At 63.4% G+C, this 56,060-nt stretch carries 56 protein-coding genes (1 of these 56 cut by a window edge); 40 read left to right on the forward strand and 16 right to left on the reverse strand.

The window, feature by feature from the left end:
• The 9 genes from RQ479_RS01215 to RQ479_RS01255 all read left to right on the forward strand — a co-directional run.
• Positions 1-453, forward strand: partial view of a GntR family transcriptional regulator gene (locus tag RQ479_RS01215; RefSeq protein ID WP_352912836.1) — the 3' portion only. It extends 273 nt beyond the left edge of the window; the window shows 453 of its 726 coding nt (coding positions 274-726); its start codon lies beyond the left edge, outside the window; its stop codon occupies positions 451-453.
• A gap of 24 nt (positions 454-477) precedes the next feature.
• Positions 478-1,512, forward strand: a complete 1,035-nt coding sequence (locus RQ479_RS01220; protein WP_376703826.1) for an ADP-ribosylglycohydrolase family protein — start codon at positions 478-480, stop codon at positions 1,510-1,512.
• Positions 1,509-2,495, forward strand: coding sequence for a PfkB family carbohydrate kinase (locus tag RQ479_RS01225; protein WP_376703827.1), 987 nt, complete (start codon positions 1,509-1,511; stop codon positions 2,493-2,495). The genes RQ479_RS01220 and RQ479_RS01225 overlap by 4 nt, the downstream gene beginning before the upstream one ends.
• A 39-nt stretch (positions 2,496-2,534) precedes the next feature.
• The gene (locus tag RQ479_RS01230; RefSeq protein ID WP_376703828.1) at positions 2,535-3,596 is read left to right on the forward strand and encodes an ABC transporter substrate-binding protein; all 1,062 of its coding nucleotides are present in this window, start codon (positions 2,535-2,537) and stop codon (positions 3,594-3,596) included.
• 66 nt (positions 3,597-3,662) lie between these two features.
• On the forward strand, positions 3,663-4,532 hold the full coding sequence (locus RQ479_RS01235; protein WP_376703829.1) for an ABC transporter permease: 870 nt from the start codon (positions 3,663-3,665) through the stop codon (positions 4,530-4,532).
• The gene (locus tag RQ479_RS01240; protein ID WP_376703830.1) at positions 4,532-5,320 is read left to right on the forward strand and encodes an ABC transporter permease; all 789 of its coding nucleotides are present in this window, start codon (positions 4,532-4,534) and stop codon (positions 5,318-5,320) included. The genes RQ479_RS01235 and RQ479_RS01240 overlap by 1 nt, the downstream gene beginning before the upstream one ends.
• The gene (locus RQ479_RS01245) at positions 5,320-6,387 is read left to right on the forward strand and encodes an ABC transporter ATP-binding protein (RefSeq protein WP_376703831.1); all 1,068 of its coding nucleotides are present in this window, start codon (positions 5,320-5,322) and stop codon (positions 6,385-6,387) included. The genes RQ479_RS01240 and RQ479_RS01245 overlap by 1 nt, the downstream gene beginning before the upstream one ends.
• An 80-nt stretch (positions 6,388-6,467) precedes the next feature.
• Complete coding sequence (locus RQ479_RS01250; protein WP_376703832.1) at positions 6,468-7,718, forward strand: aconitase X; 1,251 nt, start codon at positions 6,468-6,470, stop codon at positions 7,716-7,718.
• Complete coding sequence (locus tag RQ479_RS01255) at positions 7,715-8,137, forward strand: aconitase X swivel domain-containing protein (RefSeq protein ID WP_376703833.1); 423 nt, start codon at positions 7,715-7,717, stop codon at positions 8,135-8,137. Before RQ479_RS01250 ends, RQ479_RS01255 begins: the two co-directional genes overlap by 4 nt.
• Here the strand turns inward: RQ479_RS01255 and RQ479_RS01260 are convergent.
• A complete protein-coding gene (locus RQ479_RS01260) occupies positions 8,134-8,430 on the reverse strand; it encodes an SIP domain-containing protein (RefSeq protein WP_376703834.1) in 297 nt (98 codons plus the stop codon). The genes RQ479_RS01255 and RQ479_RS01260 overlap by 4 nt on opposite strands.
• Positions 8,431-8,674: 244 nt before the next feature.
• On the opposite strand from RQ479_RS01260, the gene RQ479_RS01265 reads away from it, so the two are divergent.
• From RQ479_RS01265 to RQ479_RS01290, 6 genes are read left to right on the forward strand one after another with little or no spacing between them, the layout of a single operon-like run.
• Positions 8,675-9,262, forward strand: a complete 588-nt coding sequence (locus tag RQ479_RS01265; RefSeq protein WP_376703835.1) for a thioredoxin family protein — start codon at positions 8,675-8,677, stop codon at positions 9,260-9,262.
• Between the two features lie 41 nt (positions 9,263-9,303).
• Complete coding sequence (locus RQ479_RS01270) at positions 9,304-10,938, forward strand: FAD-binding protein (RefSeq protein ID WP_376703836.1); 1,635 nt, start codon at positions 9,304-9,306, stop codon at positions 10,936-10,938.
• On the forward strand, positions 10,935-11,258 hold the full coding sequence (locus tag RQ479_RS01275) for a 4Fe-4S binding protein (RefSeq protein ID WP_376703837.1): 324 nt from the start codon (positions 10,935-10,937) through the stop codon (positions 11,256-11,258). The genes RQ479_RS01270 and RQ479_RS01275 overlap by 4 nt, the downstream gene beginning before the upstream one ends.
• 24 nt (positions 11,259-11,282) lie before the next feature.
• Positions 11,283-12,119: an ABC transporter ATP-binding protein gene (locus RQ479_RS01280; protein ID WP_376703838.1), complete on the forward strand. Its 837-nt coding sequence runs from the start codon at positions 11,283-11,285 to the stop codon at positions 12,117-12,119.
• Between the two features lie 11 nt (positions 12,120-12,130).
• The gene (locus tag RQ479_RS01285) at positions 12,131-13,039 is read left to right on the forward strand and encodes an ABC transporter permease (protein WP_376703839.1); all 909 of its coding nucleotides are present in this window, start codon (positions 12,131-12,133) and stop codon (positions 13,037-13,039) included.
• A 39-nt stretch (positions 13,040-13,078) separates the two neighbouring features.
• Positions 13,079-14,110, forward strand: coding sequence for an aliphatic sulfonate ABC transporter substrate-binding protein (locus RQ479_RS01290; RefSeq protein ID WP_376703840.1), 1,032 nt, complete (start codon positions 13,079-13,081; stop codon positions 14,108-14,110).
• Positions 14,111-14,174: 64 nt separating this feature from the next.
• On the opposite strand, the gene RQ479_RS01295 is transcribed toward RQ479_RS01290, so the two are convergent.
• The gene (locus RQ479_RS01295; RefSeq protein ID WP_352912666.1) at positions 14,175-15,206 is read right to left on the reverse strand and encodes a LacI family DNA-binding transcriptional regulator; all 1,032 of its coding nucleotides are present in this window, start codon (positions 15,204-15,206) and stop codon (positions 14,175-14,177) included.
• 372 nt (positions 15,207-15,578) lie between these two features.
• Between RQ479_RS01295 and RQ479_RS01300 the strand changes: the two genes are divergently transcribed.
• The 21 genes from RQ479_RS01300 to RQ479_RS01400 all read left to right on the forward strand — a co-directional run bounded on the left by RQ479_RS01300 (position 15,579) and on the right by RQ479_RS01400 (position 39,159).
• Complete coding sequence (locus RQ479_RS01300; protein ID WP_376703841.1) at positions 15,579-17,192, forward strand: extracellular solute-binding protein; 1,614 nt, start codon at positions 15,579-15,581, stop codon at positions 17,190-17,192.
• A 78-nt stretch (positions 17,193-17,270) separates the two neighbouring features.
• Positions 17,271-18,131, forward strand: a complete 861-nt coding sequence (locus RQ479_RS01305) for a carbohydrate ABC transporter permease (protein ID WP_376703842.1) — start codon at positions 17,271-17,273, stop codon at positions 18,129-18,131.
• Positions 18,128-19,087, forward strand: a complete 960-nt coding sequence (locus RQ479_RS01310; protein WP_376703843.1) for a carbohydrate ABC transporter permease — start codon at positions 18,128-18,130, stop codon at positions 19,085-19,087. Before RQ479_RS01305 ends, RQ479_RS01310 begins: the two co-directional genes overlap by 4 nt.
• Positions 19,084-20,175 (forward strand): ABC transporter ATP-binding protein, encoded by a 1,092-nt coding sequence (locus RQ479_RS01315; protein WP_376703844.1) that lies wholly within the window; start codon positions 19,084-19,086, stop codon positions 20,173-20,175. Before RQ479_RS01310 ends, RQ479_RS01315 begins: the two co-directional genes overlap by 4 nt.
• A 1-nt stretch (position 20,176) precedes the next feature.
• Positions 20,177-21,238 (forward strand): ABC transporter ATP-binding protein, encoded by a 1,062-nt coding sequence (locus RQ479_RS01320; RefSeq protein WP_376703845.1) that lies wholly within the window; start codon positions 20,177-20,179, stop codon positions 21,236-21,238.
• A gap of 35 nt (positions 21,239-21,273) precedes the next feature.
• Positions 21,274-22,377, forward strand: coding sequence for a Gfo/Idh/MocA family protein (locus RQ479_RS01325; protein ID WP_376703846.1), 1,104 nt, complete (start codon positions 21,274-21,276; stop codon positions 22,375-22,377).
• A gap of 26 nt (positions 22,378-22,403) precedes the next feature.
• Entirely contained in the window at positions 22,404-23,318 is a 915-nt protein-coding gene (locus RQ479_RS01330; protein ID WP_376703847.1) for a sugar phosphate isomerase/epimerase family protein, read from the forward strand.
• A 37-nt stretch (positions 23,319-23,355) separates the two neighbouring features.
• Complete coding sequence (locus tag RQ479_RS01335; protein ID WP_376703848.1) at positions 23,356-24,297, forward strand: substrate-binding domain-containing protein; 942 nt, start codon at positions 23,356-23,358, stop codon at positions 24,295-24,297.
• Between the two features lie 61 nt (positions 24,298-24,358).
• Positions 24,359-25,363: an ABC transporter permease gene (locus RQ479_RS01340; protein ID WP_352516726.1), complete on the forward strand. Its 1,005-nt coding sequence runs from the start codon at positions 24,359-24,361 to the stop codon at positions 25,361-25,363.
• The gene (locus tag RQ479_RS01345) at positions 25,360-26,142 is read left to right on the forward strand and encodes an ATP-binding cassette domain-containing protein (RefSeq protein WP_352516750.1); all 783 of its coding nucleotides are present in this window, start codon (positions 25,360-25,362) and stop codon (positions 26,140-26,142) included. The genes RQ479_RS01340 and RQ479_RS01345 overlap by 4 nt, the downstream gene beginning before the upstream one ends.
• A gap of 34 nt (positions 26,143-26,176) precedes the next feature.
• On the forward strand, positions 26,177-27,358 hold the full coding sequence (locus RQ479_RS01350) for an aldose 1-epimerase family protein (RefSeq protein ID WP_352516727.1): 1,182 nt from the start codon (positions 26,177-26,179) through the stop codon (positions 27,356-27,358).
• A gap of 91 nt (positions 27,359-27,449) precedes the next feature.
• A complete protein-coding gene (locus tag RQ479_RS01355; protein ID WP_376703849.1) occupies positions 27,450-28,538 on the forward strand; it encodes a fatty acid desaturase family protein in 1,089 nt (362 codons plus the stop codon).
• Between the two features lie 42 nt (positions 28,539-28,580).
• Positions 28,581-28,895: a MocE family 2Fe-2S type ferredoxin gene (locus tag RQ479_RS01360; protein ID WP_292167569.1), complete on the forward strand. Its 315-nt coding sequence runs from the start codon at positions 28,581-28,583 to the stop codon at positions 28,893-28,895.
• Positions 28,896-28,932: 37 nt separating this feature from the next.
• On the forward strand, positions 28,933-29,733 hold the full coding sequence (locus tag RQ479_RS01365; RefSeq protein ID WP_352912672.1) for a 3-methyl-2-oxobutanoate hydroxymethyltransferase: 801 nt from the start codon (positions 28,933-28,935) through the stop codon (positions 29,731-29,733).
• Between the two features lie 227 nt (positions 29,734-29,960).
• Positions 29,961-31,403 carry a DHA2 family efflux MFS transporter permease subunit gene (locus tag RQ479_RS01370; RefSeq protein WP_376703850.1) on the forward strand — a complete coding sequence of 481 codons (1,443 nt, stop codon included), beginning with the start codon at positions 29,961-29,963 and terminating at the stop codon, positions 31,401-31,403.
• A 281-nt stretch (positions 31,404-31,684) separates the two neighbouring features.
• Positions 31,685-32,671: an ABC transporter permease gene (locus RQ479_RS01375; protein ID WP_352516730.1), complete on the forward strand. Its 987-nt coding sequence runs from the start codon at positions 31,685-31,687 to the stop codon at positions 32,669-32,671.
• 59 nt (positions 32,672-32,730) lie between these two features.
• Positions 32,731-33,756, forward strand: coding sequence for a sugar ABC transporter substrate-binding protein (locus tag RQ479_RS01380; protein WP_376703851.1), 1,026 nt, complete (start codon positions 32,731-32,733; stop codon positions 33,754-33,756).
• An 84-nt stretch (positions 33,757-33,840) separates the two neighbouring features.
• Complete coding sequence (locus tag RQ479_RS01385) at positions 33,841-35,964, forward strand: ABC transporter permease (protein WP_376703852.1); 2,124 nt, start codon at positions 33,841-33,843, stop codon at positions 35,962-35,964.
• A complete protein-coding gene (locus RQ479_RS01390) occupies positions 35,961-37,019 on the forward strand; it encodes a hypothetical protein (RefSeq protein ID WP_376706073.1) in 1,059 nt (352 codons plus the stop codon). The genes RQ479_RS01385 and RQ479_RS01390 overlap by 4 nt, the downstream gene beginning before the upstream one ends.
• On the forward strand, positions 37,019-38,515 hold the full coding sequence (locus RQ479_RS01395; RefSeq protein ID WP_376703853.1) for a sugar ABC transporter ATP-binding protein: 1,497 nt from the start codon (positions 37,019-37,021) through the stop codon (positions 38,513-38,515). Before RQ479_RS01390 ends, RQ479_RS01395 begins: the two co-directional genes overlap by 1 nt.
• A gap of 236 nt (positions 38,516-38,751) precedes the next feature.
• A complete protein-coding gene (locus RQ479_RS01400) occupies positions 38,752-39,159 on the forward strand; it encodes a carboxymuconolactone decarboxylase family protein (RefSeq protein ID WP_376703854.1) in 408 nt (135 codons plus the stop codon).
• Positions 39,160-39,372: 213 nt separating this feature from the next.
• Here RQ479_RS01400 and RQ479_RS01405 read toward each other — a convergent pair whose 3' ends face one another.
• The 12 genes from RQ479_RS01405 to RQ479_RS01460 all read right to left on the reverse strand — a co-directional run bounded on the left by RQ479_RS01405 (position 39,373) and on the right by RQ479_RS01460 (position 49,485).
• A complete protein-coding gene (locus tag RQ479_RS01405) occupies positions 39,373-40,260 on the reverse strand; it encodes an amidohydrolase family protein (RefSeq protein ID WP_376703855.1) in 888 nt (295 codons plus the stop codon).
• Positions 40,260-40,901, reverse strand: coding sequence for a VWA domain-containing protein (locus tag RQ479_RS01410; RefSeq protein WP_376706074.1), 642 nt, complete (start codon positions 40,899-40,901; stop codon positions 40,260-40,262). The genes RQ479_RS01405 and RQ479_RS01410 overlap by 1 nt, the downstream gene beginning before the upstream one ends.
• The gene (locus RQ479_RS01415) at positions 40,802-41,392 is read right to left on the reverse strand and encodes a hypothetical protein (RefSeq protein WP_376703856.1); all 591 of its coding nucleotides are present in this window, start codon (positions 41,390-41,392) and stop codon (positions 40,802-40,804) included. The genes RQ479_RS01410 and RQ479_RS01415 overlap by 100 nt, the downstream gene beginning before the upstream one ends.
• Positions 41,389-42,270, reverse strand: a complete 882-nt coding sequence (locus RQ479_RS01420) for an AAA family ATPase (protein WP_376703857.1) — start codon at positions 42,268-42,270, stop codon at positions 41,389-41,391. The genes RQ479_RS01415 and RQ479_RS01420 overlap by 4 nt, the downstream gene beginning before the upstream one ends.
• Positions 42,271-42,279: 9 nt before the next feature.
• Positions 42,280-43,284: a xanthine dehydrogenase family protein molybdopterin-binding subunit gene (locus RQ479_RS01425; RefSeq protein ID WP_376703858.1), complete on the reverse strand. Its 1,005-nt coding sequence runs from the start codon at positions 43,282-43,284 to the stop codon at positions 42,280-42,282.
• Between the two features lies 1 nt (position 43,285).
• Positions 43,286-44,653 (reverse strand): xanthine dehydrogenase family protein molybdopterin-binding subunit, encoded by a 1,368-nt coding sequence (locus RQ479_RS01430; protein WP_376703859.1) that lies wholly within the window; start codon positions 44,651-44,653, stop codon positions 43,286-43,288.
• A gap of 14 nt (positions 44,654-44,667) precedes the next feature.
• A complete protein-coding gene (locus tag RQ479_RS01435) occupies positions 44,668-45,150 on the reverse strand; it encodes a (2Fe-2S)-binding protein (protein ID WP_376703860.1) in 483 nt (160 codons plus the stop codon).
• Positions 45,151-45,201: 51 nt separating this feature from the next.
• Complete coding sequence (locus RQ479_RS01440; RefSeq protein WP_376703861.1) at positions 45,202-45,996, reverse strand: FAD binding domain-containing protein; 795 nt, start codon at positions 45,994-45,996, stop codon at positions 45,202-45,204.
• Between the two features lie 14 nt (positions 45,997-46,010).
• Positions 46,011-46,460 (reverse strand): SRPBCC family protein, encoded by a 450-nt coding sequence (locus tag RQ479_RS01445; RefSeq protein WP_376703862.1) that lies wholly within the window; start codon positions 46,458-46,460, stop codon positions 46,011-46,013.
• A gap of 107 nt (positions 46,461-46,567) precedes the next feature.
• Positions 46,568-47,395 (reverse strand): AraC family transcriptional regulator, encoded by an 828-nt coding sequence (locus RQ479_RS01450; RefSeq protein WP_352683617.1) that lies wholly within the window; start codon positions 47,393-47,395, stop codon positions 46,568-46,570.
• Between the two features lie 316 nt (positions 47,396-47,711).
• On the reverse strand, positions 47,712-48,710 hold the full coding sequence (locus RQ479_RS01455) for an ABC transporter permease (protein ID WP_376703863.1): 999 nt from the start codon (positions 48,708-48,710) through the stop codon (positions 47,712-47,714).
• 34 nt (positions 48,711-48,744) lie between these two features.
• A complete protein-coding gene (locus tag RQ479_RS01460; protein ID WP_023675804.1) occupies positions 48,745-49,485 on the reverse strand; it encodes an ATP-binding cassette domain-containing protein in 741 nt (246 codons plus the stop codon).
• A gap of 427 nt (positions 49,486-49,912) precedes the next feature.
• Between RQ479_RS01460 and RQ479_RS01465 the strand changes: the two genes are divergently transcribed.
• Both RQ479_RS01465 and RQ479_RS01470 read left to right on the forward strand, forming a co-directional pair.
• Positions 49,913-50,902, forward strand: a complete 990-nt coding sequence (locus tag RQ479_RS01465) for a sugar-binding protein (RefSeq protein WP_292660610.1) — start codon at positions 49,913-49,915, stop codon at positions 50,900-50,902.
• Between the two features lie 145 nt (positions 50,903-51,047).
• Positions 51,048-51,827, forward strand: a complete 780-nt coding sequence (locus RQ479_RS01470) for a FadR/GntR family transcriptional regulator (RefSeq protein WP_352465267.1) — start codon at positions 51,048-51,050, stop codon at positions 51,825-51,827.
• A 1,135-nt stretch (positions 51,828-52,962) separates the two neighbouring features.
• On the opposite strand, the gene RQ479_RS01475 is transcribed toward RQ479_RS01470, so the two are convergent.
• Entirely contained in the window at positions 52,963-53,901 is a 939-nt protein-coding gene (locus tag RQ479_RS01475) for an NAD(P)-dependent oxidoreductase (RefSeq protein ID WP_376703864.1), read from the reverse strand.
• Positions 53,902-54,053: 152 nt separating this feature from the next.
• Between RQ479_RS01475 and RQ479_RS01480 the strand changes: the two genes are divergently transcribed.
• A complete protein-coding gene (locus RQ479_RS01480) occupies positions 54,054-54,950 on the forward strand; it encodes an NAD-dependent epimerase/dehydratase family protein (RefSeq protein WP_376703865.1) in 897 nt (298 codons plus the stop codon).
• Positions 54,951-55,051: 101 nt separating this feature from the next.
• On the opposite strand, the gene RQ479_RS01485 is transcribed toward RQ479_RS01480, so the two are convergent.
• Positions 55,052-55,456, reverse strand: coding sequence for a VOC family protein (locus RQ479_RS01485; protein ID WP_376703866.1), 405 nt, complete (start codon positions 55,454-55,456; stop codon positions 55,052-55,054).
• Between the two features lie 108 nt (positions 55,457-55,564).
• On the opposite strand from RQ479_RS01485, the gene RQ479_RS01490 reads away from it, so the two are divergent.
• Positions 55,565-56,047 carry a MarR family winged helix-turn-helix transcriptional regulator gene (locus tag RQ479_RS01490; protein WP_376703867.1) on the forward strand — a complete coding sequence of 161 codons (483 nt, stop codon included), beginning with the start codon at positions 55,565-55,567 and terminating at the stop codon, positions 56,045-56,047.
• Positions 56,048-56,060 lie beyond the last annotated feature (13 nt).

The following is a 56,060-nucleotide window of genomic DNA, read 5'->3' on the forward strand; positions in this document are numbered from 1 at the left end:
CGGGCGCTCGCCAACGCTGGCGCAAATGCCGAGACGCGGACGCTGCGGCTCGAGGTGATCGAGGACCCTGATCTTGCCGCGCTGCTTGGTATAGAAAACCCGTTTTTCATCGCTGTCGATCGGGTGCGCACCAATGCCAGCGACGGCCACGCTATCTCCATCGAGCGCAGTCGCCTGCCATTGTCACCCGAACTGGAGGACGTGCCGTTGCGCGGCCTGCGCGAAGGCTCGCTCCACCAGACGCTCCGCGGCGCCGGCCTCATTCCCGACCATGGCGAGGAATGGGTCGGCATCGAAATGCTCAACCCAGAGGACGCCGCAATCCTCGGCTGCCCGCAAGGCACGCCGTTCCTGCGCGGTCGTCGGTTGACCCGCGCCGCCGATGACCGGCCGATCGAATATGTGACCAGCCTGCTCAACCCGGCGCATTTTGCGCTACATATGAGGTTCTGAGTGATGCCGGATGACACCGGGAACATGACCGATCGGGCTATGGGAGCGCTTGTCGGCGGGGCACTGGGAGATGCGTTGGGCATGCCGACGCAGCTTTTGTCGCCGGCGCGGATTGCCGAACTCTACGGTCATGTCGAGGGCTTCATTGCTCCTTTCGCCGACCATCCGGTGTCGAAGGGGCTCCCCGCCGGAACGATCACCGACGACACCGAACAGGCGCTTCTGCTTGGTCGTATCCTGGTCGAATCCGGCAGCCGATTCGACCACGCAAGGTGGGTCAATGCGCTGCTCGACTGGGAGCGCGACGTCAAGGCGCGCGGCAGTTACGACCTGCTGGGACCATCGACCAAACGCGCCATCGACGCCATAAACCGTGGCGTGGCGGCCGGGGAAGCGGGACGCAGTGGCGACACAAATGGTGCGGCCATGCGCATCGCGCCAGTCGGCATCATGATGCCGCCGGAGCCGCTGGAAGCGCTGGTCGCCAAAGTTGCCGAGACCTGCCGGGCGACGCACAACACCTCGATCGCGATCGCTTCAGCCGCAGCGGTTGCTGCCGCCGTCAGTCGCGGCGTCGTCGGCGGCGACTGGCGCGCCGCTTCCGACAGCGCCATCGCGGCAGCGAGACGAGGAGCGACGCTCGGCAATTGGGTGACCGGCGGTGACATCGCCGCGCGTATTGGGTGGGCGCAGGAGCTCGTACGCGGCAAGGCGACGAAGGACGCGATGCGGCTGATCACCGATCTGGTCGGCACCGGTGTCGCCAGTCAGGAATCCGTTCCGGCTGCATTCGCCGTGCTGGAAGTCGCCGGCGGCGATCCCTGGCAAGCGGCAGTCATCAGCGCCAATCTCGGTGGCGACACCGACACAATCGGCGCCATCGCGGCCGGCATGGCCGGTGCCTGCACCGGCTTTTCCCGATTGCCTCAGAACCGCATTGCAGACCTCAAGGGCATCGACATGACGGAGGTTAGCGCGCTCGCCGCCGACCTTGTTGCGGCGCGGATGTCCAACGGCCGTGTGGACAAGACCAGTAGCGGCAAGGATGCGGCGGCATGAAGGGGCGTCTCGTCCATGTCGGCAGCGCGGTGGTCGACTATGTCTACCATATCGATGCCTTGCCGGCACCGGGCACGGAGAAGACCGCGTCGAGCTATGCACAAGTCGCCGGCGGCGGCTTCAATATGATGGTCGCGGCCAGCCGCACCGGCATGAAGGTGGTGTTCGGCGGCCAGCTCGGCAGCGGACCCAATGGCGACTTCCTGCGCACGGCCTTAGCAACTGAGGGAATCGAGACACCCACGCCGCCATCGTCGACTATGGACAGTGGCAATTGCGTCGCCATGATCTCGAGCGATGCCGAGCGCACCTTCGTCTCATGGCCTGGTGCGGAGAGTGTGCTCAGCCTTGACATGATGGCGCCCGTCTCGGTCGCACCGGGGGATTGGGTGTTCACCTCCGGCTATACGCTTAGCTACCCGGGAAGCCGAGACGCGATTGTTGACTGGATCGAGGCACTTCCGGCCGACACACCGCTTGTCCTCGACCCAACACCTGTTATCACCGACATTCCTCGCCATATCCTGTCGCGGATACTCGCCCGCACCACCTGGTTGAGCTGCAACACGACGGAAGCGACCGCGATTGCCGGTCCGGGCGGTGTCGAGACACTCGCGTCACGGCTTCTAAGAGACCACTCCCCGAAGGCCGTCGGCGTCGTCATTCGCGCCGGGGCGAAAGGCTGCCACGTGCGGCTGGCCGATGGCTCGGCGAAAACGATTGCCGGCTTCCAGGTCGATGCCATCGACACCAACGGCGCCGGGGATACCCATATCGGCGCCTTCGTCAGCGCGCTGGCGCGCGGCATGCCGCCTTTTGAGGCAGCGCGCTACGCCAATGCGGCGGCGGCCATTTCCGTCACCCGCCACGGTGGTTCATCAGCGCCGACCGACTGCGACATCCAGACATTCCTAAGCCATGCCGGCGGTCCGCCGATCGGCCTCCATGGCCGGAAGCAAGAGGCCAAACGCCCGACAGCCTGACAAAGCCCGGGAAGCGGGTAAACACAGAGAGGAACGAACATGCGCATGCCCGACTTGACTGCCCTGCTGACGGCGGCCGCCGTCTTCACCTCCGCACTCGCATTTGCCGCCAAGGCCGACGAGGTGCACGTACTCAACTGGAAGGGCTACGGCGCCGACGAGCCGTGGGCCATCGAAGCCTTTGAGAAGGCGACCGGAAACAAGGTCGTCAACGACTTTTTCAATTCCGAACAGGAGATGCTGACGAAGCTCAGGACCAATCCCAGCCTTTACGACGTCGTCATGATCAACGCCGCCTTCAACGACCAGGCGATGGCGGAAAAGCTGATCCAGCCGATCGAAACATCCAAGCTGCCGAACTACGCCGATATCAGCAAGGACAAGGCCGGGTCGCCAATGCTCGTCCATGACGGGAAGGTTTATGGCGTGCCATGGGTTTGGGGGCTGACGGCGCTCGCCATCAATGAAAAATCCTTCGACAAGCCGCCGACGAGCATCGCCGAAATGTGGGATCCCGCTCACAAGGGCCGCGTCACCATCCGTGACGATGCCGTCGAAGCGGTGCAGTTCGGCGCCATTGCCACCGGCCAGAACATCAACGATGTCAAGGACATGGAGGCGGTCAAGGCGAAACTCACCTCGCTGATGCCGCAGATCAAGACGTTCTGGAGCTCGGAGAACGACTGGAACCAGATGGTTGCCTCTAACCAGATCGACATCGGCACCTATTGGAGCGGCTCGGCCGACCGCGCCAAGACCCATTTCAAGCTGCCGGTCGCGCTCGTGATCCCGCAGGAGGGCGCCGTCGCCTGGCTCGACGCCTTCTCCATTCCGGTCGGATCCAAGAATGTCGCCGGCGCCGAGGCCTTCATCAACTACATGATCGACCCGAAGTTCTATGTCGAATGGGTCACCAAGGTCGGAGCCCCCGTATCCGCCAACACCAAGGCTGTGGAAGCACTTCCCTCGGATGCGTTCAACCGCAAGGTGATGGGTGACCCGGCAGTCGCCAAGCGCATCCAGTTCCAGGCGCCGATCATAGACGCCCAGCGCGAAGCCTATCTGTCGCTCTGGCAGCAGCTCAAGGTCGACGTGAAGTAACAGCAAAAGCCGCGATCAGCCGACCATCGTGTCGGCTGATCCTTCCCGTCCTGGGAGGAGATTGTCATGGCAGTACAGGTTGCAGCCGCGTCGCGCAGCGAGCTGAGATCGGCCCTGCCGCTGCTGGCGCCTGCCTATCTCTGGCTGACGGTTGCAATTTTCCTGCCGCTCTCAGCCATGGTGTTCTTCTCCTTCACGACCGACCTGCCGCTGTCGGGAAAGCCGTGGGCATTCTCGCTCGAAAACTATGCCGCCTTCTTTTCACAAAGCCTTTACCTGACATTGCTTGTGGCCTCGCTGCGCCTCGGCCTCGAGGTGACGCTGTGGTGCATCGTCATCGGTTATCCCGCCGCTTATGTGCTGGCCAAGGTGCTGAAAGGGCGAAGCCGCGAGGCGATTTTCCTCCTCGTCATCCTGCCGTTCTGGTCAAACGGGCTGGTGCGCATCTTCTCCTGGGCGATGGTGCTGCGTGAAGGGGGCATTCTCGACACCGCGCTCAACGCCGTGCTGCCGTTCAAGATCAACATTGATCTCATGTATTCCTATCCGGCCGTCATCATCGGGCTGGTGCACTCCTACGTGCCTTACATGGTGCTGACCTGCTATCTGACCCTGCAGGCCATCGATGACTCGCTGATCGAGGCCGGCCGCTCGCTCGGCGCCTCGAGGCTGCAGGTGCTGAAGCGGGTCATCATTCCGCTGTCGATGCCGGGGCTAGTGGCGGGCGCAGCACTCATCTTCGTCCCGGTCGTTGGCTCGTTCATGGAGCCGCGCATCCTTGGCGGCCGTACCGGTACCTTTTACGGCACTGTTATCGAGGACCAGTTCGTCGCCGTGTTCAATTGGCCGCTGGGTGCTGCGCTCTCCTTTATCCTGCTGGCCGTCGTGCTGGTCATCCTGGCGGTTGCCTCGCCGGTGCTGAGGAGGGCTACGTGATGGCGACGACACGGGTCCTCGAATGGCTCGGCCGCCTGTACATCTGGCTATTGCTCGCCTTCCTCTATGTCCCCATCGTCATCATGGCGCTGATGTCTTTCAACGTTTCGCCCTTCTACCAGCTCCCGTTCGAATGGACGACGGAATGGTACGCCTCGTTGTGGCAGAACGACCAGCTTATCTCAGCCACCTGGAACAGCGTCGAAATCGCAGTCATCACCACTATCATCTGCGTCTTGCTTGGTTCGGCGGCGTCACTGGCGCTCTACCGCTATGAGTTTCGCGGCAAGAAATTCCTGCAGGCGTTGCTGTTTCCGCCAATCGCCATTCCGTGGCTGATCACGGGCACGGCGATGCTGATCTTCTTCTTCGGCGTCGGCATTGGGCGCGGCCTGTTCGCCATCCTGCTCGGCCACGTCGCGCTTGCGCTGCCCTATGTCATCGTCGTGGTGTCGGCGCGATTGCAGACCTTCGCGCCCGAGTTGGAAGAAGCGGCGCGCTCGCTCGGCGCCAATCAATGGCAGGTGACGAACCGCGTCACGCTGCCCTGGATCATGCCGGGCGTCATTGCCGGCGGGCTGTTCGCCTTCGCCGTGTCCTTCGACCAGTTCGTCGTCTCCTACTTTCTGTCGACGCCCGGCCAAACGACGCTGCCGGTCGAAATCTACGCCGCTATCCGCAAGGGTTTCACGCCCGAGATCAATGCTGTTTCGACGATCATCATTGTCGTGTCGATGGCGCTGATGCTGCTGACGGCGCGCTTCTTCAAATTCGGCGGAGAGAAATAATGGCGGGCGTGCAGGTATCGAATGTGTCGCGCAGTTTTGGCGCGCACAAGGCGCTGGACGATGTCTCGATCGATTTCGCCGACGGCGGCTTCTACGCCCTGCTCGGTCCCTCCGGCAGCGGCAAGACCACGCTGCTGCGCCAGATCGCAGGCTTCGACTTTCCCGACTCTGGTCGCATCTCTATAGGCGGCGAAAGTGTTGAGCGGGTGCCGGTGGAGAAGCGGCGCATCGGCATGGTGTTCCAGAACTACGCGCTGTTTCCCAATATGAGCGTCTCCGACAATGTCGCCTTCGGCTTGTCAGTGCGCGGCGAGCCCAAGGCGGTGATTGCCAGCGAGGTGCAGCGCGCACTCGACCTCGTGCAGCTCAGCAGGCTCGGCGGCCGCCGGCCGCACCAGCTGTCCGGCGGCCAGCGCCAACGGGTGGCGCTCGCTCGCGCGATCGTCATCCGGCCGCGCGTGCTGTTGCTCGACGAGCCACTCGGCGCGCTGGACAAGGCGCTCCGCGTCGACATGCAAATCGAGCTCAAGCGCATCCAGCGCGAGATCGGCATCACCACCATCTTCGTTACTCACGATCAGGAAGAGGCGCTGACGATGAGCGACCGTATCGGCATCCTGCGCGATGGCAAGCTGGTGCAGGAAGGCCCGCCCGAGGAGATCTACGATCGGCCGAAGAGTGAGTTTGCCGCCACCTTCCTGGGCGACGCCAACATCCTTCGCGGCAACGCCACTGGTACGGGCATCCGGCTGCCTGACGGAACGGGGATTGCCGCAGGCGCGGGGACGACGCTAGTCGCCGGGATGAAGGCGAGCTGCGCCGTGCGGCCCGAACGAATCCGCATCGCCACCAATGCCGGCGTTCCGGACCGAGCCCATGCCAACATGCTCACGGGCCGGGTCTCCAAGCGTATCTTCGCCGGCAACAGCAGCACGTATTTTGTCGATCGCGATGGCCAGACAATCAAGGTCATCGTGCAGAACACCGGCATCGAAAAGCTGGCGGAAGGACAAGAGGTGGTGCTGCGCTGGTCGCCGGAGAGTACGGTGCTGATCGCCGCGAGCTAGCAGATCCAATCCTTCAGTCTTGCCAGGCGGTCCGCAATCGGGGAAAGCATGGTCGGGCAAAGCGCGAAGCGGAATACTCGATGACGCTTGAGTTGAGTGCGGGCGACCAGTCGATGCTGCGGGGCGAGCAGGGTCCGGCGGTGGCCGCTGCGATGAAGATCCTGGTTGCCTTTTCCAAGGCGGTCGGCGCGCGCACGTTGTTGGATATTGCCGGTGCCCATATCGACGGCTGCCTCTATCACGGCCAGGCCAGCCTCGATTTCGTCGAAAGGCTGATCGAGGGCGGCGGCCGCGTTCGGGTGGCGACGACGCTGAACGTCGGTTCGTTCGATCTGATCCATCCCGGATTGGTGAAGATGCCGGTGTCGCAAGAAGCGCCGGCGCGACGCCTGATGAATGCGCATCTGGAACTCGGCTGCCAGGCGACCTTCACCTGCGCACCCTATCAGACTCGGTTCCGGCCAAGGTTCGGCGAGCAGATCGCCTGGGGTGAGTCCAACGCCATCGTCTTTGCCAATTCGGTGATCGGGGCGCGAACCAACCGCTATGGCGATTTCATCGATTTGTGCTGCGCAATGACCGGGCGCGCGCCAGCCTGGGGACTGCATCTGAGTGAAAATCGACGAGGCCAGGTTCTGTTCGAGCTGGTCGGTTCTGACCCAGAACCGAGCGACAGCCTGTTCGTTGCCGTCGGGCTTATCATCGGGCAAGCAAGCAGCGATCGCATCCCCGTGATCTCGGGCCTGCCAAGACCGCGCGATGAGGATCAGCTGAAAGCGCTAGGCGCCGCCGCCGCGACGACCGGGGCCGTTGCGCTGTTCCATGCGGTTGGTATCACGCCGGAAGCGAACACGCTTGAAGAGGCGTTTCATGGCATGGGGCCAGAGGAAACAATCCGCATCACGCGTGCCGACCTCGACGATGCGCTGGCTAGGTTATCGAGCGTAGCTGACGGCGCGCCTTTGGCGGCCGTGTCGTTAGGCACGCCGCATTTCTCCCATGAAGAGTGGATGCGCCTGTTGCCGCTGCTGCGCGAAGTCGGTCCAGGCAAGGGCGTCCCAATCTATGTCAACACGGGGCGCGCGACGCTGACGCGGCTGCAGGACGAAGGCGCACTGGCCGGCATGGAAGCCTTCGGCCTCGTTCCGGTCACCGACACTTGCACCTATGTCACGTCGATCCTCGAGCGTCTCGACGGCGTGGTGATGACCAATTCGGGCAAATGGGCGCATTACGCACCTGGCAATATCGGTGTGTCGGTCGCCTTCGGTGACATGGAGGACTGCGTCCGCTCGGCTGCGGCCGGCCGCGTCGTGCGAGCCGCGCCATGAAGGCGCCGGCCAGAACCGGTACATTCCACCTTTCCGGCTCGGCACAAGGCCCGGCGCTGGTGCTTTCGCAGGCGCTCAGCTTCTGGGGCGGGATCGACGTCGAAACGGGCGACATCATCGACCATTCGCATCCGGACCTGGGCGGCAATATCGCCGGCAAGATCCTGGTAATGCCGAGCGGGCGAGGGTCGTCGTCCTCGTCTTCGGTTCTGGCCGAAGCGATCCGCAGAGGCACGGCGCCGGCCGGCATTATCCTGGCGCGGCCGGACCCGATCCTTGCCGTCGGCGCCATCGTTGCCGAATTCCTCTACGAAATCAGCATGCCGCTGGTCGTCTGCGGCATGTCAGGCATTGTCTCCGGCGACCGGATCGCGATCGGTCTGGGCGAAGATGCGCAAGCGATGGTGAGCAAGCTCTAGCCGGCCATCAGTCCCGCCGCGCCCCGCCGCCAATAGGCTGCGGCCAGTGTTTCGTTGCGGCCAAACGCAAGCGTGCCGCGCCAGTGTTCGCGCACCGTCCTGGCGGCTGCCGCTTCGGCCGCGAACCAGCCGAATGCCGAACCGGTCGGCCACGCGACCGACTGGATGGCGCGCGCCAGCCTGTCGTCGATGCCGGCCTGCACACCATTTCTCGGCAGCCAGTGCAGCTCAATGCCGGTCGCGTTGTCGATGGCCTGCCGTTCGCCATCGTCGGCGATCTCGACGAAGGCCACGCCGATTGCCCTTACCCGGCCGGCGCGCTCTTTTCTCTGAGGCGCTTGCCGGCCAAACAAAGTTGCCGGGCCGGCACAAACATTGGCACGATATTCTATCCCGCCAACTTGACCGCGAACGGCCTCTCCGGCCTATAATTCTACTAAGTTCATAGACTAAAGTGAATTTTGGCGGCCGTGGCATTCGCCCAAGCCTGACAAGGCGAGAATGCCGCAATGCCGGGCGCCCATAGGGAGAGCATCGATGCCGAAAACTGAATCCAATCCTATCGACCTTGGAACCAGAGCTGCCGATTTCCTGCTGCCGGACGCCAATGGCGTGCTGCACCGGCTCGCGGATTTCGATACCAAGCCGGCGCTGTTAGTGGCTTTCATCTCAAATCGCTGCCCGTTTGTCTTGGTGATCCGCGAGCAATTCGCCGACTTCGCCAGGGACTATGCCGACAAGGGCCTGCAGGTGGTGGCGATCAACGCCAACGACCATGAAGCACATCCCGAGGAGACGCTGGCCCGCATCGGCGAGCAGGCCGAAGAATTCGGCTATACCTTCCCCTATCTCAAGGACGCTTCGCAGCAGACGGCGAAAGCCTATGGCGCGGCTTGCACGCCCGATTTCTTCCTGTTCGGCGCCGAGCGTCGGCTGGCCTATCACGGCCAGTTCGACGATGCCCGGCCAGGCAATGGCAGGCCGGTGACGGGTGCTGATCTGCGCGTCGCCGTCGACGCGGTGCTGAAGGGCGACACGCCTGCCGCCGAGCAGGTGCCGTCGATCGGCTGCAATATCAAGTGGAGCGCCGGCAATGAGCCGGTGTGGTTCTCCAAGGCGGCTTGAGCCGAACTTCTGCCGGCCGCCAACTCCTTCCGCGAGTGATCATGCCGAAGACTGCCACAGCCGTCCGCGCCGCGCCCGAAACGCTGCACCTCAATGCCGATGTGCTGGTGCTGGGCGGTGGCCCGTCAGCCGCCTGGGCGGCCGTCGCGGCGGCTGAAAACGGTGCGAGCGTGGTGCTGGCCGACAAGGGTTATCTCGGCACCAGCGGCGCTACCGCACCGTCGAACACCGGCACCTGGTGCGTGCCGCCGGGCGACAACAGGCATGCGGTGGTCGAGCGCCGCTGGCAGCGCACCGGCGAGCTCGCCGACCAGCGCTGGATGCTCCGCTGCGTCGACACGGCGTACCGCAACCTGCTGCAACTTTCCGAATGGGGCTACCCGTTTCCGAGCGAGGATGACGGACGGCTCTACATCGCCAATCTGCGCGGACCGGACTATATGCGCTTCATGCGCCGCAGGGTGCTGCTGGCCGGCATCACCGTGCTCGACCATCATCCGGCGCTCGAACTTCTGTCGGACGGCGATGCGGTCGTCGGTGCTGCCGGCGTCGGCCGCCAGGTCGAGCGCGACTGGCGGGTCGATGCCAAGGCGGTCGTGCTGGCGACCGGCGGCTGCGCCTTCCGCGAACGCATCCTCGGCTCGACCGGGCTGACCGGTGACGGCTATCTGATGGCGGCGGAAGCCGGCGCCAGCCTGTCGGGCATGGAGTTCACCGGCAAATATACGCTGGCGCCGCATGGCTCCTCGCTGAACAAGGGCCTGCCGTTCCGCTGGGCGTCGTTCCACCGCAAGGACGGTTCGCCGATCCTCGGCCCGACCGGCGAGCCGCTGCGCAACGGCATCGGCGACCGTGAGGAGGAAGTGGCGCGTGCTTTGATCGAGGGGCCGGTCTATGCGCGGCTCGACCAGGCCGAGCCCGCGCTGCAAGGCTGGCTGCGCCAGGGCCAGCCGAACTGCTTCGTGCCCTATGATCGCGCCGGCATCGATCCCTTCAGCGACCTGTTCCGCGTTACGCTGCGCGCCGAAGGCACAGTGCGCGGCACCGGCGGCATCGACATCGTGTCCGACGACTGCGCCACCGGCGTGCCTGGTCTTTACGCCGCTGGCGACGCCGCCAGCCGCGAGATCATGACCGGCGCGGTTTCGGGCGGCGGCGCCGTCAATTCGTCCTGGGCTCTGGCCAGCGGCTGGTGGGCCGGCAAAGGCGCTTCGACCCATGCCAGGCGCCGCGCCGGCAAGGCGTTCCGCAGCGAGGTCCAGCCGCTCGGCCAGGCCGGCCTGCGCCCGGCCGCTTCGCCGCGTGCCGATATCGCGGGAAGCGAGATCATCGAGGCCGTGCGCCAGGAGGTGATACCGCTGGACAAGAATTTCTTCCGCACCGGCGCTGGCCTTGAAAAAAGCGGTGAGCGGCTGGAGAGCGTCTGGCGCGATGTCCGCGACCATCTGCAGGGCGAGGGGCTGGATCGGATCCGTACGCGTGAGGCCGCGTCGATTGCCGCCGCAGGGCGCTGGTCGGTCACTGCCGCGCTTCATCGCAGCGAGAGCCGCGGCATGCATCGCCGCACCGATCTGCCGGGCAAGAACCCGGCGTTTGCGCACCGGCTGGTGATCACCGGCGTCGATGATTTCCGCATCGCCGGAGCACCCGATCGGCTGGCGGAGCTGGCGTCATGATCGAGATCGTCTCGGCCACACGCTGCGTCGAATGCGATATCTGCGTCAAGGTCTGCCCGGCCAATGTCTTCGACGCGACGGACGGCGTGCCGGTGATCGCGCGGCAGGAAGACTGCCAGACCTGCTTTCTCTGCGAAATCTACTGCCCGACCGATGCGCTCTATGTGGCCGAGTTCGCCGAAGGGCCGACCGGCATCAGCGAGATCGAGGTCGAAGCGCGCCATCTGTTCGGCAGCTATGCCCGCGCGCTCGGCTGGCAGCGCGGCAAGGCCGGCGGCTCTGAGTTCGACCCGACGCACCGCATCCGCGTGGCGCAGTGACAGAGAGACGACCGGAGTAGAGACATGGACCGCATCGTCATCAGCGACATCAAGAAGACTTTTCAGCTCAAGCCGGGACAATTCGTCACCGTCGACGGCGAGGCGACCGACCGCGTTACCGTGCTAGACGGCGTCGATCTCGCCATCCGCACGGGCGAGTTCATCACTCTGGTTGGGCCGAGCGGCTCGGGCAAGTCGGTGCTGCTCGACATCATCGGTGGGCTGACGCAGGCAACCAGCGGCGGCGTCCAGCTCGACGGCAGGCGGATTACCCGACCCGACCCCAAGACCGGCTACGTGTTCCAGCAATATGCGCTGTTTCCCTGGCGCACGGCGCTGGCCAACATCGAATATGCGCTGGAAGTGCGTGGCGTCACCAAAGCCGAGCGCACCGCCACGGCCCGCCATCTGTTGTCGCTGTTCGGCCTCGCGGGCTTCGAGGACCGGTTTCCCAACCAGCTTTCAGGCGGCATGCAGCAGCGCGTGGCGATCGCCCGGGCGCTGGCCAGCAATCCCGAAGTGCTGCTGATGGACGAGCCGTTCGCCGCCCTCGACCAGCAGACCCGCGAAATCCTGCAAGGCGAACTGCTCAGGATCTGGGGCAAGATCAAGACCACGGTGATCTTCGTCACTCATTCGATAGACGAGGCGATTTTCCTGGCCGACCGGGTAGTGGTGATGACCGCGCGTCGGGGGACGGTGAAGGAGATCATCGAAATCGACCTGCCGCGGCCGCGCGACGGCGACATCCGCGCAAGTGCTGCCTTCAACCATCACCGCGCCCGTGTCTGGGACGTGCTGCGCGACGAAGTCAACAAGGCACAGAAGGACTGGACGCTGTCGCCGGCGTTCAGCCACTGAGGAGTTTTGGCATGGCCTATCTGACCGAAAAGTTTGGCGCCGCCGGCGGCTTTCATCCGTTTGCTGGAGCCGGTGAGGCGGTGGCCGCCGCCAGGGTTCCGGCAATCAAAGCCCGCAGCGCTGCGCCGACGGTCAGGCGCAGGAGAGGAACCGGCTTCGGCACGTTCATCTACGGCCTGCCGCTGCTCGGGCTATTCTTCCTCACCTGGGAGATTGCGCCGCGGCTCGGCTGGCTGAACCGCATCTTCTTTCCACCGCTGAGCGAGGTGCTGGTCGCGTGGTGGGATCTGCTCGCCTCTGGCGTGCTGGTCGACCATATCGGCATCAGCCTGCAGCGCGCGGCCATAGGCTTCGCGCTTGGCGTGGTCGTGGCGATCCCGCTCGGCCTGCTGATGGGGCGCTATTCGCTGTTCGAGAAGGTCTCCGACCTTTTGGTGCAGACGCTGCGCAACACCTCGCAGTTCGCGCTGCTGCCGGTGTTCATCCTTCTGCTCGGTATCGGTGAGGAATCGAAGGTGGCGATCACCTTCTATTCCTCGGTGTTTTTCCTCCTTGTAAACACGATCAGCGGCGTTAAGTCGGTCGATCCGCTGCTGATCAAGGCGGCGCGCTCGATGGGCACGTCCGACTTCGACCTGTTCCGGAAAATCATCCTGCCGGCCAGTATTCCCTCGATCGTCGCCGGCGCGCGGCTCGGCGTGAAATCCTCGTTGTTCGCGGTGATCGGCGCCGAGATGCTGGCCGCCAAATCCGGCCTCGGCTTCCTCATCCAAAACTCGCAACTGATGATGGAAACAGCCGATATGTATGCCGGCATCCTGACCCTCACCGTCATCGGCCTTGCCGTCAACTACCTGCTCGTCTGGTTCGAGCGCTGGGCAACTGCCTGGAAGGGCCAGTCGGAAGCTTCGCCGACTTAAACAGGCAACCAATTCACGCCAATTGGAAAGGAATTCCAGGTGTCCAAGATCTTTTTCAGTGCCTTTCGCCGCTTGCTGCTCAAGAGCGTTCTTGTCGCGGCCGCCTGTCTCGTCGCCATTGTCTTCGTCGCCCCTGGCTTCGCGCAAGACAAGCCCGATGTCATCCGCATCGGCAGCACAGCGCCGGGGCACCTCAAATTCATCCTCGCCCAGCAGGACGGCTGGTGGGAGAAGGAATTCGCCAAGGACGGCATCAAGGTCGAATTGGTGACCTTCAATGGCGGTTCCGAGGCGACCACAGCGCTGGCGACCGGGGCGATCGAGGTCACCTATACCGGCAACAATCCGGCGCTGCGCGTCGCGGCCTCTGGGGCCGACGTCAAGCTGATTGGCCTGTCGAGCTATGTGAAGGCTGGCGGCTCCTCCATCATCGTCAAGGCCGACTCGCCACTAAAGACATTGCAGGATCTCAGGGGCAAGAAGGTCGCCTATCTCACCGGCACCGTACGGCATTCGAATTTCAGCAAGGCGCTGAACAGCGTCGGCCTGACGACGGCCGATGTCGAAGGGCTGAATCTGCCCTTCGAAGCGTCGGGCCCGGCGCTGCTGCGCGGCGACATCGATGCCATCGTCGAGACCGACTCGACGGCGGCCAAGCTGGTCGACACCGGCGAGGCCCGCGTGCTCTACGACACCGGCACCCATCCGGAATGGAACGTGCCGAACGTCATCTCCGTCAACGGCGCCTTCGCGGCGAAATACCCGGATCTGGTCAAGCGGCTGCTGAAGGTCGATATCGAGATTTCGCGCTGGGCCGACGCCCACCCCGATGAGACGATCAAGACCTTCGTCGAGGCAACCAAGTCGTCGGAAAAATCCGTGCGCAAGACGTACAGCCAGGGCCTGTTCTACCAGGACCCGAAGCTCACCGACGATGCGATCACCGCGCTCAAGGGCGAGGAGAAGTTCATGGCCGGCGCCGGGCTGCTGAAGGGGGCGATCGACTATGGCAAATGGGTCGACAAGAGCTTTGTCGACGGCGCCTATACGGAAGTCGCCGCCGTCCAGTAACTCGCTTGACGATGTTGCGGGCTGCGCCAGTCGGCGCGGCCTTTCTCATCCCTAAAGGTTCCGTTCAGATCTCCGGGATGCTTTCTCTGAAGATCACTTGCAGCCGTGGCTGGTGCAGTTCGTAAGGCAACCCCCTGACCGCGTGGGTCAAGGTGTTGAGCGCCTCGCGGGCCTCGACGCGCGGGTTCTGGTCGATGACCGCGTCGAGCGTGCCGTCGAGCAGAAGCTCCTTGGTGCCTTCCGTTACCTCATGGCCGAGAAAGACCGTCGACAGCGCGCGCCCGCGCTCCTTGAGTGCGCGGGCGATGCCGGTGTTGCCGGCGCCGACATTGTAGATGGCGGCCAGGTCCGGGTGCCGGTCCAGCAGGGCGGAAGCCTCCGAATAGGCTTTCTCCCGATCGTCGAGCATTTCGCGCATCTCGACGATCTGCAGATTGGGCGATTCTTCCGCCAGAATGTGGCGGAAGCCCATCTCGCGCTCTTCGTGGCCGCGGTAGGAGAGCGAACCGGCGAACAGCGCGACCTTGCCCGGACGCCCGGCGCCCATGAAGCGGTTGAGAAGGTAGCCGGCGAGCCGGCCGGCGGCGCGGTTGTCGATGCCGATATAGGCGACCCTCGGCACATGCAGGATGTCGGAAGCCATGGTGACGACCTTGACGCCGCTGGCAGAAAGCGAGCGGATCGCCTCGCGCACCGTTGGATGGTCGAGCGCGATCACACCGACGCCTTGCGTCTGCCCGTGCAGTTCCTGCAGCAGACGGGCGAGCCGGTCCGGATTGAAGCCCTCGATGGTGGCGACGCGGACGTCGAGGTCCGGCCGCGCCTGCGCCTGCGCCTCGATCTGGCGGTGCAGCATCTTGATGAAGGAATTGGTGCCGGCGGGCAGGGCGAAATCGAGCCGTATGACCTCACCGCGCAGCGCGTTGAGCGAGCTCGGATTATTCGAATTTTCAGCGATATAGCCAAGCCGCTGTGCCGTTTCGAGCACGACCTCGCGAGTGCGCGCCCTGACCCCGGCGCGGTTGTTGAGCACACGGTCGACCGTGGCGGCGGAAACGCCGGCTTCCCGGGCTATGTCTGTCAGCGTGGACCGCACTGTCGATCACCTCATTCCAAAATGTGCCAGGGGCGCATCGAGATCACGCATTTCATGGGTCCGTTGTCGAAGCGGCGGCTTCATCGCCAGCCGCGATTCTGATGGGAAATGATGTAACCAGCCTTGGCCGATGCGCAAGCTGCCGCGGTACACCAAAATGCCGAAGCGGACGGAGGTGGGTTGGTGCACAGGCCGGGCCCTTCAAATTCAAGCACAGGAATCAGTGTGATGACCGAGGTGAGCGCCAATTCCCCCTCCCTTGAGTTATTATGAGGTATCTTGATTATTTATGATGTTGACAGGCTTCGTATAGTTCCGTCAATATCCATCATAAGGGCCGTGGAGGAACAAGGCCCTCAGGGAGGAGTTCCAATGTCGAATTTGATCCGCGTGTCGCGGCGCCGTTTGCTGGCGTCCGGTGGAAAGGCGGCAGTCCTTGTTGCCGCCGCAGGTATTGCACCGAAATTCATTCGACCAAGCCGTGCCTATGCGGCCGATGCCCTGGCGCCCGGCATGATCGGTGGCCCGACGGGCTTCGACGGCTCGGAGCGCTATCAGTACGGGCCAGATACGCCGGAGGGTCGCGCCATCGAAGCGGCCAAGGCGATGAAGGGCGCCGGCAAGGCGCCGGCCAAGATCGTACTTGGCCTGTCCGACGGCTCGATCGGCCAGCTGACCCAGCCGTTTCCGGCCGGCGCGCCGTCGATCAAGGATCTCTGGGAGAAAGAAACCGGCATTCCGCTTGAGATCGTCGGTGTGCCCAACGGCCAGGAATTCACCAAGACGATGCAGGACATCTCCACCAAGGGTGGAGCCTATGACATCTACGCGGTCGAATGGAACCGTCTTGGCGACCTCGCCGAAACCGGCGGCATCCTCAAGCTTGACGACTTCGTCGCGCAATACAAGCCGGAATGGGACGATCCCGAGCGCGGCTACGTCAATGGCGCCAAGGGCGTCTCGCTGCTCAACCAGTATCGCGGCTCGACCTATGGCGTCTCGCTGGATGGCGACTTCCAGACATGGGTCTACCGCACCGATCTGTTCGGCGACGCAGACGAGAAGAAGGCCTTCTCCGACAAATATGGCTATGAACTGGCGGCGCCGAAGACGTGGAAGCAGCATGACGAGATCGCGGCCTTCTTCCAGCGCCCGGACAAGGGCCTGTTCGGCTCGACCGATTTGCGCAACCAGGGCTGGGGCTACACCAACTGGTATCAGCGTTATGTCTCAATGGCTTCGCCCAATCAGTTCTTGTTCGACGATACCGGCAAGCCGCTGATCAATTCGGAGCAAGGTATCGCGGCGACCAACGAGTACATTGCGTCGCTTTCGCATCATTCGCCCGATGCGATCTCCTGGGGCTGGCCGGAGCAGTACGGCAATTTCGCCAAGGGCGGCGCGGCCATGACCTGCGCCTTCTCCAATCTGCCGAAATTCCTCGACAATGCCGGCAACAAGGATTCAGCTGTCACCGGCAAGATCGGCTCGATGCTGCCGCCCGGCCGCGAGATCGACGGCAAGCTGGTCAGCCGGTCGGTGCTGTGGCTCAATTTGTCGGCGTCGGTTTCCTCGCAAGCCAAGAATCCGGAGGCCTGCTACCTGTTCCTGCAGTGGCTGGGTTCAAGCCGCATCTACGCCTGGATGACCGCCAATCCGGGCGGTTACTTCGATCCGTTCCGGCTGTCGGATTTCTCCGATCCGCTGGTCCGCGAGACCTATCATGCTTACCACATGGACGTGGTGCGCGAGACGGTCGCCCGCACCGTGCCCACCATCAACTATCCCGGCGCCACCGCCTTCCACAACGCGCTGGACGAGAACCTAGTCGCCGCGCTGACCAAGGCCAAGACGGCCGAGCAGGCGATGGCCGACACCGAGGCCGAGTGGAAGAAGATTGCCCGCCGTACCGGCGAGGAGAAGCTTCTCGAAGCCATCAAGACCAACAAGGAGGCCTGGCCCACCGTCCTCGATCCGATCGCCTGATCCTTCCAGGATCCTACCAAGGAGGGGAGGAGCGGTCGCTCTTCCCCCCGGCAACGAAAGACCCAGCAAAGCCGCAAGATGAAGCGTTCAGTTCCTTTCGAGATATTCCGCTATGCCGCGATCTTTGCGGCGATGGCGGTGACGCTGGTGCCGATCCTGTGGATGGTGTCGATGGCGTTCAAGCCGATCGCCGAATGGTCGGCGACTGGCGCCGACCTGACATGGTGGCCGAAGAACCCGACACTCAGCAATTTCCGCTTCGTCTTCGGTGAATCGACCAACAATCTGATCGTCGCCCTCGACCGCACCGCCTTGAAGCCGATCCTGTCGTCGCTGCTGTCGGCCACGTTCGGCACGGCGATCGCCATGTCGGCGGGCACCGCGGCGGCCTACGGGCTGTCGCGCTTCGGCTCGGGCCAGAACCTGCCGCTGGCGCTGATCCAGCTTCGCCTGTTTCCGCCGATGGCGGTCATGACCCCGGTGATGATCATGTGGGCCTTTCTCAACTTCACCGACAGCTGGTGGGGGCTTTCGTTGATCTACGGCATCGTCACGCTGCCTTTCGCCTTCTGGCTGATGAAGACCTTCTTCGACGACATGCCGCGCGAGATCGAGGAGGCGGCGCTGGTCGAGGGCTGTTCGCGATGGCGCGTCTTCACCCGCATCACGCTGCCGATGATGCGCGCGCCGCTGGCCAGTGCCGCGCTGTTCGTCTTCATCCTCAACTGGTCGGACTATCTGATTGCGCTGCTTCTGACGACGCGCGAATGGGTGACGGTCCCCGTCTACATGGCGTCGCTGTCCTCCTCGATGACCGGACAGCTCTATGGCGCCAAGGCAGCCCTCGGCCTGATCGCCGCGGTGCCGTGTGTCATCATGGGGATCGCCATCCAGCGCCACCTGGTTCGCGGGCTGACCTTCGGGGCGCTCAAGCAATGAGTGCGGTGACAGCCACGATTTCGGAGGGCGACATGCAAGCCTCCAAAGCGGCATCGGTGTTGCCGGACGAGGGCGCACGGCTCGGCTTCCGGTTGACCCTGCCGGCGCAGATCCTGGTGCTGTTCATCGCAGTCTTCCCGCTCCTGATGCAGCTCTATATCAGCCTGACCGACTGGTCGCCGCTGTCGGGCACCGGCTGGTGGAATGCCTGGTCGATGTGGAACAGTTTCGCCAATTACACCGACCTTGCCGCGGACGCGCGCTTCTGGAGTGCGCTGAAGCGCACGACCATCGTCATGATCGTCTGCGTGCCGGCGGAGTTCTTGCTCGGCTTGGCGCTCGCGACGCTGTTTGCCGACGAGTTTCCGGGCAAGCGGATCTTCTACTCGATCCTCTTGATGCCGATGATGGTGGTGCCGGCGGTGGCCGGCTACATGTTCTTCATGCTGTTTCAGTCGGGCGGCCCGGTCAACGACATCCTGTCGGCGATGTCAGGCGTTCCCGTCACCATTGCCTGGCTGTCGGACCCGACGCTGGCGCTCATCGCCGTCATGGTCGCCGACATCTGGCAGTGGACGCCGCTGATGTTCCTGATCCTGCTTGCCGGTCTGGTCGGCGTGCCCGAGGACCAGATCAAGGCGGCGACGCTGCTCGGCGCCAACCCGTGGCAGTGCTTCGTCACCATCGTGCTGCCGAAGATGAAGACGATCATCATCATCGCTCTGGCGATCAGGGTGATCGAGAACTTCAAGATCTTCGACACGCTTTACATCATGACCGGTGGCGGACCCGGCGTCGCTACCGAAACCATCTCCGTTTACATCTACAAGCTCACCACCCAGGACCTGATCTGGGGCTATGTGGCGGCAATCGCGCTGGCCATATTGATCGTGCTGTCCATCGCCGCCGTGTTTGCCATGAAACGCATGGCTCGGGTACGCGAGGTGGCGGCATGAGCACCATCCATCTGCAGAACCTCGTCAAGAAATTCGGCGATTTCACCGCGCTGAAGACGATGGATCTGGCCATCGCCGACGGCGAGTTCATGGCGCTGCTCGGGCCGTCCGGCTGCGGCAAGTCGACGACGATGAACATGATCGCCGGCATGGAAGAGCCGACCAGCGGCAAGATCCTGTTCGGCGAGCGCGACATGGCCGGCGTGCCGATGGGGCGGCGCGGCGTCGGCTTCGTCTTCCAGAACTATGCGATCTTCACTCATATGAGCGTGCGGCAGAACCTCGCCTACGGGCCGAAAATGCGCGGCGCACTAAAGGCCGAGATCGACCGCCGTGTCGGCGCCATTGCCGAGATGCTGCAACTGACGCCGCTGCTCGACCGCAAGGCCGACAGGCTGTCGGTCAACATATTGCAGCGGGTCGCGATCGGCCGTTCTGCGATCATGGAGCCGGCGATCTTCCTGCTAGACGAGCCGCTGTCCAATGTCGACGCCGCCTTCCGGGCAGTGATGCGGACCGAACTGAAGCAGTTGCAGCGGCAGTTCCGGCAGACCATGGTCTATGTCACCCACGATCAGCTCGAAGCGATGACCATGGCGGATCGCATCGCGGTGATGGACCACGGCGTGCTGCAGCAAGTCGGCACGCCGCTCGAGGTCTATAACAATCCGGCCAACGTCTTCGTTGCCCGCTTCATCGGCGCGCCGGGCATGAACCTGCTCAAGGGCAGGCCGGCGGAAAGCGACCGTGGCCTGGTCATCGATCTTGGGCCGCTCGGGGCGACGCCGCCGCTGCCGGTCGAGATCGCCGATGCCGCACGCCGGATGCGCGGCGAGGCGTTTTATGGCTTTCGACCGGAGCAGGTGACTTTGACTGAAGGCGGCCGTGGCCTCTCCATGCCGGTGAGTTTCGTCGAGCGGATCGGCGCGCGCACCATCATCCATCTTGGCGAGGGCGAGACTGTGGTGAAGGCGGTGTTCGACAATGATGTCGGGCTGGCGATCGGGCAGACAGCTGTCGTTGCGCCTGCGGCGGAGGCGGTGCGCGTCTTCGACGCCGCCTCCGGCCTTGCGTTGAGAGCAGGTTGAGATGGCCGATATCGTTTTCCGTAATGTGACAAAACGCTATGGCGGCACGCTGGCCGTCGACGATGCGTCGTTCGCGGTGAACGACAACGAGTTCTTCTGCTTCTTCGGGCCGCCGCTGTCGGGCAAGTCGACGATACTCCGTCTGGTGCTCGGGCTGGAAACCCCGGACACGGGCGAGATCCTGATTGGCGGCAAGCCGGTCAACACGGTGTCGCCGGCGGAGCGCGATGTCGCCATGGTGTTCCAGAATCTGGCGCTGTTCCCGCATATGAGCGCGCGCGACAACATCCGTTTTCCTTTGGTCGAACGCCGGGTCGCCGAAGCCGAGATCGAAAAACGCGTCGCCGAGGTCGCGGCTAAGCTGCATATCGGACATATCCTGCACAAACCGCCGGCGCAGCTTTCAGGCGGCGAGCGGCAGCGTGTGGCGATCGCCCGTGCGCTGGTGCGTGATCCCGTCGCGTATCTGATGGACGATCCGATCTCGGCGCTCGACGCCCGGCTGCGCGAGGAGACGCGCGTCGAGCTGAAGCGCATCCAGCGCGAGCTCGGCAAGACGCTGATCTACGTCACGCACGACCAGGAAGAAGCGATGTCGGTCGCCGACCGAATAGCCATTCTGGACAACGGCAAGATCAGGCAGATCGGCGCGCCGGCCGAGATCTATGATCGGCCGGCCAGCACCTATGTGGCGCGGCTGCTCGGCTCGCCGATGATGAATATATTGAAGTCGGTGCACGGCGCGGAAGGCGTGGAGGCGGCGGAAGGCACGATCCGCATCGCGGATACCGGCGCCCCGGCCGATGCCGTGGAAATTGGACTCAGGCCGGAAGACATCAAGGTTAGGGCCTGGGCGGAGGGGGGCGCGGGCCGCCCGGCGCGAGTGTTCGAGGTCGAGCCGCTCGGCGGCTACACCGTTGTGACGCTCGCCGCCGGGCAGGCGCGTCTGTGGGCGCTGTTGCGCGGCCAGCCGGACATCAGGCCGGACGCGATGGTGGCGATATCCTGCGAGCCGGGCAGGGTGCATTATTTCGGGCAAAGCGGGGAAGCGCTGGCAAGATGACGTCGGCTGCAAGGAACGAGCTTCGGGAGGAACATATGGCAGGCGAAGAAATAGCGGGCAACGGCTTCGAGCCGGACGTTAAAGTCCGCACCAGGGAATACAGGATCGGCTGCGTCGGCGCCGGCATGATCATGGCCGAATGTCACCTTGCCGCTTACAAGGAAGCCGGTTTCCCCGTGGTGGCGATTGCCTCGCGGACCAAGGCCAGTGCCGAGAAGGTCGCCAAACGCTGGGATATCCCGACCGTCCACGACACGCCGGAACAGCTCATCGAGGACAAAAACGTCGATATCATCGATCTTGCCTTTCCGCCCGACCAGCAGCCGGCGCTGATCCGCCATGCTCTGAAGCAGGCACATATCAAGGCGATCCTGGCGCAGAAGCCATTGGCGCTGTCCCTCGAAGGGGCCGTCAAGCTTCGCGACGAGGCGGCCAAGGCAGGCAAGATCCTCTCGGTCAACCAGAACATGCGCTACGACCAGTCGATGCGCGTCTTGAAGCAGATCATCGACAGCGGCGCGCTCGGCGACATCGTCTTCGCGCAGATCGACATGCATGCGATCCCGCACTGGCAGACGTTCCTGGAAGAGTACGACCGGCTGACGCTCGCAAACATGAGCGTCCACCATCTCGACGTAATGCGCTTCCTGTTCGGCGATCCCCTGGAGATCACCACCCTGACTCGCAAGGACCCGCGCACCCGCTTCGACCATTCGGACGGCATCACCGTGTCGACGATCAAGTTCCCGTCCGGCGTGCTTGCCGTATCGCTGGAGGATGTCTGGTCCGGTCCGCGCCAGGAGGGCTACAAGGACGACCAGCACATCAACTGGCGCGTCGACGGCACCAAGGGTGTCGCCAAGGGCACCATCGGCTGGCCGACTGGCGCTGCCTCGACGCTGACCTATGCCTCGACCGAGACAACCGGCGGTGAATGGGTGACGCCAAGCTGGGACACGATGTGGTTCCCGCATGCCTTCATCGGCGTCATGGAGCAGCTCCAGCACGCGGTCAAGACGGGCGAGCCGCCGGCGCTGTCCGTCGCCGACAATGTCAAGACCATGGCGCTGGTCGAAGCGGGCTACCGCTCGATCGACAAGGGCCGAACGGTCAAACTTTCCGAAATATCAACTGACTGAATCACGTACAGGGAGGACTTCACACCATGATGCAGGCAGGTATTTTCACGGGTTATTTCCCGTATGGCCTCAAGGAAACCGCGCAGAAGATCCGCGCGCTCGATTTCAACACCGTGCAGCTTGACCTGCATTTCAGGGATATCGACCTGTCCGCCGGACAGATCACCAGGGACAAGGCCAAGACCGTCCGCGATACGTTTCGCGACCACAATCTGCCGGTCTGCTGTGTGTCGGGCTATACCAACATCATCCATCCGGACCTGGGCGAGCGCGAGAGGCGCGTCGGCTATCTGAAGGAGATCATCCGCAATGCCCGCCATTTCGGCACCCCTTACGTGATCTCGGAAACCGGTACCTACAACACCGAGTCCGACTGGGTGCATCATCCGAAGAACAAGACCGAGGAAGGTTTTGAGGAATGCCGCAAGGTCATCGCCGACCTTGCCCAGACCGCCTATGACCACGGCGCGGTCTTCCTGCTCGAAACCTATGTCAACAATGTCGTCGGCTCGGTCGAAGAGACGGTGAGGATGTTCGCGCAGGTCGACCACCCGGGCCTCGGCCTGTTGATGGACCCGACCAACTATTTCGAAACTCACAACATCGACAGGATGGACCAGATCCTGAACCAGGTGTTCGATACGCTGACCGACAAGATCAAGATAGCCCACGCCAAGGACGTCAAGCGTTCCGGCGGCGACAAGTCGGAGAAGCACGCCGACATCGGTGACGAGGACGCGCTGGAGAGCCACACTTTCCGCGGCGTCGGCGAGATCGAGCTGCCGGCGCCCGGCCTCGGTTCGCTGAATTACGACCTCTATCTCAAGCGGCTGGCCGAAAAGCACCCGAACATCCCGGTCATCATCGAGCATCTTTCGGAAGACGACGTGCCGCGTGCCAAGAAATTCCTCGATGGGAAATTCCGCGCCAACGGACTGTGATGGCGCGGTTCGGCTACGAAACAAGGGAGGAAGAGAAATGTTGAAATTCGCGTTGAAAATCGCGGCCACGGCGACCGTTCTCGCCGGTGTGGCGCTGGGTACGCCGGCGCTGGCGCAGGACGCTCAGAAGACGTTCTACCTGTTGTCGCATGGCGGCCCGTCGGATGCCTTCTGGATCGACTGGAATGCCGGCGCGACCAAGGCCTGCGACCAGCTCAAGGTGACCTGCAAGATCTCGTTCAGCGGCGGCGACATGGCGGCGCAGAAGGAAGCCTTCAACTCGGCACTCGCCGCCAAGCCGGACGGCATCGCCACCACCTCGGCGCAGCCCGGCCTGTGGACCGAGGAGGTCAAGGCAGCGAAGGCGGCGGACATCCCGATCGTGTTCTTCAACACCGACGATCCGGCAACCGGCCGGCAGGCCTATGTCGGTGCCGACCTCAAGGAAGCCGGTGTCATCTGGGCGAAATATCTAGTCGACCACAAGATGGTGAAGCAGGGCGACAAGGTGTTCCTGCCGGTCGAAGTGCCGGGCGCCAGCTACCAGCAGCTCGAGACCGAAGGCATCGCGAGCGTCTTCGATCCGCTCGGCATCAAATATGACGTGGTCGATTGCGGCACCGATCCGGCCGGCATCATCGCCAAGATGACCGACTACGTGGTCGCCAACAACCCGCCGGCAATCATCGCGCTCGGCGATTCCGTAGCTGCCAGCGTCAAGCGGGTGTTCGACGGCGCCGGCGTGCCGGCCGGCAAAATCCCGGTCGTCGGCTGGGGCAATTCGAAGGAGACGGCCGAGTCCGTCAAGGCCGGTTTCGTCAACGCGGCTGCCTGGCAGTTCCCGTCGGCGCAGGGCTTCATGCCGGTGGCGCTGCTCGGGTTGGCCGCCGCTGGCGAACCGATCGGCTACGACATCCACACGTTCAGCCTCTACGACGCCTCGAGCGTTGAACCGATCCTAAAACTCTACAACAAGTGATTGAAATTGACGCTCGCCGCGCAGGCGGCGGGCGTCACCCTGGCGTATGGTTCGAGCTGTCATGACAATTGCCGCAGAAGAGGAAATGCCGCGTGCCAAACGCAGGTCGAGCCTGATGCGCTCGCCGCAGTTCTCTTCGCTCGTCATCCTGATCGTCCTGCTTGCGGTGTTCGCGATCGCCGACGCGAATTTCTTGTCGCCGCTCAACATCTCCAACATGATGGCATTCCTGCCCGAGCTCGGCATCATCGCGCTCGGCATGACACTGCTTTTGACGGCGGGCGAGTTCGACCTTTCGGTCGGTGCCGTATTCGGGCTGGCGCCGGTCGTCGTTATGCTGCTGGTCCAGAACGGCGGGGTTGATATTGGCGTGGCGTTGCTGGCCGGCCTGCTGCTCTGCATAGCGATCGGTGCGATCAACGGGCTGATCGTCACCAAGATCGGCATCTCGTCGTTCCTGGTGACGCTGTCGATGCTGCTGGTGGTGCGTGGGGCAGCGCTTTACATCACCCAAGGGTTTCCGCTGAAATCCTGGGACCAGCCGGGCTTCTTCGTGACGCTGCTGGCCGGCAGCTTTAGTATCGGAACGTTCCGTTTCTATACCTCGCTGTGGTGGTTCATCGGCCTGTCGCTGCTGGCGATCTATGTGCTGCGCTACGCCAAGCTCGGCAACTGGATCAGCGCTATCGGCTCGAACCGTAACGCTGCCGTAGCGCGCGGTGTGCCGGCCGATGCGGTCAAGATCTGGCTGTTCATCCTGACCTCGGTGCTGGCCGGTCTCGCCGGCATGATCAGCGCCTTCCGCATCTCTGCCGCCTCGCCGGTGGCCGGCACCGGCTACGAGCTCGAAGTGATCGCCATGGTGGTGGTCGGCGGCACCGCGCTGACCGGTGGGCGAGGCACCATTTTAGGCACCATCGTCGGGGCGCTGATGCTGCGCAGCATCCGCAACGGCATCGTGCTGATCGGCGTACCTGGGCTCGCCTACAACATCTTCGTCGGCGTCATCATCCTTGCCATGCTCATCCTGCACGCTTTGCTGCAGAAGAACGCCGCCAGGAGCTGATCATGGAAGTGCTTCGGCTGCAGAACCTGCAAAAGTCCTTCGGCAGCGTCCGCGCCCTGAAGAGCGCCTCCTTCACGCTCAACGAGGGCGAAGTGGTGGCCTTGCTCGGCGACAACGGCGCCGGCAAATCGACATTGATCAAGGCGATCTCCGGGGTCTTTCCCGTCGATCGCGGGGACATCTATGTGCGCGGCCAGAAGGTCTCCATCCGCTCGACGCGCGACGCGATGGATCTCGGCATCGAGACCATCCACCAGGATACCTCGCTGGCGCCGGACCTCAGCATCGCGCGCAATCTTTTCCTCGGCCGCGAGCCGGTCAACCTCAAATGGCTTGGCGTGTTCGCGCCGCTCGATCTCGCCCAATTGCGCGATGCTGCCTCGGCACTTTTGAAGCGCGTCGGCATCTCGAGGAAGCTCGACGCCGATGCGCTGGTCAGCACGCTGTCGGGCGGCGAACGCCAGTCGATCGCGATTTCGCGCGCCATGCAGTTCGCCGCCAAGGTCATCATCCTCGACGAGCCGACCAACAATCTCGGCGTCGAGGAAACGCACGGCGTGCTGCGCTTCGTCAAGGAGGTGCGCGATGCCGGTCACTCGGTGCTTTTGATCACCCACAACATCCATCACGTCTTCCAGGTCGCCGACCGCATTATCGTCATGCGCCGCGGCGAGATCGTCGCCGAGCAGACGGTCGCCGACACCGATCTGCTGACCGTGGAAAGCATCATCACCGGCGCCGACATGTCGGCCCTGCTCAAGGAGACGAGAGCGAAGTGAAGGACGGGAGCAAAGTGAAGGAACTGGCGGTCACATGGTAGAGCTCTACGGCAAGACGCTGTCGCGCCGGCAGGTCTCGGAACGCTCGGGCACGCTGTCGCAATTCGCCGGCGTGCGGCTGATGACGCTTGGTGACGGCGTCGAGCGCGGCATCCGCATGCTCGAATTCCGCACCGGCTCGGGCCTGCGCTTCACCGCGCTGGTCGACCGGGCGCTCGATATCGCCGATTGCGACTTCAGGGGCCAGGCGATCGGATGGCATTCGCCGAGCGGCTTTCGCCATCCCGGCCTGCACGAATACGAAGGCGAGGAGGGGCTGGCCTGGGCGCGGTCGTTTTCCGGCCTTCTGCTGACCTGCGGCCTCGACCATATATTGTTCATGAACGAGGTACCGGCCGATACCTACAACTACCCGCCGAAGAAGACGGTACGCCACTCGCTGCACGGCCGCGTCAGCACCATCCCGGCGCGGCTGACCGGCTACGGCGAGACCTGGGACGGCGACCGCTGCGTGTTGTGGGCCGAAGGCATCGTCCAGCAATCGACTGTATTCGGCGAGGATCTGCACCTGCTGCGGCGGATCGAGGCCGATGTCGGCGGCAACGAGATCCGGCTTTCGGACCGTGTCGTCAATCACGGCTTCAACCGGACGCCGCATATGTATTTCTATCACATCAATGTCAGCCATCCGGTGCTCGACGAGGGTTCGCGCTACCTGGCGCCGATCCGCGACGTCGTCTGGGCCGGGCATGCCGGCGAGCACTATGAAGCGCAGAAGGTCGGCTACCGCACGGTGCCGGCGCCGCAACTGGGATTCAAGGAACAGGTCTGGCAGCACGAACTCGGCGCCGACAGCACCGGCGAAGTCCCTGTGGCGGTGGTCAATGACAGGCTCGGCCTCGGCTTCGAGGTGGTCACGCGCAAGGACCAATTGCCTTGCGCCTATCAATGGCAGAATTTCCAGGCCGGGCAGTACGCGCTTGGGATCGAGCCGTCGACGCATCATGTGCTTGGCAATCTGGCGGCGCGCGAACGCGGCGAGATGATCTGGCTGGAGCATGGCGAGAGCCGCTCCTACGATGCGGTGTTCCGGGTCCTCGACGGCGCCGGCGAGATCGCCGCCGCCGAGAGCCGGATCGCGGCGATTGCCAGACAACCGCGAGAGGACTACCCGCGGCCGTCGGGCCATTTTCCTGTTCTTGGAGGCAGGTCGTGATAAGGGCGAGGACGATACGGGACACCAGTTGGGAGGCTGGCTCCGGCCGGAGCGGGGAGGGCTCGCGGCCGATCGGGAATTGGAGGTCACAATGGCTGGCACGGTAAAACGCGATTACAGCCTGGTCGGCGAAAGCACGCGGATCGCGATCGAGACGGGACTGGCCTCGGCGGAGTGGTACCACACGGATGTCCCCCGCAAGGCGATCAAGGAGTTGATGCAGCGCTCAGATGGCCCGGCGATCCGCGACACGATCATCTGGATCGTCGCTATACTCGGCTCCGCCGCCGGCGCCATCTATTTCTGGGGCACCTGGTGGTGCGTGCCGTTCTTCTTCGTCTACGGCGTGCTCTACGGCTCGTCCAGCGACTCGCGCTGGCACGAATGCGGCCACGGCACGGCCTTCCGCACGCGCTGGATGAGCGATGTCGTCTATCAGATTGCCAGCTTCATGCTGATGCGCAATCCGGTGACCTGGCGCTGGAGCCATGCCCGGCACCATACAGACACCATCATCGTCGGCCGCGACGCCGAGATCGCCGTGATGCGCCCGCCGGACTTATTGCGTGCCGCGCTGGCCTTCACCGGCATCCTTGATTTCCGCTATTCGCTTCCGGCGCTGGTACGCCAGGCGTCCGGCAAGCTGACGCCCGACGAGAAAAGCTACGTTCCCGAGATGGAACAGCACAAGGCCGTCATCGCGGCGCGCTGGCATATCGCCATCTACATCGCGACGGTCGCGCTCGCCGTTTTCATGCGGTCGTGGATACCGGTGGTGCTCATCGGCGTGCCGCGCCTCTACGGCACCTGGCACATGGTGCTGACTGGCCTGCTGCAGCATATCGGCCTGGCCGACAATGTCGTCGACCACCGGCTCAACACCCGTACCGTGTACATGAACCCGATCAGCCGGTTCATCTACTGGAACATGAACTACCACGTCGAACACCACATGTTCCCGATGGTGCCGTATCACGCGCTGCCCAGGCTGCATGAATTGATCAAGCACGATCTGCCGGAGCCGAATCCATCGATGTGGCATGCCTATCGCGAGGTCTGGCCGGTCCTGCTCAGGCAGCTCAAATACGAGGATTATTTCCTCAAGCGCGAACTGCCGCCGACGGCACGGCCCTATCGTGGCGAATTCCACGAAGTGAACATGTCGGCAGCGGCTGAGTAGGCGCCGCAGCAGCGCAACGCAGAAATTTCAGGAGAAGTAGAGATGGCCGATTGGGTCGAAGCGTGCGCCGTGGACGATGTCGAAGAGGAAGACGTCATCCGCTTCGACCATGGCGGCCGCACCTTCGCTATCTACCGTTCGCCGGACGACGAGTTTTTCGCCACCGACGGGTTTTGTACGCATGAGAAGGCGCATCTGGCCGATGGGCTTGTCATGGACGACATCATCGAATGCCCAAAGCACAATGGCCGCTTCAATTACAAGACCGGCCAGGCCAAAGGGGCTCCCGTCTGTGTCAATCTGCAGACCTATCCGGTCAAGGTGGAAGCTGGCAAGGTGATGATCCAGATCGCCTGACCGGCGTTCTGTCACGTAGCAAAGGGGACCAAAATCCATGAGCCGGAAAAGACCGACCGTCGCAGACCTGCGCGCCATGAAGGGCAAGCGGCAGCTGACCATGCTGCGCGTGCTGACGATGGACGAGGCCGAGGCCGCCGAACGCGCCGGCGTCGATATCGTCTCGGTGCCGCCGGAGCTGGTGCTCAATCCGCAATACCGCGATGCGGCACCCAGCCTGTTCACCATGCCGGGCGAGAATTTCTTCGAGATCGGTACCGCCGATGATTTCGTCCGTTGGGCGTTCCGGCTCTACAAGGCCAGCGCCGATGCGGTCTATTGCAGCGCCGGCTACGCCACCATCAAGCGGATGGCCGACGATGCCATTCCGGTGATCGGCCATGTCGGCCTCATCCCGTCACGCGCCACCTGGACCGGCGGCTTCAAGGCCGTCGGCAAGACCGCCGACACCGCCATGCAGGTGTTCGAGGCGGTGAAGCAACTGGAGGCCGCCGGCGCGATCGGCGCCGAGATCGAGGTGGTGCCGGTCGAAGTAGCCAAGGCGATTTCGGAACGGACGTCGCTGATCATGCTGTCGATGGGAGCGGGCACCGGCTGTGATGCACAGTATCTGTTCGCCGACGACATCCTTGGCCAGAACCGTGGCCACATGCCTCGGCATTCCAAGGTCTATCGCAATTTCGCCGCCGAATACGATCGCCTGCAGGCCGAACGCATCGCTGCCTTTTCCGAATATGTCGCCGATGTGAACAGCCTGGCGTATCCCGAAGACAGGCACGTCGTGCACATGGACCCGGACCAGCTTGGTCTGTTCCTGGAGAAGATCGAAGCCGCATGAGACACGCCGGCAGCGGCACGAAGCGTCATCGCGGATCGTAAAAGGCCGGTTCGGCGGCAGGGCCAGGTCATCGCATAACCGGCTGCGATGTCACACGAAAGTTTGTTGGTCCATGTCTGGACGGCACCGGCCAAATGCTGTTGAAACCGGTGCGTCATCGGTTTTGCCGGACATTTGTGCGGTTGCCGATGGGGCGGGAGAAGATTCCCCTTCGGACAGTTCTGCGCATGACCGCCATTCCCGAAAACGAAGCCTTGCCCGAAACCGCGCCGGCGGCGCGGCAAGCCCGGCGGGTGGCACTGATCGTCGCCGTAGCCTTCTTCATGCAGCTTCTGGATTCGACCATCATCTCGACCTCGCTGCCGCAGATGGGAGAATCCTTCGGCGTGCCGGCGGTGGCGATGAGCATCGGCATCACCGTCTATATGCTGACCATGGCGGTGTTCGTGCCGCTGTCCGGCTGGCTCGCGGACCGTTTCGGCGCGCGCAACATCTTCCTCGTGGCGATCGCCCTGTTCACGCTGGCCTCGCTCGCCTGCGGCATCTCACAGAACCTGGCCGAGTTCGTCGCCGCACGCGCGGTTCAGGGCCTGGGCAGCGCGCTGATGACGCCGGTCGGCCGCATCCTGGTGCTGCGCAATGCGCCGAAATCCGAGCTTCTCAACGCCACGGCGCTGATCACCTGGCCGGCGCTGTTTGCTCCGGTGGTCGGGCCGGTGCTTGGCGGCTTCATCACCACCTATCTCTCCTGGCACTGGAATTTCTTCATCAACATTCCCCTTGGGGTTGCCGGTTTGGCGCTGGTCGCCCGCTTCATTCCCGGCGACCGCGAAGCCGGGGCCAAGCCGCTCGACTGGCCGGGCTTCTTTTTGACCTCGGTCGGGCTTGCCTGCCTGCTCTACGGCCTCGAGCGTATCGCACATCCGCAAGAGGGTATGTTGCCGACCGTGGCGCTGCTCGGCACGGGCATTTTGGTCGGCTGGCTGGCGGTGCGGCATCTGCGACGCGCCAACCATCCGCTGCTCGATCTCACAGCTTTCAAGGTGCAGACCTTTGCCATCTCGACGCTGTCGGCCGGCACAATTTTCCGGATCGCCATCAACGCCACACCATTCCTGTTGCCGCTTTTGTTCCAGGTCGGCTTCGGCCTGAGCCCGGTCGATGCGGGCATGATGATCCTGGCCTATTTCCTCGGCAATCTCGGCATGAAGGCCGTGACGACGCCGACTCTGAGGCGATTCGGCTTCCGTTCGGTGCTGATCGTCAACGGGGTGATCGCCTCTTTGTCGATCATGGCCTGCGCGGCGCTTTCGCCGCAGACGCCGCAAGCGTTGGTAGTGGTGCTGATGCTGATAGCCGGCCTTTCGCGCTCGATGCAGTTCACCGCGCTCAACACGCTGGCCTTCGCCGATGTGGCCTCACAGCAGCGCAGCTCGGCGGCGACGATGTCCAGCATGCTGCAGCAGGTGGCGATGCTGTTCGGCGTGGCGGTTGCGGCGGCGTTGCTCAACCTGTCGCAGATCGCCAGGGGCGCGGCGGCGCTCGATCTCGTCGACTTCCGCCTCGCCTTCCTGGTGATCGGCGCAATCGGGCTCGTCGCCTCGTTTCGCTTTCTGGCGTTGTCGAAAGCCGCCGGCGCCGAGGTCTCGGGCCATGTCTTGCGGATTTGACGCAGAAACTGCGCGGCGAGCGTGGACATAAATTCTGCCTGCTCCGCTCGTCCTGGAGCAAACCTTTGCCAGCGGTTCGATCGGCGCGATCAGTTGCAAAAAGTGCTTGAGTTCCGGGCATTGCGCCAGCCTCGCCGATCGGTGCGGCCAACCGCAGAATTTCCTCGCAAGCCGGCCTGCAATGCGCGGATTCATTTGACGAATTGGTCTTGAGCCGATTAGCTTTCGTTCCGATGGCCGCAGAGGGAGCAGGGCGTAGCCATCGCGGGTGAAAGCGGGCAATGAACGCGACCGGCTGGCTGAACTGGAGAAGCCTGAACCAGGAGGGCATTGTCTTTGCCATCGCGGTTGTGCTGTTCATTGCCGCCGCCATCGGACTGCCCGGGTTTATCAACTCGAACAATCTCGTTGCCATCGTGCGCTCGGTCTCGGTGCTGGGCATATTGGCGCTCGGCATGGCGGTCGTCATTATCGGCAGGGGCATCGACCTGTCGGCGGTGGCGATCATGGCGATGTCGGTCGCGTGGTATCTGCAATTGCTGAATTCGGGGATGTCCGACGGGCTGGCCTTCGCCTATGTGCTCGCCGGTGTTCTCGCCATCGGGCTGTTGAACGGCATTTTGGTCGCCTACGCCGAGGTTCCGGCGATCTTCGTGACGCTGGCGACCGCGTCCTTCGTCTTCGGCTATGTGCGTTCACAACTGATCACGCAGGACGCCGTGCCGGTGCCGCCCGGCCATTGGGTCGAGCTTCTGGGCGGGCTGCGTTTCCTCGACATCCCGGTCGAGGTTTTTGTCTTCGCCGGGCTGGCTTTCGCCTTTTTCCTGTTCCTGCGCTACACCAAATGGGGCCGCTACGTCTATTTCGCCGGCGACAACCCGGTTGCGGCGCGCAATATCGGCATTCCAGTGCGCCCGATGCTGGTGCTGCGCTACGTGCTGTCGGCCCTGGTCTCGCTGGTGGCCGGCTTGCTCACCGCCGCCAGCCTGCATTCGATCAACACCCGCATCGTCAATTCCACGCTGCTCTACGACATCGTGCTGGTGGCGGTGATCGGCGGCATCGGTCTGTCGGGCGGGCGGGGCGGGGTGCGCAACGTGCTGGTGGGTGCCGCGCTGATCGGCATCCTGCTCAACGCGATGACCATCATCGACATTCCGCTGCTCTATCAGAACCTGATCAAGGCCGCGATCCTGCTGGCGGCGATCATCGTCGATGGGTTCATCAATCCGCGCGACGAGCAGACCGCCCAGCAAGGCGACATCTAGACTGATGCGAACGGTTGGCGCCGGCCGCGAACGACAACGACCAAACCAGAGGATGTGACATGAAAATCATCAGGACATTTATGGCCGCCGCGGCAGCGCTTGCCGTCTCCGCCTTCGTGGCGCCAAGCTTCGCCGCCGAAGATCCGGGTCCGGGCGCCTATTCGCAAGCGCTGAAGGGCAAGCGTGTGATGCTGGTGCCGATGGCGATGGGCTTCGACCTGGCACAGGGCTGGGCGCATTACCTGAAGACGGAGGTCGAGGCCTGGGGCGGCGTGTTCGAGACGCGTGACCCGAACTGGGTGGTCGATGCGGGCGCGCAGGCGATAACCGACGCAATCTCGTCGGACACCAGGCCGGACGTGCTGATCATCCACTCGCCGGACCTCAACTCCTATGCGAAGCTGATGAAGAAGGCGCAGGCCGCCGGCACCTATGTGCTTTTGGTCGACAATCCGGCGAACTTCCCAGCCGATGCCTTTGTCGGCAGCGACTGGGATCGGCTCGGCCAGCTGGAAGCCGAAGCGGCGATCAAGGGTTGTGGGCCGAATTCTTCCAAGAAGATCGGGCTGGTCCAGGGCGACCAGGCCAACTCGTCGAGCCTCTATCAATATGCCGGCATCATGAAGGTGCTGGACAAGAACCCGGACTTCAAGGTCGTGGCCAAGCCTGACTCGAACTGGGATGCGACGACCTCGCGCAACGTGACGACCACGGTGCTGCAGCAGAACCCCGACATCTGCGCCATCATCGATTTCTGGGACGGCGACGCGACGGGCGCATCTGCTGCGATCCGCGATGCCAAGCTCGAGGGCAAGGTGTTCCTGGTCACCACCGGCGGCGGCGAGAAAACCGCCGACTGCGACAAGCTGCAGGACGGCACCTATGGCGCGGTGGTGATGACCGACCTTGCCCGCCAGTCGGGCGACATGAACGCCGTCATAAAATTCCTGTTGCAGAGTGGCCAGCCCGCCGGCACCTCGCACACCTACATTTACACGTTGGAGAAGGCGACGACCAAGGCCGACCTCAAGCCGGACAGTTGCTGGGACCTGAAAGCACTGCAAGCCCAAGCAGCGGCCAAGTAAACCGCGGGTCCGTTCCAAGCATCGACGAGGTGGCCGGACCGGGTTCGGCCGCCTCTTTCTCTCTTTGAGTGGCAGCAGCAACCGATGTCCTTTCGCGAACGCCTTCAATCCTGGCGCTACAATCTCGTGCCCGACCACCTTGTCGGCGAGATACTGAGCAAACGCTGGACTGATAACGCCATTCCGTTCCTGGCGCTGGTGGCGACGCTCGGCGTGTTCGGTTCGATCATTCCCGGCTTCTTCAAGCCGATGTCGCTGCAGGAATCGACCCGCCAGCTCGGCGAATTTTCGCTGGTCGTCACCGGCATGACCGTGGTCATGCTGGGCGGCGGCATCGACCTTTCGGTCGGCTCGATCTTCGCGCTGTCCTGTTTTTCGGCCGTGTTCGTCTTTTTCATCCTCGAACAATCAGTATGGCTGGCGCTCGCCGCCTCGATCGCCACCGGGCTGCTGTTCGGCGCGATCAATGGCTATCTGATTGGCTATTTCCGGTTGCGCGCCTTCCTGACGACACTGGTCACCTTCATTTTCGGCCGGGCGCTGTTCGACATACTGGTCACCACCTATGCCGCCGACGTCCAGCTTTCCGATGCCACGTCGGATGTGCTGGACTTCATCGGCGACGACACCTTCTGGGGCCTTTCGGTTGCGGTGTGGGCGGCGATTATCCTGGCCATCATTACCCATGTCGCGCTGACGCGCTCGCGGCCCGGCTGGCATGTGCAGGCGGTGGGCGGGTCGCGGCGATCGGCTCACAATGCCGGCATCCGCGTTCGGCGCACCGTGTTCATGACCTATGTGTTCTCCGGCTTCTGCGCCTCGCTCGGCGGCTTCCTCATCGCTTGCCGGCTGAGCGGGGCAGGGCCGGGCACAGGCCTCAACCTCGAGGTCATGGCACTGACCGCGGCGGTCGTCGGCGGCGTCAGTCTGGGTGGCGGCCGCGGTTCGGTGATCAAGGGGCTGATGGGCGCGATCATCGTGCTGACCATGACCAACGGGCTGATCCGGCTGGGCTATGGCACCGGCACCAACCAGATGGTGCTAGGTATCATGCTGGCCGTCGCCGTCACCATCGACATCCGCTGGCTGAAGAACCGCCACAAGGTTCTGGACGAGGTCTATGTCGCGCCGGTCTACCTGAAGATGGGGGCAACGCAGTCGGCTGCACCGGGCTCAGGCACGCCTTACGAACTCGACAATCGGCTATCGGAGGCTGACCAAATCGGGCTCGGCGAGCTGGAAGGGCCAGAAGACGTCATCCTCGACCGCGACGACCATCTCTATTGCGGCACCAGGCATGGCGAGATCGTCCGTTTCTTCGCGCCGGACTACAAACGCTCGGAGGTCTTTGCGCATATTGGCGGCTTCCCGCTCGGCCTGGCCTTCGACAAAACAGGCAATCTGATCAGCTGCGTCGGCGCGATGGGCCTTTATTCGGTCTCGCCGGAGCGGGAGGTGAAGCGGCTTTCGGCGGAAACGTCGCGCTCCTGGACTTCGATCGTCGACGATGCGCGGCTGCGAGACCCCAATGACTGTGACATCGCGCCGGACGGCCGCATCTACTTCACCGATTCCACCAAGCGCTATGATGCGCACGACTGGGCGCTGGACTCGATCGAGAACCGTGCCACCGGGCGGCTGCTCGTCTATGACCCGAAGGACGGTTCGACCAAGACATTGCTCGACGGCTACCGTTACACGAACGGCGTGTGCATGGCGCATGACGGCAAGTCGCTGTTCTTCGCCGAAAGCTGGGCCTGCCGCGTGCATCGCTATTGGCTGGAAGGGCCGAAAGCAGGCAGCGCCGAATGCGTCATCCGCGACATGCCGGGCTACCCCGACAACATCAACCGTGCTTCCGACGGCAACTATTGGATGGCCTGGCTCGGCATGCGCACGCCGAGCTTCGACCTGTCGCTGCGCCATCCCGACATGCGCAAACGCATGACGCGGCGGCTGCCGCAGGACGAATGGCTGTTCCCCAACATCAACACCGGCGGTGTGGTGAAATTCAACGAGAAGGGCGGCATCGTCGAAGCGATGGGCGACCTGTCGGGCGCCGCGCATCCGATGGTCACCTCGATGCGCGAGCACAAAGGCTATCTGTTCGTCGGCGGTATCCTGAACAACCGCATCGGCCGCTACCGGATTGCCGGTGCCGATCCGAACTGGACCAGCCCCGCTTCCTATTGGGGAGCGAAGCCATAATGCTGGATCCTATCCTCGACATCTTTCGCGGCAAGGCGGTGACCATCCCGCCGCTCGATGGCGCCTTCAGGCCGAATACGCTGCTGGACGATGCCGCGGCCTTCGCTGAGCTGCCGGAGCCAGACAATCTGCTGATCGCTGACGGCCGGCTGCTGGTTTCCAGCGGCAACGCCGTCTACGCGGTCACGGCCGGCGCCGTGCCAACGATGGTCGAGACATTTCCGGCCGCGGTTACCGCGCTCGCGCTCTCGCGCGCCGGCGAACTGACGGTTGGGCTCGAAAGCGGCAGGCTGTTGATTGCAGGCAGGGAAGCCGCCCTGCCAGCCGAGATCCGCTGCATTACAGCAGTCGCCTACGCAGAAGATGGCACGCTTTGGCTGGCCAATGGCTCGGCCGAACACGCGCCGTCGCAATGGGCCGCCGATCTGATGAAGAAGGGTGCGTCGGGTTCGCTGTGGAAGCGCGATCCGGCAGGCAGCGAATTCCGCAAGGTCGCCGGCGCCATCGCCTTTCCCTATGGGTTGCACCCGGTCGGCAAGGATGTGCTGGTCAGCGAGAGCTGGCGGCACCAACTTATCCGCTTCGATGGCGCGACGGGCAGCCGCTCGACGCTGCTGGCGCATCTCCCCGGCTATCCCGCGCGGCTATCGCCTGCCGCCGATGGCGGTGCCTGGCTGACGCTGTTTGCGCCCCGCAACCGTCTGATCGAATTCGTGCTGCAGGAAACGCACTATCGGAACAACATGCTGGCGCAAGTGCCGCCGCAACACTGGATCGCGCCGGCGCTCGCCTCGAATCGAAGCTTCCTCGAGCCGCTGCAATGCGGCGGCATCCGCACCATGGGGATCCACAAGCCGTGGTCGCCGAGCCGCTCCTACGGGCTGGTGGTCAGGCTCGACCGGGAGATGCGGCCGCAATTCGGCCTGCACAGCCGCGCCAACGGCACACGCCACGGCATCTGCAGCGTGGCGGAGAAAGACGGCCGCCTGTTCATTGCCTCGAAAGGCGGCGATTGCCTGCTGGCCATCGATATGGCTTCAGAAGGGCATCGCTGATGGAACCCATCGTCCGCCTGGAGAACGTGACCAAGACCTATCGCGGCGTGCCTGCGGTGAAGAATGTCAGCTTCGAGCTGCGAAAGGGCGAGATCCACGCGCTGCTCGGCGAGAATGGCGCGGGAAAATCGACACTGACCAAGATCATCGCCGGCGTCGTCGACGCGACATCGGGAAAGATGTTCCACAACGGGCAGGAGATCGCCTACGCCTCGCCGCACGCAGCCCTTGAAGCCGGCATCGCCATGGTGTTCCAGGAGACCAGCCTGGTGCCGTCGATGACGGTGGCGCAGAACCTCTATCTCGGCACCGAGAGCTTTCTCAACCGGCTGCGCGGCACCTACATCTCGGCGCAGCAGTTCCTGCAGTCATTGAACTTTCCCGTCGACCCGAACGCCATGGTAGCGACGCTGGGCGCGGCCAAACGGCAAATGGTCGAGATCGCGCGCGCCGTCCACCACAATGCCGAGATCATCATCTTCGACGAGCCGACGGCGACGCTGACGCCGGAGGAGAAGCGGCACTTCTTCGCACTGATCCGTCGGCTCAAGGCAGGGGGTGTGTCGATTGTCTTCATCAGCCATGCGCTCGAAGAGGCGCTTGATATCGCCGACCGCATCACCATCCTGCGCGACGGCGAACTGGTGATCACCGACGATACCGCCGCTTTCGATCGCGACAGGATCGTCGCCGCCATGGTCGGGCGGACGCTGTCGGGACGGCTCTACAGCCAGCGCGACGAGGCCAGGCTGCGCAAGCCCGGCAAGAAGGTACTGTCGGTGCAGGACATCTCGATGAGCAATGTCGTGCGCAACAATTCCTTCTCGATTTTCGAGGGCCAGATCGCCGGGGTGTTCGGGCTGATCGGTTCGGGCCGCACCGAGACGTTCAAGATCGTCTCCGGCATCTACAAGCGCGACTTCCTGCGCGGCGGCACCATCGAGCTGGACGACAGGCCGGTGCGCTATCTCGTGCCCAGCGAGGCGGTGGCGGACGGCATCGTCTATGTCACCGAAGACCGCAAGAGCGAGGGGATATTCGAGACGATGGATGTCGCCGAGAACCTGTTCGGCGGCTTCCTGGCGGCAGGGCGGGAACAGGGCTGGGTGATCAATGCGCAGGAGATGCGGGCGCTGTCGGCCGAATGGACCAAAACGCTTAACGTCAAGGCGATCAACGACAATGCCCGGGTGGTCGAGCTTTCCGGCGGCAACCAGCAGAAGGTGGTGATCGGCAAGGGGCTGGTGCAGAAACCGCGCATCGTCATCTTCGACGAACCGACGCGCGGGGTCGATGTCGGCGCGATCGCCGAGATCCACCAGATCATCAACCGGCTGGCCGACGAGGGCCTGGCCGTCGTCGTCATCTCGTCCTACCTGCCGGAGATCATGAACCTGTCCGACCGCATCCTGGTCTGCCGGCAAGGCCGCATCGTCGAGGAGTTCTCGCCGGCCGAGGCGACGGAGGAGAAGATCATGTATGCGGCGGTGCATTAGGGCGATGCGTACGTCGACAATTGGCCGAGTCGCCAGTCCACTCGTCATCCTGGGTCGCCGCGACGGAGCTTCGCTCCTGCTTCGCCCAGGGATGACGAAGTTGAGGGGCTTCGGCCGGCCTTCAAGGCCTTGCCTCAGCGCGTCAATTGCTGATTTATCCGAGGCGATTAGCCGCCTTTTCTCAAGACCTGATTCAACGACCTCGCATGATGATTCAAACGAAAAGGAGCCTGCCCATGGCCACCACAAGACTTATGACCGATGCCGAGGTCGAGGCGATTCCCGCTGTGAAGGCCGTGTTCGACGACATCCGCGCGACGCGCAAATCCGACTTCGTCAACAATTTCTGGCGCGGGCTGGCCAATGATCCGGTCTCGCTGAAGCGGGTGTGGGAGCAGCTCAAAGCGGTGATGGTCGCGGAGAGCGCCATCGACCCGCTGACCAAGGAGATGATCTACATCGCCGTCTCGACCGCCAATGGCTGCTCCTATTGCGTCCACTCGCATACGGCGGCGGCGCGGGCCAAAGGCATGACCGACGCGCAGCATGGCGAACTGGTGTCGATCATCGGGCTGGCCGGGCAGACCAACCAGATGGTCACCGCGATGCAGATCCCGGTCGATCCGGAGTTCGAGGTGAGGTGAGGGGCGCCTTCCCTTCTCCCCTTGTGGGAGAAGGTGGCCGAGCGAAGCTCGGTCGGATGAGGGGTGCTGGAAGGATCGCTACCTTGGCGACGTAAGCGCTTCAAATCGCCGAGATTTCCTCCACCGAGGTTTCTTCCAGCACCCCTCATCCGTCTCGGCGCTACGCGCCGATCCACCTTCTCCCACAGGGGGAGAAGGGAAGGTCTGCGCGCCTCACACCGGCCGGTAGACCCGCTCCGCCGTGTTCCAGAAAATATCCGCCTCGGCGGTCGCGCCGTGTTTTGCCACGGCCTGCTGGTGCGCCCTGATCAGCTCGGCATGGCTGGTCCACAGCTTCTCGATCGGGAAGTTCGAGCCGAACATCAGATGGTCGCTGCCGAGGATGTCGATGGCGGCGTCGACGATATAGCTGATCAGCAGCGGGTCGTTGCGGTGGACGAAGGTGCCGAGGCCGGACAGCTTGACATAGAGGTTGGGTGCCGCTGACAGCGTGCGCAGGCCGGTCTTCCACGCCTCGGTGGTCTCCGGTTCCATGTCGGTCAGCATGCCGGCATGGGTGAGAACGAAATTCGTCTCGGGGTTCTCGCCGACAAGCGTCAGCCCATCCTTCATCTGGGCGGGGAAAAGCTGCAGGTCGAAGGACAGGCCGTAATCTTTGAGCCGCGCGACGTTGGCCCGCACCTTTGGGTTGATGACCTGATCGGCCGAGGCGGCGAAGCGGAAGGCCGGCGTTTGGTGCCAGTGCAGCTGCATACGCACGCCGCGCAACAGCGGATATTTTTTCAGCCGGTCGATCTGAGGACGCACATCGTCGACCGTCATGTCGGCATAGCCGACGATGGCGTGCGGCCAACCGGTTTCTTTGGCGGTCTTCTGCAGGAAGGCGACCTCTTTCTCGAAATCCTCCTTGGCCCAGTTGGTCTGGACATAGACCGCCTTCTCGACGCCCGAGCCTTGCTGGTCGGCGAGGAATTCCTCGATCGGATAATCGCGGCGGATCGGCTCGTAGGGGCCAAAGATGCGTGGCACCATCGGTCCGACGAGCCAGGGCTGGTCCTTTTGGCGCCAGATGTGGAAATGCGCGTCGATCGCCTTCTGCATCACAAAACCCTTTTCCAGATTGCCGCGGCCGCCGGAGCTGGGCGGGCGAGCGACAGGATGAACTCGGTGAGACCGGTGATTGAGGAGCCGTCGACCAGATCGTCGAGCACCGGCAGGATCGCGCGAAGTGCCGCCGTTGCCGGCCGAAAGCGTGGATCGCCGGCCAGCGGCGTCGCCAGCGAAAGCCGAAAGGCGCGGGCGCTCAGCCGGCGCATCGCCATTTCCAGTTCGGCATGGTCGCCGCGCTCCAGCGCGTCCGACAGGATGACGATCGCCGCCCCGCGTGCAAAGGCGGAGAAGCGCGGCACCGAGAGGAGGGCGAGCAGCGTCGGTCCCATGCGGGTGCCGCCGTCCCAGTCGTCGACCTGGGCAGCGGCGCGGGCCAGCGCCTGATTGCGGTCGCGAATGCGCAGCGCCGAGGTGATACGGGTCAGCCGTGTGCCGAAAGTGAAGACCTCCGCCCGGTCGGCGCCTTGCACCGCCGCGTGTGCCAGCTTGAGATAGTCCGATGTGTAGAGCTTCATCGAGCCGGACACGTCGATCAGCATGAGAAGCTTGCGCGGCACTGTCTGCCGCCGGCGCAGCAGCGGCGAGGGGATATCGCCGTCGGCACTGACGATTTCGCGCAGCGAGCGGCGCAGGTCGAGCTTGCCGCGTGCATTCGTGCGCACGTGCGGAAGGAACGGCGGGCGGGCAAAGCGGTGGCGAGCTTGCGGCGGAAGGCGGCAAGCCTGTCGCCATCGCGCTGGAACTCGCGGACGCTCAACTGTTCGCTGGCCGAAGACAGTTCGCCGCCTTGCTCCTGGCGAACCACCTCGATTTCTTGTTCGCTGGTTTCGCCGTCATCCTTGATGCGGGTTTCCTCGTCGCTGTCGCCTTCGACCAGCGCCTCTCCGTCCCCATAGAAATGGCTCCGGAAATGCGCCTCGAATTCGTCGCGGCGGTCGGGCGGTGGCGCCAGCGTGGCGAGCGCAGCTTCATGGATGTCGGTCATCGAGCGCGGCCCGAGCAGCGTCACCGCCTGCATGAAACCGGAGATCTGCTCGGGCGCCACCGGGAAGCCGTAGCGGCGCAGCAGCCGGCCGAAGCCGAGGAAGGCCGCCGCCCCTCGAGACAGAGCCGCGGGGCTCACGCCAGCGCCTCCTCGACAATCTTGCCGAGCTCGGGCGCGATGCAGGAAAGGTCCTCCTCGTCCTTGATCAGCACGCCGATGGCGCGGCGAAACGCTTCCGGCCACGGGCTGCCGCCCTTTTCGAGGATGGTCGCGGCGTTGGCCCATTCGACCGCTTCGGCGATGCCGGGCGGCTTGGCCAGCGGACGGGCGCGGATGTCGCGCACGGCGGCAGCCACGGCGCGCGCCGTGGCCTCGGCGACGTCGCCGGCGCGCAGCATGATGATCTCGGCTTCGCGCCCGGCGTCGGGATAGGTGATCCAGTGATAGACGCAGCGCCGCCGCAGCGCTTCGGCCAGTTCACGGGTGCGGTTCGAGGTCAGGATCACGATCGGCTGCGCTTTGGCGCGGATGGTGCCGCGCTCCGGGACGCTGATCTGGAAATCGGACAGGAATTCCAGCAGCAGCGCTTCGAATTCATGGTCGGAACGGTCGATCTCGTCGACCAGCAGCACGCGTTTTTCCGGTGCCTTAAGCACCTGCAGCAGCGGCCGTGCGATCAGAAAGCGGTCGTCATAGATGTCGACCTCGTGCTCGCCGGCATGGCGGATGGCGAGCAGCTGGCGCTGGTAGTTCCACTCGTATAGCGCATGTGCGGCGTCGATGCCTTCATAGCATTGCAGCCGCACCAGATCGCGCCCGAGCAGTTCGGCTATCGCCTTCGCCGCTTCGGTCTTGCCGACGCCGGGCGCGCCTTCGAGCAGCAGCGGCTTGCCCAGCCTGATCGCCAGGAAGATGGCGGTGGCCAGGCTTTCATCGGCGAGATAGCGCGAGGCGGCGAGGCGCGACCCCACCGCCTCCGGCGAGGTCGCGACTGTCTCGGCGCTTCTCTTGGGCATTTCCAGCACTCAGTTCGATGCTTGCGCCTTCAGCGCCCGCAGGATGCGCTCCGGCGTGATCGGCAGCGTGTCGATGCGCACGCCGACGGCGTCGAAGACGGCATTGGCGACCGCCGGGATCTGCGGGTTGGCGCACATTTCGCCCGGCCCCTTGGCGCCATACGGCCCGTCCGCCGAGGGTCGTTCCAGCACGATGATCTCGGTTTGCGCGAGATCGCCAGGACCCGGCATCAGATATTGGTTGAAATCGGTGCCGCCATGCTCGCGGTTGGGATAGTAGGGCTCGGTCGTTTCGTAGAGAGCATGGCTGATGCCCATCCACGAGCCGCCGACGAGCTGCTGCTCGACCATTTTCGGGTTCAGCGCGCGACCGATCTCAAACACGTTCTTCACGGTCAGCACCGTGACCTCGCCAGTCTCGTCATCGACCTCGACCTCGGCCACCGTGCAGGCGTGGGCATAGCAGGTCGAGGGCTTCATCGCGCCGGTTTCTTTCTCCGGATAGGAGCGGGGGATCAAAAACATGCCGCGACCGGAAATCGAACGGCCGCGCTTGAAATGCGCCGACAGGGCGACATCGAAGATCGAGATCGACCTTTGCGGCGCGCCTTTGACCAGGATATTGCCCTGGCCATCGGTCTCGAGGTCCGAGGCGTCTACCTCCAGCTCCTCGGCCGCCACTTCCAGCATCACCTGGCGGGCTTCCCTGGCCGCCTGGATGACAGCATTGCCGGCGCGGTGCGTGCCACGCGAGGCGAAGGTGCCCATGCAGTGCGGGCCGGTGTCGGTGTCGGCGGTGTCGACAACGACACGGTCGGTCGGCACGCCGATCGTCTCGGCGCAGATCTGTGCCATGATCTGCTTCATGCCCTGGCCGAGGTCGACGCTGGAGAGCGTGACCATGAAATTGCCGGTCGGCGTCGAATGCACCAGCGCCTGGGTAGGGTCGCCGCCAAGGTTCATGCCGGTCGGATAGTTGATCGCGGCGACGCCGCGTCCGCGCCTGATCGCCATTTCAAGCTCCCTTCGCGTAAGACGACATCGCCATGAACTTCTCCGCCACCGGCCAGTTGGCGGCGCGTGAGGCTTCCTGCATGCATTCGATCAGCGCCGCTCCCTCGGTCGGCTGGCGATGCGCCTTCACGTCGCCGTCGCGGTAGGCGTTGATGAAGCGGAATTCGAGCGGGTCCATGCCGATCAGCCGGGCGAGCTTGTCCATCTGCACCTCCAGCGCGAAGTCGCCGATGGTGACGCCGAAACCGCGCATCGCCGAGGAGGGGGTGCGGTTGGTGTAGACGCAGTAGGTGTCGATCCAGACATTCGGGATCGTATATGGGCCGGGATAATGCCCGGCGCCCTTCTGCGCGCCGTAGGGCGAATGGCGCGAATAGGCGCCGGCATCGGTGTAGCCGGTCACTTTGCGCGCGACGATGCGGCCGTCCTTCATCACGCCGTCCTTGATGACGACCTTCTCGGCGGCGCGCGGCGAGGAAATCTGCATCTCCTCCTCGCGGCTATAGATAAAACAGACCGCTCGTCCTGTTATTTTGGCGCCAAGGATGGCGATCGGCTCGACGATGACATCGACCTTGCCGCCAAAGCCACCACCGACGGTACCGCCGACGAAATGCAGCTTGTTGCCGGGCATCTGCAGAATGATCGAGGCGTTGTCGAGGGTGAAGAACATCGCCTGCGTGTTGGTGTAGCAGGTGAAGCGGTCGTTACCCTCGGGTGCGACGATGCAGCCTGTCGTCTCGGTCGGCGCATGCTCGATCGGTGAAGACTGGTAGGTCTGTTCGAGCACGTGATCGGCCTCGGCAAAGCCTGCCTCGACATCACCGAAGCGCACCTTGCGGCATTCGCCGCTGTCGTAGAGGTAATAATTCCGGCCGTGATATTCGTTGACGATCGGCGCGCCGGGCTTCCGCGCTTCCTCCATGTCGAAGACGGCCGGCAGCACTTCGTAGTCGACCTTGACCTTGGCGGCGGCCTCCTGCGCGGCGCGCTCGGTCTCGGCCAACACCGCCACCACGGCCTCGCCCTTCCAGCGCACCTTGCCGTCGGCCAGCACCGTCTCGTCCTCCGGCCCGATCTGGATCAGGATCAGGATGGTGTAGACATTGTGCGGCACATCCTTGGCGGTCAGCACCTTGACGACACCCGGATGCTTTTCCGCCGCTGACGTGTCGATGCTGCGGATGCGGGCATGATGGTGCGGGCTGCGTACCATCTTCAAATGCAGCATGCCGGGAAAATTGCGGTCGGCGAAATAGGCGGTTTTGCCGGTGACATGGCCGGGTGAATCCGAACGCGGCCGCGGCTGGCCGATCTCGTGCAGATCGTCCTTGCGCTGGTCGGCGAAATAGCTCTTGCGGAGTTCCATTTTCTTAACTCCCCTCAAGCCGCGTTCTGCGAATTGGAGCGCGCGGCGGTCAGCACCGCCTGGATGATCGGCTCGTAACCGGTACAGCGGCAGATATTGCCTGAAAGCGCCTCGACCACGTCCTCGCGGCTGGGGTTCGGGGTTTGGTCGAGAAGCACCTTGGCCGCCATGATCATGCCCGGCGTGCAGAAACCGCATTGCGTGGCGAAAGCGTCGAGGAAAGCGCGTTGCAGCGGATGCAGCACGCCGCCTTCCGAAAGCCCTGACGTTGTGGTGATAGTCGCACCATTGCAGGCCTCGGCCAGCGTCAGGCAGGAGAGCCGGAGTTCGCCATCGATGACGACCGAGCAGGCGCCGCAGGTGCCTTGATGGCAGCCGCCCTTCGGCGAGGTGTCGCCGATCTTGTCGCGCAGCGCATGAAGCAGCGTCGTGCCGCTGTCGATGAATTCGGCCTTTTCGGCACCATTGAGCGTGAACTGAACCGGAACCTTTGCCATCTTTTTACTCCTTGCGCCGCGGCCAGGCGGGGACATACGCGCCACGGTCTTTCAGGCGAGCAGCAACCGGCCGAGATGGACCGGCAGGACTTCGTTGCGATACCAGGCGCTGGCAACTGGATCGGTTGGCGGCGAAGTGCCGTCGCGGGCAACAGCCAGTGCCGGTGCGATGCCCTCGCTGGTGAGTTCCCGGCCGATCAGGGCTTTCTCCGCCGCCCTGGCACGCATCGGCCGGTCGGCCATGCAGCCGAGCGCGATCCGCGCGGACGACACGGTGCCGTCCGGCGCCTGTTCCAGCACGGTCGCGATGCTCAGCACCGAGACGCCCTTTGGCTTGACCCGCGACACTTTCAGGAAGCGAAAGCCGCCTTCCTTCGGAAGCGTGAAGCCGACCGCGGTGACGATGGCGTGGTTGCTTTCGCGTTTTGCCAGGAAAGTTTCGATCGGCAGTTCGCCGTCGCCGGTGCAGACGGTTGCGTCCAAGGCCAGCAGTGCAACGGTGAAATCGCCGTAAGGCGTGGGCGCGAAGAGATTGCCGCCGACGCTCGCCATGTTGCGGATCGCCGGTCCGCCGACGGCGCGCGCGGCGTGGGCCAGCGGAGCGAGATCCGGGTGACGGGCGATCGCCGCCATGGTCACCGAAGCGCCGATGCGGACCGTGCCGCCTGAAATGCGGATGACCGACAGCGCCGGTTCGGTCGACCTGACGAAACCGGAGATCGACACGTCGCCTTCATTGACGGCGCGCACGACCAGCGTGCCGCCACCGAGATAGCGGGTGCCGGCGGCCTTCAGCGCCGCGCCGGCGTCCTTCACCGTCGGGAAAGTCTGCAGTGCAAGCGCCATGGAACGCTCCTCTTTTACGCCTGGCTCTGGCCGGCAAAATGCGCCTTCAGGGCGTTGAAGCCACCCTGGAAGACGTTTGCGCCCATGCCTTCGGCCAGCTTGTCGGCTTCCTCTGGGGGCGCGTCGAAGCGGGCGGTCCATTCTGCATAGGTGCGGTCGCCGTCGGTCACCCGCCGCAACTGCAGCGTTGCCTTGTGGTTGGTGAGCGGCTGCGGCGTCTCCAGGATGGAGTAGCTGACGAGGAAGTTCTCGTCGGAGAAATCGAGCAGCTTTTCGCGCAGGCGGGCACCGCTGATGAGCTGGAAATTGCGCACGCAGCCGATCGTGCCGGCGTCCTTGCCGTCTTCGATATGACTTTCGACCATGCGTGGGTGCCAACTCGGCAGGCCATTGAAGTCGCGTATGCGCGCCCAGACCTTTTCGACCGGCACGTCGATGACGCTGGAGATGGTGACTTTCGCCATATGATCGTTCCCTTGCAAATCAGCTGCTTGGGAGGCTAGGGCGGCAGGTTCGGCAGCGCTTATCAATGCGTCTTGAACGCCTATCAAATAGTCTGAAAAACGGGCGCTCAGCTGATTGCCCGCGCCGCCTCGCGGTAAAGCGTCGGCGGGACGCCGACATGGTCGCGGAAGAAGCGCGAGAAATTGCCCTGCGTGGTGAAGCCGAGATTGCAGGCGACCGAGATCAGCGGCTCCTGCGACCACTGCAATTGCCGCACCGCTTCCTCCATGCGCAGCGTGTTCCAATAGACGTTGGGCGTCAGATTGGTCTGTTCCTTGAACAGCGCGAAGAAATGCGGCCGCGACAGGCCGACGCTGCGCGCCACGTCATCGAAGCAGATACGCTCGCAGACATTGGCTTTCATCAGCTGGATCGCCTTGCGGACGCGGAAGTCCTGCATGGTGTTGACGCGGGCGCGCACCGTCTGCGGTGCGGACGCGTCGGCGGCGTCGAGCACGCTGTCGATGAAGCGCTCGATCTCGTAATTGGCGATGTCGTCGATGCTCTCATTGTCGCTGAGATGGTCGAGGAGGTTGGCCGCTGCCTTGTGCAGCCAAGGCTCGAGTGTGATTGCAGGGGCTGAAAACAGCGGCGCGGCGGAAGGCAGCTCGCGGCGTTTTCGAGCCCAGTCCGGATCGATGTAGAAGGCGAGGAACAGGCCGGGCGTGCCGTCGCGGGACAGAGCGTGGCTGTGCGGCTGGAAGGAATTGATGCCGGCGGCGGTGCCCGGTCCAAGCCGCACCGTCTCGCGGCCGATGGTCATCTCGCCGGCCGTGCCTTCCAGCCAGATGATGATATGCGCCTCGACATGGGCATGGGTGACGAAGTCGCTGGCGACGTTCAGGACAGAAACATGTCCGAACCGGCCCCAGTAGAGCCTGATCGCTTCCGTCATGGGTATATCCTCCCGCAGGCGACTGGCCTCCCTTCGCCTGCTGCGAGCGATTGTGCGGCTCAGTCTGGGCTTGCGTCAAGACGGGATGTGAGCGTCCGGGCGCCGGCCATGCGCCGCAGCGGCGGATTTTCAGACTCGGCGATAGGAGCGCGTCCCCTTCCCCCCCTGTGGGAGAAGGTGGATCGGCGCGCTAGCGCTGAGACGGTTGAGGGGTGTTGGAAGAAATGAGGCGATGCCAAGCTGGAGCACCGCTCATCCGTCGCCTTCGGCGACACCTTCTCCCACAAGGGGAGAAGGTGACGTTGGGGCTTGAACGTCAGTCGTTGCGCCTGAAATTGCGGATGCGGTCGAACAGCACGGCGAGCAGGATGGCGCCGCCGATGAACACGCCTTGCCAGAAGGCATTGATGCCGAGCAGGCCGAGGCTGTTGCGGATGACCTCGATCAGCGCCGCGCCAACGACCGCGCCGAAAGCGGTGCCCATGCCGCCGGCCAGGTTGGCGCCGCCGATGACGGTGGCGGCGATGACCTGAAGCTCCATGCCGTTGCCGAGATTTGTTGTGACCGCGCCCAGCCAGCCGGTCTGGATGATGCCGGCAAGGCCCGCCGCCAGTGCCGAGATCATGTAGACGACAACCTTGATCTGGCGCACCGGAACGCCGGTCAGCGTCGCCGCATGCTCGTTGCCGCCGATGGCGAAGATGTGCCGGCCGAATTTCGTCCAGCGCAGCACAAAGCCGGTGATCAACGCCAGCACGATCATGTAGAGCACCGGATTGGCGATGCCGAACACCCAGGCGCCGCCGCCCAGGGCCAGCAGCTTGTCGTGGTCCGGCCCGAACTGGAAGACCACGGTGTTGTTGGAGGCGACCATGGCAAGGCTGCGCGCAATCGACAGCATGCCGAGCGTCACCACGAAGGGCGGAAAGCCGAGATAGGCGATCAGAACCCCGTTGAAGGCGCCGATGATCAGCGCTGTCGCGATCGCAGTGCCAATGCCGATCTCGATGCCGTAGCCGGCATGCATGGTCACGGCCAGCACCATCGAGCACAGGCAAAGCACCGAGCCGACCGACAGGTCTATACCGCCGGTGATGATGACGAAGGTCATGCCGAGCGCGACGATGGCAACGAAGGTGACGTTGCGGGTGATGTTGTAGAGGTTCTTGGTCGTGGCGAAGGAATCCGTGGCCACCGACAGGAACAGGCAGGCGAGGATGACCGCGATCACCACCCAGAAGGTCTGGCTGGCAAACACCTTGCTCAGCAAGGTGTGCTGCTTGTGCGCGATCGTCTGATCAAGGGTGACTGCCATTATCGACCTTTTTTACTCATGGTTGAGGCGTCAATCATACCTGTTCGATGGCGCCGGTGATGAGTCCGGTGACTTCTTCCGGCGAACTCGATGCGATCGTCTTGTCGGCGACCTTGCGGCCGCGCCGCATGACGATGACGCGGTCGGCGACGTCAAAGACGTCGGGCATGCGGTGGCTGATCAGCACGACGGCGATGCCCTGGTCGCGCAAATGGCGGATCAGGTTCAGCACCTCGGCGACCTGGCGCACCGAGATCGCTGCCGTCGGCTCGTCCATCAGCACGATCTTGGCCTGCGAAAGCATGGTACGGGCGATCGCCACCGCTTGCCGCTGGCCGCCCGACATTTGTTTGACCAGGTCGCGCGGGCGCGTTTCGGATTTCAACTCGGCGAAGATCTGGCCGGCACGCTTGTACATGGCGGCATAGTCGAGGATGCGAAGCGGCCCGAGGCCGCGGCGCAATTCACGGCCGAGATAGACGTTGGCGGCGGCCGTCAGATTGTTGCACAGCGCCAGGTCCTGATGGACGATTTCGATGCCGTGCTGGCGCGCCTCGACCGGCTTGTGCAGGATCAGCTCCTTGCCGTCCATCTGCATCGTGCCATGGCTCGGTGGGAAATTGCCGGCGATCATCTTGACCAGCGTCGACTTGCCGGCGCCGTTGTCGCCCATCAGGCCGACAACCTGTCCGGCCTCGATCGACAACGAAACGTCGTTGACCGCCTGGATGGCGCCAAAATGCTTCGAGATGTTGGTGAGTTCGAGAACCGCCACCAGCCTTCTTGCCTCCCCGTGCTTTGCGGCCTGCGGTTCTGCCGCGGCCTTTCGCTCTCCCCAGTTCCTCCCGGAGGCAGCGATTTTGCCCATTTACGCATAAGCCACCTTGGCGTCAACCACGGCTTCTTTCGAAAAATCAGTTTTGTAGGACAAATAGCATTGACGTCGGTGACAAGGCGATATTAGCTAAGTGTCGGAGGAGCTTGCGCCGATCCCCCGGGTTGCCGGAAGGAATTGGTGAGGGTTTGTCGGTCATGGATTTGGCAACCAGCGATATCTGTCGGTGCCAGTCTGAGACTGAAGATGAAAATGCTTATCGACTTGGCTTGGCGACACGAGTGCGACTTCCTCTGTCATCTTGCTCCGGGTCGATCTGTGTGTGGCGGGCACGCGGTGTCCGTTTGTTTCAAAAGGGAGGACTGACATGAGGAAATCACTATTGCTCGCTGCCGCCGCCGTCATGGCGCTGGGTGCCGGGCCGGCCATGGCCAAGAAACAGCTCGTCATCGTCGTGAAGGGTCTCGACAATCCATTCTTCGAGGCGATCCACCAGGGTTGCGAGAAATGGAACAAGGAAAACGCCAGCGCGGAATATGAGTGCTTCTACACCGGACCGGCATCGACCTCGGACGAGGCCGGTGAAGCCCAGATCGTCCAGGACATGCTGAGCAAGCCCGACACTGTGGCGATGGCGATTTCGCCATCGAACGCGCCGCTGATCGCGCAGACGATCAAAAGCGCCAATCCGTCGATCCCGATCATGACCCTCGACGCCGACCTCAGCAAGGAAGATGCCGCACTGCGCAAGACCTATCTCGGCACCGACAATTACCTGATGGGTCACAAGATCGGCGAATACATCAAGAAGGCCAAGCCGAATGGCGGCAAGATCTGCACCATCGAAGGCAATCCGGCCGCCGACAACATCCTGCGCCGCGCCCAGGGCATGCGTGACGCGCTTTCGGGCAAGGACGGCCTCGCGGCGCTGGCAGGGGAAGGCGGCTGGACCGAAGTTGCCGGCTGCCCGGTGTTCACCAATGACGACGGCGCCAAGGGCGTGCAGGCGATGACCGACATCCTCGCTGCCAATCCCGATCTCGACGCCTTCGGTATCATGGGCGGCTGGCCGCTGTTCGGCGCTCCGCAGCCCTACCGCGACCTGTTCAAGCCGATGGCCGACAAGATCGCCAGCAACGCCTTCGTCATCGGCGCCGCCGACACCATCGGCGACGAGGTGGCGATTGCTCGTGACGGGCTGGTGACCGCACTGGTTGGCCAGCGGCCGTTCGAGATGGGCTACAAGGCGCCTTCGGTGATGATCGACCTGGTCGACGGCAAGCCGGTCGCCGATCCGGTGTTCACCGGCCTCGACGAATGCACCAAGGACACCGTCGACACCTGCATCCAGAAGTAGGTCGGCAATTTCGGGGCGCCCGTCGGGCGCCCCGTTACGCATCGTCCATACAAAACGCACGAGGCGACGCTGCTTTGGAGCGTAGGCCGCCGCTTTGTCGTGTCCTGAGTTCAGGCTTTCGACAGGCAGCTGCCGGGGAATACGAATGCCGGACGCGACATCAAAAAAGCGACCCGCCAAGTTGAAGGCAGAGGCTGAGCGGCCGGCCGGCGTTCGGCGTGCCGACGCCGCACACTTTCCTGGCTCGAGCGTGCATGCGTCGCTGGCCAACGAGATCGGGCTGAGGATCGTGCGCGGCGACTATCCGCCGGGAACCATCCTGCCCAACGAAGCCAAATGGTCGGAGACATTCGACGTCAGCCGCTCGGCGGTGCGCGAGGCGATCAAGATGCTGATGGCCAAGAGCCTTTTGGCATCACGCCCGAAGATCGGCAGCTGGGTCGAGCCGAAGGAACGCTGGAACCTGCTCGATCGCGATGTGCTGGCCTGGTACGCGACCTCGCCGGACCGCGAGGTGTTTCTGAGAACCGTGCAGGAATTTCGCCATATCATCGAGCCGGAGGCCAGCGCCTTTGCCGCCATGCGGCGCACCGACGAGCAGATGGCCGAGATCAGCCAGGCCTGCCGCGAGATGGGCGAGGCGACCAACCTGCAGGAGCGCACCCGCGCCGACACGCGGTTTCACCTCGCCATCCTGCGCGCCTCGGGCAACGATCTGCTGGTGCCGCTCGGCGTGCTGATCGAATCGGCGCTCGACCACCTGTTTGTCTTCGTCACGCGCGAAACCAGCGACCAGCAGCATGCGCAGAGGCTGCACGAGGCGATCGAGAAGAACATCCGCCTGCAGCGGCCGGCTGCAGCCCGTGCCGCGGTGCACAGACTTCTCGCCAACACCGACGATGTCATCGGCCGTTCGCGGCGGTGATTTATACCGCAAAGTCCGGCGCTGCCCCTCATCCGGCTGCCGTCACCTTCTCCCCGTATAGTGACGGGGAGAAGGGGCTGGCCGCGATTTTGGCACACTCTTGCAATGGAAATAGTTGGCGAAATCATCAGCGAAAGCGTCCTTCTCCCCGTCACTATACGGGGAGAAGTGCCCGGCAGGGCGATGAGGGGCAGCGCTGGCGTTGATTGAAAATAGTGCGCCGTGCGTATTGCCCATGCGCTTAGATCGTCTGCATTTTTCGCATCCTTGGCCGGGATGATGTCGACACCGTTGAGAGCTTTGTGCGACCGCATCCATTTTGTTCTTGCTTTGTGCCGGCAGCTATGCTACTAATTTCGGTATGGTGCTAATTGGCTCCAACGACCCGCCCACCGAGGCGGGTTTTTTATTTCTGGCGTCTTCCGATCGGAAGTTGCGTGCTGCGGTGCACAGACTTCTCGCGAATACAGATGACGTTATCCGCCGGTCTCGGCGCTAATTCGATCGTTTCTCGGCCAATTGCGCGTAAGTCGGGTCAACCGGCAACGAAGGTCGATCATTCCTGTCAGTGGCAAATCGCAAATTTAGGAGATTAGCCGAAATCCTGCCTTCGTCATCCCTGGGCGGAGCAAGGAGCGAAGCGACGCGGCGCAGACCCTGGGATCCATGCCGTTACCTTGCGGCAGTGCTCCAGCGGACCAGAACCAAACGCTGCCACCCCCGTCCTACGAAAAAGCTCGAAGCACTCTGGGACTGGTCGTCTCGATCAATTCGGTCTCCCGTTGGCGGAGCCAGCGCTTCAGCAGCTTCTGGCTCGCGGTCATGGTGGAAGGGCAACGAGCGCAATGGCGGATGCAAGCGCCGCTCTGAGCCGCTGCATTCTTCGGCGGATGTCACGGCATGGATCCCAGGGTCTGCGCGACGTCGCTTCGCTCCTGCTCCGCCCTGGGATGACGAAGGCGTGGTGGCAATTCGGCTAATCGCCAGCGTTGGAGATTGGCGGCTGTAGCTGGTCGGCAGCGAACGTCTACAGTTCCTTTCGGGCTCAATCGAAGAACCAAATCCTCTGTGCAAACGAACTAGCCTGCGGCAGTCGAATGTTGGTGTTTTGCGACAGACGTTAATCCCAACGTTCTCAGATCGTCTGCTTCTTGCCATCCCTGGTCGGCATGAGGTCGACGCCGTTGACCTTGCCGATATGCGTGGCCAGCATCGGCACATACTGGTCGGCGGGGCCGGCCGCGAAGGCACCGGCGAAGGCGTTCTTGGTGGCGTTGCCGAGCGGGTTGGCGATGCCGGCAGCACCCGCCATCGATTCCAGATAGGTGAGGTCCTTGAAGGCGTTGGCGATGGTGAATTTGTGCGCATCGCGGTCGCCTTCCAGCGTCCAGCGCATGAAGGTCTGGTAGAAGCCGCAATCCATGCGGCCGTTGCGGATGACGCTGTCGAAACGCGGCGGCGAGATGCCGACCTTCTGCGCCAACGCCAGCGCCTCGGAATAGATCGCGGCATAGCCGAGCGAAATGAAGTTGTTGAGCAGCTTCATGCGATGGCCGTCACCGGTGTCGCCGATATGGACGATGCGCCCGGCCCAGGTTTCGAGCACCGGCTTCAGCCGGGCAAAGACCGTGTCGGGTGCGCCGACCATGGCGTCGAGCGTGCCTTCCCAGGCCTCCTTCGGGGTGCGGCTGAGCGGGGCATCGACATAGTCGACGCCGAGCGCCTTGAGCTCGGCGGCCAGCGCCACCGTCGAGACAGGATCCGAGGTCGAGCAGTCGACGACAACCGATCCCTGCTTCAGGCCTTCCTTGATGCCACCTGGGCCGCGGATGATGGCTTCGACCTCGCGCGAGCCGGTGACGCAGATGAAGACGATATCGGATGCCGCCGCGACGTCGCGCGAGGTCGCTGCTTCCTTGGCGCCGCGGCCGAGTAGGTCTTCCGCCGGCGTGCGGTTCTTGCGGCCGAGAAACGTCAACGCATAGCCCTTGTCGACGATGTTCTTGGCTATGCCGTGGCCCATCAGGCCAAGCCCGATGAAGCCGATCTTTTCGCTCGCGGCGGTCGTGTTCATGTCGTTTCGTCCTATTTGCAATGATGGATGACGGCGCTGCACCTTGCCGGCGAATTGTTGAAGCGGGTTTTTGCCGCATGCCATGGCAGGCGATTGCAGAGTTCGATATTGTCTGACAATACACATGAATCTTAGGGAATGTGGAGAGCAAAATGACGAAGCGGATCATGTTCACCGGCGGCAGCGGCAAGGCCGGGCGCCACGTCGTGCAGTATCTCGTCGAGCAGGGCTGCCAGGTGCTCAACATCGACACCAAGCCGCTCGACAATCCCAAGGTGCGCACGCTGATCACCGACATCACCGACAGCGGGCAGGTGTTCAATGCGCTGTCGAGCTATATGGGCCTGCACGAGTTCGACCCGTCGCTGCGCACGCAGCCGGTCGATGCCGTGGTGCATTTCGCGGCGATCCCGCGCATCATGATCACGCCCGACAACGAGGTGTTCCGCATCAACGCGCTCGGCACCTACAACGTCATCGAGGCTGCGGTAAAGCTCGGCATCCGCAAGGTGGTGATCGCCTCCAGCGAGACGACGTACGGCCTGGTCTTCGCCAATGAACCGCGCGATCCGACGCATTTCCCGCTCGACGAGGAGTACGACGTCGATCCGATGGACAGCTACGCGCTATCCAAGGTCGTCAACGAGAAGACCGCGCGGGCGTTTGCACAACGCGATGGCTCCGACATCTATGCCTTGCGCATCGGCAACGTCATCGAGCCGCATGAATATTCGCTGTTTCCGAAATGGTTCGCCGATCCGGGTTTCCGCAAGCGCATCGCCTGGAGCTATATCGACGCGCGCGACCTCGGCCAGATCACGCTGCGCGCCATCGAAAAGGACGGGCTCGGCTACCAGGTGTTCAATGCCGCCAATGACGACACCTCGTCCGACCTGCCGACGGCCGAACTTTTGAAGCGGTTCTATCCCGATGTGCCGGTCAAGGGTGAACTCGGCGAATACGAGACGCTGCTCTCCAACCGCAAGGCACGCGACATGCTCGGTTTCCGGCCGGAACACAGCTGGCGGAAATACGTCAAGACGACCTGACGGGCGCAGCTGACGCGGACCCGGCACCGGGCCAGCCCGCAATTGCTCGTCCTGACTTCAGTCTCACACCCGCTACGACCGATGCGCCCACACCCCTACGTTCAGGCGTTCGCCGTCTGGTTCATCCACACGATCTCCCAGACGTAGCCGTCTGGGTCTTCGATGTGGCGGTTGTACATGAAGCCAAGGTCCTGTGCCGGGTTGGGATCGGCGCGACCGCCCGCCGCGACCGCGCTGGTCAGTGTTGCATCGACGGCGTCGCGACTATCGACAGTGAGGGCGATCATTGCCTGGCTGTCGCGCCTCGCGTCGCCGATTGGGCGTGTAGTGAATTCGCGGTAGTGGTCATGGGTCAGCAGCATCACCCCGATCGTGTCCGAGAACATGAGCGAGGTGGATTTCTCGCCAGAAAACTGCGGGTTCACAGTGCCGCCCAGCGCCACGTAGAACGCCGTTGAGGCCGACAGGTCACGGACAGGCAAGTTCACGAAAATCATTTTGGGCATCGATTTCGCCTTCTCCAGGGGTGCGTGCTGCGCTATTGTCTTGCTGCAATGTTAGTAGATGCAATGTATCTTGATTGCAAGATACATTTTGCCAAGGGAACATTTGCGATGGATCGTGCCGAGGCCGCAGCTAAGGAATGGACCCGCGAGCGTCCCGATCTTCCTCTGTTGCCTGTTGAAACGGTAGGGCGTCTGCTCGATGCCGCCGCGCGGGTTATCCGCGATCACATGAACCCGTTGCTCAAAGAAGCAGGCCTGAATGTAGGTGAGTTCGATGTGCTCACGCCGCTCAGGCGCGCCGGTGAACCCTATATGCTCTCACCTACTCAGCTCTACGAATCGGCAATGATCTCCTCGGGCGGCATGACGAGCCGCCTCGACCGGCTGGAGCGCGCCGGGCTGGTTGAACGACGCCCCGATCCCAACGACCGGCGCGGCAAGCAAATTGCGCTGACGACTGGCGGCAAGCGCGCGATAGACGATTTGATCGGTCCAATGGTGGCGCTGGAAGAGCAATTAATCTCCTCACTGACGCCGGCGGAGCAGGAAACTCTTAACGCTCTGCTTAAGAAATTGCTCACCGGCCTCTAGGCACGTGAACTCA

Source organism: Mesorhizobium sp. ISC25 (assembly GCF_042295465.1).
Taxonomy (GTDB): Bacteria; Pseudomonadota; Alphaproteobacteria; order Rhizobiales; family Rhizobiaceae; genus Mesorhizobium.

Coding starts and splice junctions, on each gene's coding strand:
- RQ479_RS01220 (WP_376703826.1), top strand. CDS start 478: ATGACCGATCGGGCTATGGGAGCGCTTGTCGGCGGGGCACTGGGAGAT.
- RQ479_RS01225 (WP_376703827.1), top strand. CDS start 1,509: ATGAAGGGGCGTCTCGTCCATGTCGGCAGCGCGGTGGTCGACTATGTC.
- RQ479_RS01230 (WP_376703828.1), top strand. CDS start 2,535: ATGCGCATGCCCGACTTGACTGCCCTGCTGACGGCGGCCGCCGTCTTC.
- RQ479_RS01235 (WP_376703829.1), top strand. CDS start 3,663: ATGGCAGTACAGGTTGCAGCCGCGTCGCGCAGCGAGCTGAGATCGGCC.
- RQ479_RS01240 (WP_376703830.1), top strand. CDS start 4,532: ATGGCGACGACACGGGTCCTCGAATGGCTCGGCCGCCTGTACATCTGG.
- RQ479_RS01245 (WP_376703831.1), top strand. CDS start 5,320: ATGGCGGGCGTGCAGGTATCGAATGTGTCGCGCAGTTTTGGCGCGCAC.
- RQ479_RS01250 (WP_376703832.1), top strand. CDS start 6,468: ATGACGCTTGAGTTGAGTGCGGGCGACCAGTCGATGCTGCGGGGCGAG.
- RQ479_RS01255 (WP_376703833.1), top strand. CDS start 7,715: ATGAAGGCGCCGGCCAGAACCGGTACATTCCACCTTTCCGGCTCGGCA.
- RQ479_RS01265 (WP_376703835.1), top strand. CDS start 8,675: ATGCCGAAAACTGAATCCAATCCTATCGACCTTGGAACCAGAGCTGCC.
- RQ479_RS01270 (WP_376703836.1), top strand. CDS start 9,304: ATGCCGAAGACTGCCACAGCCGTCCGCGCCGCGCCCGAAACGCTGCAC.
- RQ479_RS01275 (WP_376703837.1), top strand. CDS start 10,935: ATGATCGAGATCGTCTCGGCCACACGCTGCGTCGAATGCGATATCTGC.
- RQ479_RS01280 (WP_376703838.1), top strand. CDS start 11,283: ATGGACCGCATCGTCATCAGCGACATCAAGAAGACTTTTCAGCTCAAG.
- RQ479_RS01285 (WP_376703839.1), top strand. CDS start 12,131: ATGGCCTATCTGACCGAAAAGTTTGGCGCCGCCGGCGGCTTTCATCCG.
- RQ479_RS01300 (WP_376703841.1), top strand. CDS start 15,579: ATGTCGAATTTGATCCGCGTGTCGCGGCGCCGTTTGCTGGCGTCCGGT.
- RQ479_RS01305 (WP_376703842.1), top strand. CDS start 17,271: ATGAAGCGTTCAGTTCCTTTCGAGATATTCCGCTATGCCGCGATCTTT.
- RQ479_RS01310 (WP_376703843.1), top strand. CDS start 18,128: ATGAGTGCGGTGACAGCCACGATTTCGGAGGGCGACATGCAAGCCTCC.
- RQ479_RS01315 (WP_376703844.1), top strand. CDS start 19,084: ATGAGCACCATCCATCTGCAGAACCTCGTCAAGAAATTCGGCGATTTC.
- RQ479_RS01320 (WP_376703845.1), top strand. CDS start 20,177: ATGGCCGATATCGTTTTCCGTAATGTGACAAAACGCTATGGCGGCACG.
- RQ479_RS01325 (WP_376703846.1), top strand. CDS start 21,274: ATGGCAGGCGAAGAAATAGCGGGCAACGGCTTCGAGCCGGACGTTAAA.
- RQ479_RS01330 (WP_376703847.1), top strand. CDS start 22,404: ATGATGCAGGCAGGTATTTTCACGGGTTATTTCCCGTATGGCCTCAAG.
- RQ479_RS01335 (WP_376703848.1), top strand. CDS start 23,356: ATGTTGAAATTCGCGTTGAAAATCGCGGCCACGGCGACCGTTCTCGCC.
- RQ479_RS01340 (WP_352516726.1), top strand. CDS start 24,359: ATGACAATTGCCGCAGAAGAGGAAATGCCGCGTGCCAAACGCAGGTCG.
- RQ479_RS01350 (WP_352516727.1), top strand. CDS start 26,177: ATGGTAGAGCTCTACGGCAAGACGCTGTCGCGCCGGCAGGTCTCGGAA.
- RQ479_RS01355 (WP_376703849.1), top strand. CDS start 27,450: ATGGCTGGCACGGTAAAACGCGATTACAGCCTGGTCGGCGAAAGCACG.
- RQ479_RS01360 (WP_292167569.1), top strand. CDS start 28,581: ATGGCCGATTGGGTCGAAGCGTGCGCCGTGGACGATGTCGAAGAGGAA.
- RQ479_RS01365 (WP_352912672.1), top strand. CDS start 28,933: ATGAGCCGGAAAAGACCGACCGTCGCAGACCTGCGCGCCATGAAGGGC.
- RQ479_RS01370 (WP_376703850.1), top strand. CDS start 29,961: ATGACCGCCATTCCCGAAAACGAAGCCTTGCCCGAAACCGCGCCGGCG.
- RQ479_RS01375 (WP_352516730.1), top strand. CDS start 31,685: ATGAACGCGACCGGCTGGCTGAACTGGAGAAGCCTGAACCAGGAGGGC.
- RQ479_RS01380 (WP_376703851.1), top strand. CDS start 32,731: ATGAAAATCATCAGGACATTTATGGCCGCCGCGGCAGCGCTTGCCGTC.
- RQ479_RS01385 (WP_376703852.1), top strand. CDS start 33,841: ATGTCCTTTCGCGAACGCCTTCAATCCTGGCGCTACAATCTCGTGCCC.
- RQ479_RS01395 (WP_376703853.1), top strand. CDS start 37,019: ATGGAACCCATCGTCCGCCTGGAGAACGTGACCAAGACCTATCGCGGC.
- RQ479_RS01400 (WP_376703854.1), top strand. CDS start 38,752: ATGGCCACCACAAGACTTATGACCGATGCCGAGGTCGAGGCGATTCCC.
- RQ479_RS01405 (WP_376703855.1), bottom strand. CDS start 40,260: ATGCAGAAGGCGATCGACGCGCATTTCCACATCTGGCGCCAAAAGGAC.
- RQ479_RS01420 (WP_376703857.1), bottom strand. CDS start 42,270: ATGCCCAAGAGAAGCGCCGAGACAGTCGCGACCTCGCCGGAGGCGGTG.
- RQ479_RS01425 (WP_376703858.1), bottom strand. CDS start 43,284: ATGGCGATCAGGCGCGGACGCGGCGTCGCCGCGATCAACTATCCGACC.
- RQ479_RS01430 (WP_376703859.1), bottom strand. CDS start 44,653: ATGGAACTCCGCAAGAGCTATTTCGCCGACCAGCGCAAGGACGATCTG.
- RQ479_RS01435 (WP_376703860.1), bottom strand. CDS start 45,150: ATGGCAAAGGTTCCGGTTCAGTTCACGCTCAATGGTGCCGAAAAGGCC.
- RQ479_RS01440 (WP_376703861.1), bottom strand. CDS start 45,996: ATGGCGCTTGCACTGCAGACTTTCCCGACGGTGAAGGACGCCGGCGCG.
- RQ479_RS01445 (WP_376703862.1), bottom strand. CDS start 46,460: ATGGCGAAAGTCACCATCTCCAGCGTCATCGACGTGCCGGTCGAAAAG.
- RQ479_RS01450 (WP_352683617.1), bottom strand. CDS start 47,395: ATGACGGAAGCGATCAGGCTCTACTGGGGCCGGTTCGGACATGTTTCT.
- RQ479_RS01455 (WP_376703863.1), bottom strand. CDS start 48,710: ATGGCAGTCACCCTTGATCAGACGATCGCGCACAAGCAGCACACCTTG.
- RQ479_RS01465 (WP_292660610.1), top strand. CDS start 49,913: ATGAGGAAATCACTATTGCTCGCTGCCGCCGCCGTCATGGCGCTGGGT.
- RQ479_RS01470 (WP_352465267.1), top strand. CDS start 51,048: ATGCCGGACGCGACATCAAAAAAGCGACCCGCCAAGTTGAAGGCAGAG.
- RQ479_RS01475 (WP_376703864.1), bottom strand. CDS start 53,901: ATGAACACGACCGCCGCGAGCGAAAAGATCGGCTTCATCGGGCTTGGC.
- RQ479_RS01480 (WP_376703865.1), top strand. CDS start 54,054: ATGACGAAGCGGATCATGTTCACCGGCGGCAGCGGCAAGGCCGGGCGC.
- RQ479_RS01485 (WP_376703866.1), bottom strand. CDS start 55,456: ATGCCCAAAATGATTTTCGTGAACTTGCCTGTCCGTGACCTGTCGGCC.
- RQ479_RS01490 (WP_376703867.1), top strand. CDS start 55,565: ATGGATCGTGCCGAGGCCGCAGCTAAGGAATGGACCCGCGAGCGTCCC.